The following is a 57,038-nucleotide window of genomic DNA, read 5'->3' as shown; positions in this document are numbered from 1 at the left end:
ATCGCCCGCATTCGACGCCGACAACACCACGACTGGCGGCGTACGCGCGCCGATGCTGCGCCGTGGCAAGGCAGCGGGCCCGAAGCGCGTGCTGTCGCCCGATGACGACGCGCCGAAGCTGCATAAGGTGCTAGCCGAGGCGGGCATGGGCTCGCGCCGCGACATGGAAGAGCTGATCATCGCAGGCCGGGTGTCGGTGAACGGCGAGCCGGCGCACATCGGCCAGCGCATCATGCCGACCGACCAGGTTCGCATCAACGGCAAGCCGGTCAAGCGCAAGCTCGCCAGCAAGCCGCCGCGCGTGCTGCTGTACCACAAACCGACCGGCGAAATCGTCAGCCACGCGGACCCGGAAGGCCGCCCGTCGGTGTTCGACAAGCTGCCGCCGATGAAAACCGCCAAGTGGGTCGCGGTCGGCCGTCTCGACTTCAACACCGAAGGTCTGCTGATGCTGACCACCTCGGGCGATCTCGCGAACCGCTTCATGCATCCGCGTTACAGCGTCGAGCGCGAATATGCGGTGCGTGTCGTCGGCGAACTGGCAGAGGGTATGCGCCAGAAACTGCTGCACGGCGTAGAACTCGAGGACGGCCCGGCGAACTTCCTGCGCATCCGCGATGGCGGCGGCGAAGGCACTAATCACTGGTACCACGTCGCGCTCGCCGAAGGGCGGAATCGCGAAGTGCGCCGCATGTTCGAAGCGGCCGGCCTGATGGTCAGCCGGCTGATCCGCACTCGCCATGGCCCGATCTCGCTGCCGCGTGGTCTGAAGCGCGGCCGCTGGGAGGAGCTCGAGGATAATCAGGTGCGCGCGCTGATGGCCTCGGTCGGCCTGAAGGCGCCGGCCGAGGAACGCGGTAGCCGCAATGCGGCGCCGGAGCGTCGTCAGCCGGATCCGATGCAGACGTCGATGGGCTTCATCAACCGCGAGCCGGTGCTGATGTCGCATAGCCGCTTCGAGCAGCAGCCGCGCGGCCAGGGCCGCCGCGGCGCGGCGGGCGGCGGCTTCGGCGCAGGCACGGGGAGCGGCGCTGGCTTTGGTGCCGGCGTAGGCAATCGTGGCCCCGGCGGGCAGCGCGGCCGCGATGTCGACGGCAATCGCGCGCCGTCGCCGAACGGCAATCGTGCACGCACGGGCGGCAAGCGTGCCGGCCCGGCCGGCAACAGCGCCGGCAATCGCGGGCCGGGTGGCAATCGTGGCGGCAACACCAACCGCGCCGGTGGTAACGCGGGTCCGGGCGGCGCAAATCGTGGTGGTGGCACGTCGCGCGGTCGCTCGCGGGGTCGTTAGGCGGGGCGCTGTACCGTTGAGCGGCCTTAGCCTTCGGTGCGGTTCGTACGACCTGCAGGGCTAGGACCGCTTCAGACGGCTCGCTCAGCAAACGCGACGCACGTCTGCTGAACGCTTACCGGACGCGCCGTTTTTTGTTTTTGCCGATTCTATGCCGCCTCTCGTCTGCCTCGTTCGAGCGGCTTCCCGATGCGTCAAACCCCGCGCGAGACGGCATCGAATACCCAAAGGACGATTCACCGCAACGTGTTGGCGTGGCCCGTCCTGGCTCCCTTTCCGCACGGCTCGCGCGACCTTGCAAAAGCCCGGATTTGCCGCCACATGGTCGAAAGATTCCTATCAAATCAAGCGGAAATGCGGATCGCCCGTCGTTCTGCGGATTGCCTTTGGGCCGAAAAATGGCTACAATCGCGAAGTCGCTGGGCGTACGGTTTCATGTGCGGCTCAGGTGCGACCACCGGCAATAAGATGATGGGCGTTCAGCCCATTTTTTTTTGCCGCTCAGTTCATCGTGGTTCGGCATCTCGGGTTCGCACCAACGTGCGCCGGCTTGGCGCGCGGCCCGCATTGGTTGTTTGCAGAAGAGGCGAGGCTCGCTGCGCGAACATCTAAGAGGGCACTGTGCAACTGACGGAACTGATTGAAACCACGGTCGTGGGACTCGGCTACGAGCTCGTCGATCTCGAGCGCACCGGGCGCGGCATGTTGTGTATCTATATCGACCAGCCGGCCGGCATCGCAATCGAAGACTGCGAGAAAGTCACGCGTCAGCTCCAGCACGTTCTGACGGTCGAAAATATCGATTACGAGCGGCTCGAAGTTTCGTCGCCCGGTCTCGACCGCCCGCTGAAAAAACTGGCGGATTTTGAACGTTTCGCGGGCAGCGAAGCGGTTATCACACTGAAAAAGCCATTAGACGGTCGGAAATCGTACCGGGGTATTTTGCATGCCCCGCAGGGCGAGACGATCGGTCTGGAATTTGAAGGAAAAGAAGGCGCCGCGATGCTCGATTTCACGCTCGCGGACATGGACAAGGCGCGCCTTGTTCCGAAAGTTGACTTTAGGAGCCGCAAACAATGAGTCGCGAAGTGTTGATGCTGGTGGATGCGCTGGCACGCGAGAAGAATGTCGATAAGGACGTGGTATTTGCCGCGCTCGAAGCGGCTCTCGCTTCGGCCTCCAAGAAACTCTTCGAAGAAGATGCGGATATCCGCGTCCACATCGACCGTGAAAGCGGCGAGCACGAAACGTTTCGCCGCTGGAAAGTGGTGCCGGACGAAGCCGGTCTGCAGGAGCCGGATCAGGAAATCCTGCTGTTCGAGGCGCGCGAGCAGCAGCCCAACATCCAGCTCGACGAGTTCATCGAGGAGCCGGTGCCGTCGATCGAATTCGGCCGTATCGGCGCGCAGGCGGCCAAGCAGGTGATCCTGCAGAAGGTGCGCGATGCCGAGCGCGAGCAGATCCTGAACGACTTCCTCGAGCGCGGCGAACACATCATGACCGGCTCGGTGAAGCGCCTCGACAAGGGCAACTTCATCGTAGAGTCGGGCCGCGTCGAAGCGCTGCTGCGGCGTGACCAGCTGATCCCGAAGGAAAACCTTCGCGTGGGCGACCGCGTGCGCGCGTATATCGCAAAGGTCGACCGCACCGCGCGTGGTCCGCAGATCGAGCTGTCGCGTACGGCGCCGGAATTCCTGATGAAGCTGTTCGAGATGGAAGTGCCGGAAATCGAGCAGGGCTTGCTCGAGATCAAGGCGGCCGCACGCGATCCGGGCGTGCGCGCGAAGATCGGTGTAGTCGCTTATGACAAGCGCATCGATCCGATCGGCACCTGTGTCGGTATTCGCGGCTCGCGCGTGCAGGCCGTACGCAACGAGCTCGGTGGCGAAAACGTCGACATCGTGCTATGGTCGGAAGACCCCGCCCAGTTCGTGATCGGCGCGCTCGCGCCGGCAGCCGTGCAGTCGATCGTCGTCGATGAAGAAAAGCATTCGATGGACGTCGTCGTCGACGAGAACGAACTCGCGGTCGCGATCGGCCGCAGCGGCCAGAACGTGCGACTTGCCAGCGAGCTCACCGGCTGGCAGATCAACATCATGACGCCGGACGAATCTGCGCAGAAGCAGAATCAGGAGCGCGGCGTCCTGCGTGACCTGTTCATGGCGCGTCTCGATGTCGACGAGGAAGTCGCCGACATCCTGATCGACGAAGGCTTCACGAGCCTCGAAGAGATCGCCTACGTGCCGCTCAACGAAATGCTCGAAATCGAGGCATTCGACGAAGACACCGTTCACGAACTGCGCAACCGCTCGCGCGACGCGCTGTTGACGATGGCGATCGCGAACGAAGAAAAGGTCGAGAATGTAGCGCTCGACCTGAAGAGCCTGGACGGCATGGACGCCGACCTGCTCGCGAAACTGGCCGAACATCAGATCCAGACTCGCGACGAACTCGCCGAGCTGGCCGTGGATGAACTGGTCGAGATGACTGGGATGGGAGAGGATGCCGCTAAGGCGTTGATCATGAAAGCACGTGAACACTGGTTCCAGTGAGAAATGACCATGGCGCACTGAATTGAACGCGGCCGCGAGGCCGCATGACCCGATGCTAACCGCAAGGAATCGGTCCTTGCATTAAGAGGAATGAATGGCGAGTAACAACGTAGCCCAATTTGCCGCGGAACTGAAAATGCCTGCTGGCGTGCTGCTCGAGCAGCTGCAGGCAGCGGGCGTCCAGAAAGCGAGCGAAGACGACAACCTGTCCGAGGCGGACAAGGCGCGTCTGCTCGATCACTTGCGCAAGTCGCATGGCTCGAACGATGCCGACAAGCGCAAGATCACGCTGACGCGCCGGCATACGTCGGAGATCAAGCAGTCCGATGCGACGGGCAAAGCTCGCACCATTCAGGTCGAGGTGCGCAAGAAGCGCACGTTCGTCCGCCGCGACGAGACCGTCGCGGAAGGCGGGGATGCATCGAATCATGTGGCCGAAAACGCGGACGTCGAGGATCTCGAACTGCAGCGTCGTGAGGAAGAAGCACGTCACGAAGCGGAGCTGCTCGAAAAGCAGGCACAGGAGCTGAAGGCGCGTCAGGAACAGCTCGAGCGCGAAGAGGCCGAGCGTCAGGCGCGCGAGCAGGCTGCCGAAGCCGAACGTCAGCGCGCGGAAGAAGAAGCGAAGAAGCGCGCAGCGGCTGCGGCCGATGCGGCGGCTCGCGAGAAGGCTCAGCAGGCGGCAGCGCAAGCCGCTGCGCCGGTTGCCGCGAAGGCAAGCGAGCAGGACGACGAACGCGCGGCAGCGGAACGCGCCGCGCAACGTGAAGCTGCGAAGAAAGCGGAAGACGCTGCGCGCGTGGCTGCCGAAAAGGCGCGTGCCGAACAGGAAGAAATCGCCAAGCGCCGTGCGGCGGCCGAAGCCGAAGCGCGCGCGATTCGCGAAATGATGAACACACCGCGCAAGGCGCAGGTGAAGGCGCCGGAACCGGCACCGAAGCCCGTCGAGCCGGCCAAGGCGGCCGAAGCCAAGGGTACGCTGCACAAGCCGGCGCGTCCGGCTGGCGAAGCACCGGCTCGCCCCGCAGCCAGGAAGCCGGCGGCCGCGGCTCCGGCACCCGCAAGCGCACCGTCCGCTGGCGACAAGAAGAAGCCCGGCGCCGGCGGCAAGGGCGGCGGCAACTGGCAGGACGACGCAGCGAAGCGCCGCGGCATCAAGACGCGCGGCGATTCAAGCGGCGGCGTCGATCGCGGCTGGCGCGGCGGTCCGAAGGGTCGTGGCAAGCATCAGGAGCAGACCACCACGTTCCAGGCGCCGACCGAACCGATTGTGCGTGAAGTGCACGTGCCGGAGACCATCACGGTGGCGGATCTCGCACACAAGATGGCGGTGAAGGCTTCGGAAGTCATCAAGGTGATGATGAAGCTCGGCCAGATGGTCACGATTAACCAGATGCTGGACCAGGAAACGGCGATGATCATCGTCGAGGAACTGGGCCATCGTGCGCTCGCGGCGAAGCTGGACGATCCGGAAGCCATGCTGGTCGAAGGCGAAGCGAGCGATGCTGAAGCGCTGCCGCGTCCGCCGGTCGTTACCGTCATGGGTCACGTCGACCACGGCAAGACCTCGCTGCTCGACTACATCCGCCGCGCGAAGGTTGCGGCAGGCGAAGCGGGCGGCATCACGCAGCACATCGGCGCTTACCACGTCGAAACGCCGCGCGGCGTGATCACGTTCCTCGACACGCCGGGTCACGAAGCCTTTACGGCAATGCGTGCCCGCGGTGCGAAAGCAACGGACATCGTGATCCTGGTGGTGGCGGCCGACGACGGCGTGATGCCGCAGACGAAAGAAGCGATCTCCCACGCGAAGGCTGGCGGCGTGCCGCTCGTCGTCGCGATCAACAAGATCGACAAGCCGGAAGCGAATCCGGAGCGCGTGAAGCAGGAACTCGTCACGGAAGGCGTCGTGCCGGAAGAGTACGGCGGCGACTCGCCGTTCGTGCCGGTGTCGGCGAAGACTGGCGCGGGCATCGACGATCTGCTCGAAAACGTGCTGCTGCAGGCCGAAGTGCTGGAGTTGAAGGCACCGGTCGAATCGCCGGCCAAGGGGCTCGTGATCGAAGCGAAGCTCGATAAGGGTAAGGGTCCGGTCGCAACGATCCTCGTCCAGTCGGGTACGCTGAACCGCGGCGACGTCGTGCTGGCAGGCAGCGCCTACGGTCGCGTGCGCGCCATGCTCGACGAAACCGGCAAACCGACCAAGTCGGCTGGTCCGTCGATCCCGGTCGAAATTCAGGGTCTGTCGGAAGTGCCGCAGGCTGGCGAAGAAGTGATCGTGATGCCGGACGAGCGCAAGGCGCGTGAAGTTGCGCTGTTTCGTCAGGGCAAGTTCCGCGACGTCAAGCTCGCGAAGCAGCAGGCCGCGAAGCTCGAGACCATGCTCGAGCAGATGGGCGAAGGCGAAGTGCAGTACATGCCGCTCATCGTCAAGGCCGATGTGCAGGGTTCGCAGGAAGCACTGGTGCAGTCGCTGCAGAAGCTCTCCACCGACGAAGTGCGCGTGCAGATCGTGCATGGCGCGGTCGGCGGCATCAGCGAGTCGGACGTCAACCTCGCGACGGCGTCGAAGGCGGTCATCATCGGCTTCAACACCCGCGCGGATGCGCAGGCTCGCAAGCTCGCGGAAGCCAATGGCGTCGATATCCGCTACTACAACATCATCTACGACGCCGTGGATGACGTGAAGGCGGCGATGTCGGGCATGCTGGCGCCGGAGAAGCGCGAAGTCGTGACGGGCACGGTCGAAGTGCGCCAGGTCTTCAAGGTACCGAAGGTCGGCACGGTGGCGGGCTGTATGGTCACGGACGGTTTCGTCAAGCGCTCGTCGTCGGTGCGCGTGCTGCGCAACAACGTCGTCATCTTCACGGGCGAGCTCGATTCGCTCAAGCGCTTCAAGGACGATGTGAAGGAAGTCCGTCAGGGCTTCGAGTGCGGTATGTCGATCAGGAACTTCAACGATATCGTCGAAGGCGATCAGTTCGAAGTCTTCGAGGTCACCGAGGTCGCGCGTACGCTGTAATCCACGCGGCACGGCACAGCGGGCGGAACGGGCTTGACGCCCGCTCCGCCCGTTGTTTTTGAGCCCGCTGCGTCGGGTTTGTCGCTGGCTTCGTTGCCGCGTTCGTCGCAAACGGACTTTCACCGGTCGCGGCGATCGCGACGCCGTCGTATCGAATGGATAACGAACACGGCTCGCGCGAACCAATTTTTGCATCCGTTATAGCGGAGCACACAACACCATGCCTAAGAAACGTACTACTCCCAATCGCAACGTGCAGATCGCCGATCAGATCCAGCGCGACCTGGCCGAGCTGCTGCGCGAGGTCAAGGATCCGCGCATCGGTATCGTCACGTTTCAGAGCGTCGAGCTCACACCCGACTACGCGCACGCGAAGGTGTACTTCACGACGCTGACGGGCGACCCGCAGCAGACGCTCGAAGCGCTGACGCACGCGGCCGGCCATCTGCGCAACCTGCTGTTCAAGCGCCTGCATATCCATACGGTGCCGACTCTGCATTTTCACTACGACAAGACGATTGAGCGGGCCGTGGAGATGTCGCGGTTGATCGACGAGGCAAATTCCACGCGCGCGAAAGACGACTGAGCGTCTGCGATGCGTCGCGTTCCAGTAGCGCGCGGCGCCGTTTTTCGTGTTTCCCGAACGTTCTGCCTTCCTCGACATGACCGCACCTCAACGCCCCCGCGTGCCGCGTCGCGCGCTCGACGGCGTGCTGCTGCTCGACAAGCCGCTCGGCCTGTCGAGCAACGACGCGCTGATTCGTGCGAAACGTCTCTATCTGGCGAAAAAGGCGGGCCACACCGGCACGCTCGATCCGCTCGCCACCGGCTTGCTGCCGCTTTGTTTCGGCGAGGCCACCAAGTTTTCGCAAGACCTGCTCGAAGCCGACAAGACCTACGAGGCCACGATGCGCCTCGGCATCCGGACGACCACCGGCGACGCCGAGGGCGAGGCGCTCGACATCCGCGCCGTCGACTGCGACGAAGCGGCGGTGCGGGCGGCTTTGCGGGGATTCATCGGCGAGATCGTTCAGGTTCCGCCGATGTACTCGGCGCTCAAGCGCGACGGCAAGCCGCTGTATGAGTACGCGCGCGCCGGGCAAACGGTCGAGCGGGAAGGGCGGCCGGTGACGATTCACGCGCTAGAGCTGATTGCGTGCGCGCTACCGGATGTCACGTTTCGCGTGACGTGCAGCAAGGGCACGTACGTGCGCACGCTTGCCGAGGATATCGGCGAGGCGCTCGGCTGCGGCGCGCATCTGGTTGCGCTGCGCCGCACCGGCGTCGGCGCGCTGACGCTGGATCATTCGGTCACGCTCGACGCGTTGTCCGCCGCGACCGAGCTCGAACGCGACGCATGGCTGCAGCCGGTCGACGCATTGCTGTCGACGTTCCCGCAGGTCACGCTGAACGACGACGACACGCGTCGCTTCTTGCACGGCCAGCGCCTGAAGCTGTCGTCGTTGACGATCGCCGCTGATGCCGCGAATGCCCCGCGCGTGAGGGTGTACTCGGCGCAGGGGCGGCTTCTGGGGGTCGCGAAACCGGGCGAAGGGGTGCTCGCGCCCGAACGTCTGGTCGTGACGACGGAGAGCTAGAGGCCGCCGTTTTGCCAGCACCGCGCGGACAATAAAAAAGCGGGATCGCCATCGTGCGATCCCGCTTTTTTCACGCCCTACAGTGGAGCGGTGTCGAACTCAGGCAACGCCCCGAATACGACTCAATGCGCCGCAGCCGCCGCCGCTCCCGAGTCGCCGCCCGCCCGTTCCGGCCGCGTGATCCAGATCAGCGCAATCAGCGCGACAAAAATACCGGCCGAAATGAAGAACAGATCGTTCACGCCGAGCTGCGCGGCCTGCTGCGTGACCATGGTGTTGAAGAGACCATAGGTCTGCTGCTGGTCCAGGCCCGCCGCGCCCATCTGATGAATCGACTGACCAAACACCGGGTTGTAGGCGTTCGCCTGCTCCGTCAGTTGCGCGTGGTGCATGATCGTGCGGTGATCCCACGCGGTCTGGAAAATCGACGTGCCGATACCGCCGCACATGATCCGCACGAAGTTCGACAGCCCCGAGGCCGCCGGAATCCGATGGCCCGGCAAGCCCGACAGCGTGATCGACACGAGCGGAATGAAGAAGCCAGCCATGCCGATTCCCTGAATCAGCGTGGGCAGCATCAGCGAGTACGTATCGACGCCCGTCGTATAGCGCGAGCGCATCCAGAAACACAGCGCGAAAATCAGGAACGACAGCGTCGCGATATAGCGCGGATCGGTGCGCGGCAGCACCTTGCCGGTGATCGGCGACAACAGGATCGCGAACACGCCGACGGGCGCCATCACGAGTCCCGCTTCGGTCGCGGTGTAGCCGATATCGGTCTGCAGCCACAGCGGCAACAGCACGAGATTGCCGAAGTAAAGCCCATAGCCGATCGACAACGCGATCGTGCCGCCAGTGAAATTACGTCGGCTGAACAGCGACAGGTCGACCACCGGATGCTCGGCCGTCAGCTCCCACACGATGAAAAACGCGAGCGCGATCACCGCGACGAGCGCGAGCACGACGATCGTCGTCGACGAGAACCAGTCGAGGTCCTTGCCCTTGTCGAGCATGACCTGCAGCGAGCCGACCCAGACGATCAGAAGACCGAGACCGACGCCGTCGATTGGCGCCTTCTTGATCACCGAGTCGCGGTTGCGGAAGATCATCCACGTGGCGGCGGCCGCGACCGCGCCGACCGGAATGTTGACGTAGAAGATCCACGGCCACGAGATGTTGTCGGAAATCCAGCCGCCGAGAATCGGACCGGCAACCGGCGCGATCAGCGTGGTCATCGCCCACATCGATAGCGCCATTGGCGCCTTCGCGCGCGGATAGCTCGCGAGCAGCAGCGTCTGCGACAGCGGGATCATCGGGCCGGCCACCGCGCCTTGCAGCACGCGCGACGCGAGCAGGAACGGCAGGTTCGGCGACAGCCCGCACATCCATGACGACAGCACGAATAACACGATCGACGCCATGAACAGCCGCACCTGGCCGATGCGGTCGGTGAGCCAGCCGGTCAGCGGCACCGAGATCGCGTTGGCCACCGCGAACGATGTGATCACCCAGGTGCCCTGGTCGGACGACACGCCGAGGTCGCCGGAAATCGACGGGATGGACACGTTCGCGATCGACGTGTCCAGGACGTTCATGAACACGGCGAGCGACACCGCGATGGTGCCGATCACCAGTTGCGCGCCCTCGAGCGGCGGGTGAGGGACTTGCGCCTGAGCCTGAGCCATTAACGGAGCCTTCTAGGAATCGTCGGGCGGAGCCTTAGCTCTTGTGGGCAGCCGGTTTCGTGGCGGCCGCGGCGCTCGCCGCGGTCGACTTCTGCGCTCCGCCGTTCGCGTTCTGGCCCGCGTTTTCCGCGATGATGCGCGCGATTTCCGCGTCGGCTTCGGCGCCGTACTTGTCGAAGACGTTGGTCTGGTAGGCCGTGGACGGCGCCTGACCGAGCTGGCCGCCGGTGTCGTCCTTGATGTTCACGTCAGCCTGCATCGACAGACCGATACGCAGCGGATGCTTCTCGAGTTCCTGCGGATCGAGCGAAATACGCACCGGCAGACGCTGCACGACCTTGATCCAGTTGCCGGTCGCGTTCTGCGCGGGTAGCAGCGAAAACGCCGAGCCCGTGCCGGCGGAGAAGCCGATCACCTTGCCGTGATACGGCACCGAAGAGCCGTAGACGTCGGCCGTCAGTTCGACCGGCTGGCCGATGCGCATGTGCTTCAGTTGCACTTCCTTGAAGTTCGCGTCGACCCACACGTCATGCAGCGGCACGATCGCCATCAGCGGCGTGCCCGGCGACACGCGTTGGCCGACCTGCACCGAACGTTTCGCGACATAGCCGGTGACCGGCGCGGGCAGCGTATTGCGAGCGTGGTTCAGGTACGCGTCGCGCAGCTTCGCGGCGGCGGCCTGCACGTTCGGGTGATTCGCGATCGTGGTGTTCGCGGTCAGCGCGCGGTTTGCCGCGAGTTGCTGTTTGGCGGCGTCGAGCGCGGCTTGCGCGCTCTTCACGGCGTCGCGTGCGTGCGAGATTTCTTCCTGCGATACCGCGCCGGTCTGCGCGACCGTCATACGGCGCTTCAGGTCGTCCTGGGCTCGCGACAGGTCCGCCTGGCTCGCCGCGACCCGCGCTTCGTACTGGCTGTCGTCGGCGAACAGACCCCGCACCTGACGCACCACCTGCGCAAGATTGGCCTCGGCCTGTTCGAGCGCGACGCGCGCGTCGGCGGGGTCGAGCACGACGAGCGGGTCGCCGGCCTTGACGACCTGGGTGTCGTCCGCATTGACTGCGATCACGGTGCCCGTGACCTGCGGCGTGATCTGCACGACGTTGCCGCTCACGTAGGCGTCGTCGGTGTCTTCATGGAAGCGTGCGTCGAGGAAGTAGTACAGGCCGTACGCGACCGCGGCAATCAGGATCACGATGACGAGCAGCGTCATCATGCGCTTGCGTTTGCCGTTGTTCGCCGCTTGCGGTGGAGTGGCGGGCTGCTGGGGGGTGCTCATTGATGTGCTCCGGGTTCTTTTGAACGTCGTCGTTTGTTCGGTGTTCGTGTGTATGCGTGTGTATTGGCGCGGGCGGTCTCGCTCAGTTCGCGGCGGTGCTCGTGGCGTGGTTCGCGGAGTTGGCCGATGCGGGAGCATCGGTCGGCACGATGAGACCGGTCTGGGTCGCGTCGAAGCCGCCACCCAGTGCCTTGATCAGGCCGATCTGCAGACTGCGGCGGCGCATCTGCAGACCCGTGACCGTCTGCTCGGCGGCAAGGCGGTTGTCGTCGGCGGTTAGCACCTGCAACTGCGGCGACAGGCCGGCCTTGTAGCGGATCACGGCCAGCTGGTATGCCTTGCTCGACGCCTCGAGCGCGCGCTGGGCGTCGCCTTCCTGGCGGTCGATCGAGCGGATCGACGACACCTGCGTGGATACGTCCTGCAGAGCGTTGATCAACGTCTGGTTGTAGTTCGCGACGTCGCCCTCGAAGTCGGCGTAGCGGCCCTTCAGCTGGGCGCGCAACGCGCCGGCGTCGAAGAGCGGCAGATGGATCGCCGGGCCGAACTGGATCTGACGGCTCGACGAGGTCAGGAAACGGCCCCAGCCGAACGCATCGAAGCCGAAGCCGGCCGCGAGATTCACGTCCGGGTAGAACTCGGCTTTCGCTTCCTTCACGTCGTGCATCGCGGCTTCGACCTGCCAGCGCGCGGCGACGATGTCCGCGCGACGCGCCACGAGGTCGGCCGGGATGTTGTCCGGCAGCGCGACCACGTTGCCGCCGGTGAGCACCGGCTTGTCGATCAGCAGGCCGCGGTCCGGGCCTTTGCCGAGCAGCGCGCCCAACTGGTAGCGCACGACGGTGATCTGGCCGTCGAGATCGGTGAGGTTCGACTGGCTCGTCGCGATGTTGCCGGCGGCGGTCTGCTTCTCGACGTTGGTGTCGAGACCGGCCTTCACGCGGTTGTCCGTGATACGGCCGACGTCCTGGCGGTTCGCGATTTCACGCGCGGCGATGTCGCGGAACGCGTACAGCTGCGCGAGCTGGTTGTAGGTGCTCGCAACCGACGCGGCGAGCGTCACGCGCGCCTGCTGCATGTCGGCTTCGGCGGCTTTCTGCTGCGATACGGCCTGGCCGAGGCGCTGACGATTCTTGCCCCACAGGTCGAGATCCCACGATGCGCTCGCGAGCACGTTGTTCTCGCTAAACCAGGTGCCGCCGAACGGAGGCGGGAAGAGGGCGTTCGCCGAGTACAGTTCGCGGGTCCACGAATAGTTCAGTTCGGCCTTCGGGAATAGCGCCGAGCGCGAGCTTTCGATATACGACGAAGCCTTCGCGAGCCGCGCCTGCGCCTGGGCGATCGACGGGCTGCCCTCGAGCGCTTCCGCGATCAGCTTCGGCAGTTGCGGGTCTCCGAACTGGTTGGCCCAGTCGAGCGATGGCCACTGGCCGCCCTCGTTGGGCAGACTCTGCGTCGACTCGTACTGCGTCGGCGAGGCGATCTGCTTGTCGCTCTTGACGCCGAAGTAGTTCGCGCACCCCGTGAGGGCGAGCGCCGTCACCGCGGCGGCGACAGCGGCCCGGCTCGACAGCGCGGGCGCGGACAGGGAAAGGGATTTCATCGCTCGACTCTTCTTTGAGTGGAATGTAGTGATGGACGCAGCAAGCAAGCTATTACGATTTGCTATCGGGATGGCTCGAGGCATCGCGGGAAAGTCCCGTGTATTCGCCGGAATTGGCGAGCACGCGGCGCAGCATGCTCTTCAGGAAGCCCACTTCCTCCGGGGTGAACCCGTTCAGCAGGGTGTCGAGCACGCCGTTGAAAATTGCCGGCATGCGGGCCGCGATCGCATTGCCTTCCGGCGTCAACGCGAGGCGCACGACGCGCCGGTCTTCGTTACTGCGCACCCGCGTGAGCAGGCCGCGCTTTTCGAGTCGGTCGATCAGGCGCGTGACGGCGCTTGCGTCGATACCATATTCACGGGCCAACTCGGCCGCGAGCAGGCATTTGCCGCTCGCCACCATGAACAGGATGCTGCCTTGCTGGCTAGTGATGCCGAGCTCGGCCATGCTGCGCTGCGTAACCAGATTGTGCAGAGTCGATTTCACCCGCGAGATGAGATAACCGACGCTTTCGCCGAGTTGATACTCGCTGAGGTCCGGCGTGGGGTCGTGGGACGGCTCCGTCATGATTCTCGTGCGATTGCAATGGTTGACTAGGCATTAGTATAGCTGGCTGTTGATTGACACGACAAGCGTAAATACAGCTTAGGCAAGGATTATTTCCTGCTCTAGCGAGATGCCGTACGGATTGGCGTAGGGCGCGGATGACGCGGTATTCGCAAAGCTCAACGGGGACCCGCAGAGCTACGGTCTATCGGGGAATACCAGAAAGGATCATCAGCGCGTGCTATACTTTTGGGTTCCCAAAAGTGCGCTTTGGGCTTGTTGTCGTGGTTTGGCTCCTCAACCAGCAGCATAAGCAAGCGGCGCACTCAACCGTCTTCAGGTTTCCTATGACCCGCGCCCTACGCAACATTGCCATCATTGCTCACGTCGACCACGGCAAGACTACGCTCGTCGACCAGCTCCTCCGTCAGACCGCCACGTTCCGCGAGAACCAGCAGATCGCCGAGCGCGTGATGGACTCGAACGACATCGAAAAAGAGCGCGGCATCACGATCCTGTCGAAGAATTGCGCGGTGGAGTACGAAGGCACGCACATCAATATCGTCGACACGCCGGGGCACGCCGACTTCGGCGGCGAAGTTGAGCGCGTGCTGTCGATGGTCGACTCGGTGCTGCTGCTCGTCGACGCGGTGGAAGGCCCGATGCCGCAAACCCGCTTCGTCACGAAGAAGGCGCTCGCGCTCGGCCTGAAGCCGATCGTCGTGATCAACAAGGTCGACCGTCCGGGCGCGCGGGTCGACTGGGTGATCAACCAGACCTTCGACCTGTTCGACAAGCTCGGCGCGAGCGAAGAGCAGCTCGACTTCCCGATCGTCTACGCATCGGGGCTGAACGGCTACGCGGGTCTCACGCCTGACGTGCGCGACGGCGATATGCGTCCGCTGTTCGAGGCAATCCTTCAGCACGTGCCGGTGCGCCCGGCCGATCCGGAAGGTCCGCTGCAACTGCAGATCACGTCGCTCGACTACTCGTCGTACGTCGGCCGTATCGGCATTGGCCGTATCACCCGCGGGCGTATCAAGCCGGGCATGGCCGTCGCGGTGCGCTCGGGCCCGGAAGGCGAAATCCTCAATCGCAAGATCAACCAGGTGCTGTCGTTCAAGGGCCTCGATCGCGTGCAGGTCGACTCTGCTGAGGCGGGCGACATCGTGCTGATCAACGGCATCGAGGAAGTCGGCATCGGCGTGACGATCTGCTCGCCGGAACAGCCGGAAGCGCTGCCGATGATCACCGTCGACGAACCCACGCTGACGATGAACTTCCTCGTCAACTCGTCGCCGCTCGCGGGCCGCGAAGGCAAGTTCGTCACGAGCCGTCAGATCCGCGACCGCCTGATGAAGGAACTGAATCACAACGTCGCGCTGCGCGTGCGCGATACCGGGGACGAAACCACGTTCGAAGTGGCGGGCCGCGGTGAGCTGCACCTGACCATTCTGGTCGAAAACATGCGCCGCGAAGGCTACGAGCTGGCCGTGTCGCGTCCGCGTGTCGTGATGCAGGAAATCAACGGCGAGAAGCACGAGCCGTACGAAAACCTGACCGTCGACATGGAAGACACCCACCAGGGCGGCGTAATGGAAGAACTCGGCCGCCGCAAGGGCGAAATGCTCGACATGGCGTCGGACGGCCGTGGCCGCACGCGTCTCGAGTACCGTATTTCGGCACGTGGTCTGATCGGCTTCCAGTCGGAATTCCTCACGCTGACGCGCGGCACGGGTCTGATGAGCCACACCTTCGATTCGTACCAGCCGGTCAAGGAAGGCGCGGTCGGCGAGCGTCGCAACGGCGTGCTGATCTCGCAGGACGACGGCGCGGCAGTCGCGTACGCATTGTGGAAGCTGCAGGACCGCGGCCGCATGTTCGTGTCGCCGGGTGAAGCGCTGTATGAAGGCATGATCATTGGCATTCACAGCCGCGACAACGATCTCGTCGTGAACCCGATCAAGGGCAAGCAGCTCACCAACGTGCGCGCGTCGGGCACCGATGAAGCGGTGCGTCTCGTGCCGCCGGTTCAGCTGTCGCTCGAATACGCTGTCGAGTTCATCGACGACGACGAGCTGGTCGAAGTCACGCCGAAGTCGATCCGTCTGCGCAAGCGCTACCTGAAGGAACACGAGCGCCGCAGCGCCAGCCGCAACAAGGTTGCCGGCGAATAAGCGGGACTCGAATCCGTCTGGACAGCAGGCAACGGAAGCCACCTTCGGGTGGCTTTTTTGTTTTCGGCGCGTCGGCACTTGTGGCGTTGCATCATGCCTAGGCACTTTCCGGACGACACAGGTGTAGACACCTATTGCGCAATTCGCCTTCTCATTTTCTACAGAAGACTATTGCGCGCTTTGAAGAAGCACCCCGTCACCCGCGAAACGCCCGCCATCACAGGCTTTCCCGCGTGTGCTGTCCGCTATCTGGGCTATTCGTTCTGTGCTATGCTCCCGGGTGCAAAGTTTTAGGTCCTTCCAAGCAAGACTTGATTCGCGCAATCCGCTAAACGGTCAGGCCGTGTCGCGGAAGGTTCTGTAACCCGCTATTTCTCGAGAAGCTCGAAGAAAGGTGAGCGTAAAAATGATGAAGCAATTCCAGTCGAACTCTTATCTGTTCGGCGGCAATGCTCCGTACGTTGAAGAAATGTACGAAGCGTATCTCGATAATCCGGCGTCAGTGCCCGAGACCTGGCGCAGCTATTTCGATGCGTTGCAGAACGTGCCCGCATCGGACGGCAGCAACGCCAACGACGTGGCCCACGGCCCGATCGTCGAATCGTTTGCACAGCGCGCCAAGGCCAATGCCTTCCTGCCGCGCGCAACGACCGGCGGCGAAGATCTCGCAACTGCCCGCAAACAGGTTTACGTCCAGTCCCTCATCGGCGCATATCGCTTCCTCGGCTCGCAATGGGCCAATCTCGATCCTCTGAAGCGCCGCGAACGTCCCGCGATCCCCGAACTTGAACCCGCGTTCTACGACTTCACCGAAGCCGACATGGACCAGGAGTTCAGCGCAACGAATCTGTACTTCGGGTTCGAGCGCGCGACGCTGCGCGAGATCGTCAAAGCCCTGCGCGACACGTACTGCGGCACGATCGGCGCCGAGTACATGTACATCAGCGATCCAGAACAGAAGCGCTGGTGGAAGGAACGCCTCGAATCGATCCGTTCGACGCCGAACTTCAGCAACGACAAGAAGAAGCACATCCTGAACCGCCTGACGGCCGCCGAAGGCCTCGAGCGTTTCCTGCACACCAAGTACGTCGGTCAGAAGCGCTTCTCGCTCGAAGGCGGCGAGAGCTTCATCGCGGCGATGGACGAAGTCGTGCGTCACGGCGGTCTGCGCGGCGTTCAGGAAATCGTCATCGCGATGGCTCACCGTGGCCGTCTGAATGTGCTGGTCAACACGCTCGGCAAGATGCCGGCCGACCTGTTCGCTGAATTCGAAGGCAAGCACGTCGATGATCTGCCGGCTGGCGATGTGAAGTACCACAAGGGCTTCTCGTCGGACGTCGCGACCGAAGGCGGTCCGGTTCACCTGTCGCTCGCGTTCAACCCGTCGCACCTCGAAATCGTCAACCCGGTGGTCGAGGGCTCGGCGAAGGCGCGTATGGACCGCCGCGGCGACGAAAACGGCATCCAGGTGCTGCCGGTGCAGATCCACGGCGACGCGGCCTTCGCAGGCCAGGGCGTCGTGATGGAAACGCTGAACCTCGCGCAAACGCGCGGTTACGGCACGCACGGCACGCTGCACATCGTCATCAACAACCAGATCGGCTTCACGACGTCGGACCCGCGCGATTCGCGCTCCACGTTGTACTGCTCGGATGTCGTCAAGATGATCGAAGCGCCGGTGCTGCACGTGAACGGCGACGATCCCGAAGCTGTCGTGCTGGCCATCCAGATGGCGATCGACTTCCGCATGCAGTTCCACAAGGATGTCGTCGTCGACATCGTCTGCTTCCGCAAGCTGGGTCACAACGAGCAGGACACGCCGGCGGTCACGCAGCCGCTGATGTACAAGACGATCTCGAAGCACCCGGGCACGCGCGCACTGTACGCTGAAAAGCTCGTGCAGCAGGGCGTCATCAAGGCCGACGAAGGCGAAGAATTCGTCAAGGCCTACCGCAAGGCGATGGACGAAGGCCACCACACGGTCGACCCGGTGCTCTCGAACTACAAGAGCAAGTACGCGGTGGACTGGGTGCCGTTCCTGAACCGCAAGTGGACCGACGCGGCCGACACGGCCGTGCCGCTCGCGGAACTGAAGCGCCTCGCCGAGCGCATCACCACCATTCCGGAAAACTTCAAGGTTCACCCGCTCGTCGAGCGCGTGATCAACGACCGTCGCGCGATGGGCCGCGGCGAAGCGAAGCTCGACTGGGGCATGGGCGAGCACCTCGCGTTCGCATCGCTGGTCGCGTCGGGCTACGCCGTTCGTCTGACCGGCCAGGATTCGGGCCGCGGCACGTTCACGCACCGTCATGCGGTGCTGCACGACCAGAACCGCGAGCGCTGGAACGACGGCACCTACGTGCCGCTGCAGAACATCGCCGAAGGTCAGGCGAAGTTCACGGTGATCGACTCGGTGCTGTCCGAAGAAGCGGTGCTCGGCTTCGAATACGGCTACTCGACCGCTGAACCGAACACGTTCGTCGCGTGGGAAGCGCAGTTCGGCGACTTCGTGAACGGCGCACAGGTCGTGATCGACCAGTTCATCTCGTCGGGCGAAGTGAAGTGGGGCCGCGTGTCGGGCCTGACGATGCTGTTGCCGCACGGCTACGAGGGCCAGGGTCCGGAGCACTCGTCGGCGCGTATCGAGCGTTTCCTGCAACTGTGCGCAGACCACAACATGCAGGTCGTTCAGCCGACCACGCCGGCGCAGATCTTCCACCTGCTGCGTCGCCAGATGATCCGTCTGTTCCGCAAGCCGCTGATCGTCGCAACGCCGAAGTCGTTGCTGCGCCACAAGGAAGCCGTGTCGGATCTGTCGGAACTCGCGAAGGGTTCGTTCCAGCCGGTGATCGGCGAAGTGGACGAAACCATCGACGCGAAGAAGGTCAAGCGCGTGCTGGTCTGCTCGGGCCGCGTGTACTACGACCTGGTCGCGCATCGCCGCGAAGCGAAGGTGAACGACGTCGCGATCGTCCGTATCGAACAGCTGTATCCGTTCGCTCACAAGCAGTTCGAAGCGGAATTGAAGAAGTACGACAACGCAACCGAAGTGGTGTGGGTGCAGGACGAGCCGCAGAATCAGGGCCCGTGGTTCTACATCGAGCACCATCTGAAGGAAGGCATGAAGGAAGGACAGAAGTTGGCGTACAGCGGCCGTCCGGCTTCGGCTTCGCCTGCAGTCGGCTACTACGCGAAGCACTACGAGCAGCAGAAGGCGCTGGTCGAAGGCGCTTTCGGCCGCCTCAAGAGCGCGTCGATCGCCAAGTAAAGAAACAGACGAGCCGGGAGAGCGCAGTGCGCTTTCCCGCGCCGCGCCGAACGTTCCCATGTGGTTCAGGCGCAGTGCGCGCGGTTCGCAGGCGGTCGTGAAAATGCGCCGTCACCCGATACGTATTCAGGATACTCATAATGGCTATTGTTGAAGTCAAGGTTCCCCAGCTCTCCGAGTCGGTCTCGGAAGCGACCATGCTGCAGTGGAAGAAGAAGCCCGGCGAGGCTGTCGCTCAGGACGAAATCCTCATCGAAATCGAGACCGACAAGGTCGTGCTCGAAGTGCCGGCTCCGGCAGCAGGCGTGCTCGCGCAAGTCATCTCGAACGACGGTGACACGGTCACGGCGGACCAGGTGATCGCGAAGATCGACACGGAAGGCACCGCAGGCGCCGCCGCTGTCGAAGCGGAAGTGAAGCCGGCTCCGGTCGCCGCAGCGGCTCCCGCGCCCGCGGCTCAGGCTGCTGCCGCAACGGGCTCGAACACCGCTGCTTCGCCGGCTGCCGGCAAGCTGATGGCCGAGAAGGGTCTGGCTGCTGGCGACGTCGCCGGCACGGGCCGCGACGGCCGCATCACCAAGGGCGACGTGCTGACCGCAGGCGCTCCGGCTGCCAAGGCTGCACCGGCGCCGGCTGCCGCACCGAAGGCTGCCAAGCCGTCGCTGCCGGACGTCAAGGCTCCGGCATCGGCCGACCAGTGGCTGAAGGACCGTCCGGAACAGCGCGTGCCGATGTCGCGTCTGCGTGCGCGTATCGCCGAGCGTCTGCTCGAGTCGCAGCAAACCAACGCCATCCTCACGACGTTCAACGAAGTGAACATGGCGCCGGTCATGGATCTGCGCAACAAGTACAAGGACAAGTTCGAGAAGGAACACGGCGTGAAGCTCGGCTTCATGTCGTTCTTCGTGAAGGCGGCTGTTCATGCGCTGAAGAAGTTCCCGCTCGTGAACGCGTCGATCGACGGTAACGACATCGTCTATCACGGCTACTTCGACATCGGTATCGCGGTCGGTTCGCCGCGCGGTCTGGTGGTGCCGATCCTGCGCAACGCAGATCAGCTGAGCCTCGCCGACATCGAGAAGAAGATCGCCGAATTCGGCCAGAAGGCGAAGGACGGCAAGCTGTCGATCGAAGAAATGACCGGCGGTACGTTCTCGATCTCGAACGGCGGCGTGTTCGGCTCGATGCTGTCGACCCCGATCATCAACCCGCCGCAGTCCGCGATTCTCGGCGTGCACGCCACCAAGGAACGCGCTGTGGTCGAAAACGGCCAGATCGTGATCCGCCCGATGAACTACCTCGCGCTGTCGTACGATCACCGCATCATCGACGGCCGCGAAGCCGTGCTGTCGCTGGTCGCGATGAAGGACGCGCTGGAAGATCCGGCACGCCTGCTGCTCGACCTGTAAGCGCCCGCCCGGAGCGCGCCGGCTTGTGAAACCGCAAGCCGGCGTCATCTAGTCAGTACGTATCTAGCATTTCGCAGTACGGGAACGGCGCGCGCCACCTTGGGTGGTCCGGCGCCGTTCCGCTATCAAAGGGATTGTCATGTCCAAAGAATTTGACGTCGTCGTGATCGGCGCAGGCCCTGGCGGTTATATCGCCGCCATCCGCGCAGCGCAGCTCGGCAAGACCGTCGCATGTATCGAAAAATGGAAGAACCCGGCCGGCGCGCTGAAGCTCGGCGGCACCTGCCTGAACGTCGGCTGCATTCCGTCGAAGGCGCTGCTCGCGTCGTCGGAAGAGTTTGAAAACGCGTCGCATCACCTCGCCGACCACGGCATCTCGGTGGGCGACGTGTCGGTCGATATCTCGAAGATGATGGCCCGCAAGGACGGCATCGTCGAGAAGATGACCAAGGGCATCGAATTCCTGTTCCGCAAGAACAAGATCACGTGGCTCAAGGGCCACGGCAAGTTCACCGGCAAGACCAACGCCGGCGTGCAGATCGAAGTGAGCGGCGAAGGCGAAACCGAAGTCGTCACGGCGAAGAACGTGATCATCGCGACGGGTTCGAAGGCGCGTCATCTGCCGGGCATCCCGGTCGACAACAAGCTGATCGCCGACAACGAAGGCGCATTGAGCTTCGACACGGGACCGAAGAAGCTCGCCGTGATCGGCGCGGGCGTGATCGGTCTGGAGCTTGGCTCGGTGTGGCGCCGCCTCGGCGCGGACGTGACGGTGCTCGAAGCGCTGCCGGAGTTCCTCGGCGCGGCTGACCAGGCGCTGTCGAAGGAAGCGGCCAAGCAGTTCAAGAAGCAGGGTCTCGACATCCACGTCGGCGTGAAGGTCGGCGAAGTGAAGACGGGCGCGAACGGCGTGACGATCGCCTACACGGACAAGGACGGCAACGCGCAGACGCTCGAAGCCGACCGCCTGATCGTGTCGGTCGGCCGCGTGCCGAACACCGACAACCTCGGCCTTGAATCGATCGGCCTGAAGGCCAACGAGCGCGGCTTCATCGACGTGGATGACCACTGCGCGACGGCTGTGCCGAACGTGTACGCGATCGGCGACGTGGTGCGTGGCCCGATGCTCGCGCACAAGGCCGAAGACGAAGGCGTGATGGTCGCGGAAGTGATCGACGGCCAGAAGCCGCACATCGACTACAACTGCGTTCCGTGGGTGATCTACACCGAGCCGGAAATCGCATGGGTCGGCAAGACCGAGCAGCAGCTGAAGGCCGAAGGCCGCGAGATCAAGACGGGCCAGTTCCCGTTCATGGCGAACGGCCGCGCGCTCGGCATCAACAAGGCGGACGGTTTCGTCAAGATGATCGCCGACGCGAAGACCGACGAACTGCTCGGCGTGCACATCATCTCGGCGAACGCATCGGACCTGATCGCGGAAGCCGTGGTGGCGATGGAGTTCAAGGCGGCGTCGGAAGACATCGGCCGGATTTGCCATCCGCACCCGTCGCTGTCGGAAGTCATGCGGGAAGCGGCACTCGCCGTCGACAAGCGCGCGCTGAACATGTAAGCGCGCACGCCTGACCGAAACGCAACCTTGGCATCACCAAAGGCGGGCGGGGTTCACTCCCTCCCGCCTTTCTTTTTGCAGCAACACGATGAACGTCACCGAATACTACGAAAAAGAACTGCAGACGCGGGGTTATCAATCCGATCCGGCGCAGCGCGCGGCGGTCGACCGCCTGCAGCGGTGCTATGAAGAGTGGACCGAATACAAGTCGCGCCGCTCGAACGCGTTCAAGAAGCTGATCATTCACCCGGATTTACCGCGCGGGGTGTACATGTGGGGCGGCGTGGGCCGCGGCAAGAGCTTCCTGATGGACAGCTTCTACATGATCGTGCCGTTGCATCGCAAAACCCGCCTGCACTTCCATGAGTTCATGCGCGAGGTGCATCGCGAGCTCGAAGAACTCAAGGGCCGGGCAGATCCGCTCGACGAACTCGCGCGCCGCATCGCGAAGCGCTATCGGCTGATCTGCTTCGACGAATTCCACGTGTCGGATATCGCCGACGCGATGATTCTGTATCGTCTGCTCGACAAGCTGTTCGAGAACGGCGTGCAGTTCGTGATGACGTCCAACTACGCGCCCGACACGCTGTACCCGGACGGCCTGCATCGCGACCGCATGCTGCCCGCGATCGAGCTGATCAAGCAGAAGCTCGACGTGATCAACGTCGACGCGGGGATCGACTACCGGCAGCGCACGCTCGCCCAGGTGGAGGTCTATCACACGCCGCTGGACGCCGCTGCCGGCAAGGCGCTGCGCGACGCCTTCGCGCGCCTCGCCGCAGTGCCTGACGAAAGTCCGCTGCTCCATATCGAGAAGCGCGAGCTGAAGGCGCTGCGCCGCGCGGATGGCGTCGTCTGGTTCGACTTCGCGACGCTGTGCGGCGGCCCGCGCTCGCAGAACGACTACCTTGAACTCGCGACCCGCTTTCACGCGGTGATCCTGTCGGACGTGCCGCAGATGTCGGCGCGCATGGCGTCGGAAGCGCGCCGCTTCACCTGGCTCATCGACGTGTTCTATGACCACAAGGTCAAGCTCCTGATGTCGGCCGCGGTGCCGCCGGAGGAGTTGTACGTCGACGGTCCGATGGCCAACGAATTCACGCGGACGGTATCGCGCATCGTCGAGATGCAGTCGAAGGAGTATCTCGATACACCTCGCCGAATCGTCGATACGTCTCTAACCTGAGCCTCGGCGTAGGACAGTCCTTAGGAATCGGAGTGGTCTTATATTCCGCGCGCGGGTGACTAGCTATCTTTTGTCGTTGTTCTGACAAAGGAGGAAGCATGAACTCGTACCGCGAAATCACCGATGAAGAATGGCAGCGCGTTGCGCCACTGCTGCCTGAACTCCGGCCGCGTGCCGAAATGCGTGGCCGTCCCCTGGCCAATACCCGCTCAGTGCTCAACGGCGTGCTTTGGGTCATGTATAGCGGCGCCACCTGGTCGACCATGCCGCGCCGCTACCCGTCGTATCAAACCTGTCATCGCCGCTTCAAGTCCTGGTACCAATCGGGCGTGCTCAAACACGTCACGGAGCAACTGCTCGGCACCGCAAGCGAAGATCTCTGCAGATTGATGGAAGCGCGTATGCGCATGCACGCGAGCGCGCCGCACAAGCGCGCCGGGGCCCGCCGCACAGCCGCGGCGTTCCGTGTTCCGCCCGCCGTGTACGACCAGGTATCCGCCACGGCAGTGTCGGCGACGCCGTCCGGTTACGCTGCACCGTTCAAGCAGGCAGCATGACCCACGCAAACAACTTGCCCCAATGAGAACGGCCGCGCGATTCTGGATCGCCGGCCGTTTTTTTATGCTGTACGTGCTGGTGCTGAGCGCGCCATCGTTGCAGCATGATGCGCTCATTCAGGCAACGTGCGAGGCCACACAAAGGCTCCACGTCGAACCTCACTGCTGCCGGATCCACGTCTGCGAGCGGCCGAGCAGCGCAACGCCAATATAGCCTCGCACCACGAGCTTGTTGCCGCCGTCTTCGAGATGCATCTTGCACTTGTAGACCTTGCCGTTTTCAGGATCGAGAATCTGGCCATGATCCCACGCGTCGCCATCCTTCTTCATGCTGTTGATGATGGTCATGCCGAGGATCGGTTGGTCCTTGCGCGCGTCGGTGCATGCGCTGCAGCGGCGATCCGGCTGGTCGTTCGCCCCGAGACCCTTGACGACTTTGCCGTTCAATTCGCCATTGCCGTCTTGCGTGATCTGCACGAGCGCTTTCGGTTGGCCCGTATGATCGTCGATGGTTTGCCACATGCCGATCGGTGTCTCGGTCTGCGCCATCGCGGTCACGGCGCTGGCGAGCAGGGCGCCGGCGAGCGCGGCATGACGGGCGGTGCGCAGCGCGAGCGCGCGCGCACGATGAGTGAATTGAGTCATTGCCTTCCTCCTTGATATGAGACGGCGCGATCGTGGTCGCGCGGCTTTATGGGCATAGTGGTGGGATGCGCGGCACCGGTCTTCGCGATGCGGGCCCATGCTAGCGGCGTGCCGTTTGCATCGCCAGCGCAGAATACGCGAAAGCGCATGCGCCGTTTGATAGAGAAGCTTCTAATCAGCACGCGTCGTTCGGAGGCGTGTCAATTCAGCTATGGGAAGAGCCTCGCGTTGAAGCGCTGTCCACCAGCGCATCAACGACCGCTTTCCAGACGAAAAGATCGAGGCTGTAATAGCGCGCCGCCAACGGAGCAAACGCGCAGGTGCCAAATTTTCGACGAAGAGCCCGGAACTCGCAAAATTGAGTAATAATTCCCCGTTTTCTACTAAAACAAGATCTGTTCAACAGGTGTCACATGGACCGAAAGTCAAAGCTACGAAAGATTGCTCTGGCCGCATGCATCGTATTGGGGGCCCTTCAGGGCGCGAATGCACAGGCTCTGCAGAACAGTGATGCGAGCGGTACGATCGTGTCCCAGCCGGTTCCCACGAGCGCGCCGACCGACACGTCGCAGGGCGGCCAGGCAGAGACCACCGCACTGACGCCGGATGAAAGCCGGCAATCCGCCACCGGGAATGTGGCTGAATTGCAGCAGATGATCCATGGCTCGGATCTGAGCGAACTGCGCACCACGTATAACGGCAGCTATGGCGCGAGCCTGCTGTTCTACGGGAAGGAGATGACCTACTACGTCGCGCTGTTCCAACAGAAAAACTTCTGGCGCGTGATCAAGACGCAGGACGCCGCGCGCGCCGAGCTGATCTACAAGGATTTCGCGCGGCAGACGATGCAGTTGTCGGACGTTGAGATCCGCCGTACGCAACTCGAAGCGCAGAAGGCGTTCACGCAGCGCCTGGTCGCGTTGTCGCAGGAACGCGCGAGCCGGCTGCAGGCCGACCTCGACGTCGCGCGTCAGCAGCAGAGCATCGTCGCGAGCCAGCAGGAGCAGAAGCGCGCCGAGGCGACCGAACTGGCGCAGCAGAAGGCCGCCGCGCAGGATCAGTTGCGCGTCGCGCAGCGTCAGGTCCGCAACCTGCAGCGTCAGCTCGAGAGCGGCTTGCCGCTGCGTTGAGCACGACGATGTGAGCCTCGGTGGACGGGCGGCACGGCGCGCAAATCGATACGCCGTGCCGCCCGTCCGCGGGCGTTACCGTCGTCAAGTTCGCTTGGTGCTTTCCGCACCCCGCCAACCCGCGCATCGCACTCTCGCCGCCGGGCTTTTCGGCATTTCCACTCGACATTGTTCGCGAGCCACGATGGCTCGCTGCCGCGCCATGGTGCGACCCAAGACGGCGCGATTTCAATGCCGCTTGCGCGTATCCGCCTGAGTCTTGCGCATCCGCTCGCGAAACGGCTCCGTCACATCGACGGCGATCGGATCGCTGGCGGGAAAGCTTTCCATCAGCGCTTCATCGAGCCGCGTGTCGGCGGACGTCGACGGCGTCCGGCGCGTGCGCGCAGGCCGGGAGGCATGCTGGCTTTTGCTGGTCATGGCGCGCTCCATCGGTAGAGGATCAATGATTCAGCATAGCGCATTGCGGCTATCGACGAACGTCGGCCGAATCGCGCAGGCGCGTCGTTTGAAACCGGCCCGCATCGATTCGTTCTCCGAGTGTCCCGGCCGCGCTTGAGCCGCACCTGAGCCGCGCTTTAGCCGCAAGCGACACCTCCATCGATCCATCACATAGCGAACCACATGAACGCGAAAAAGCCGGCGGGTACACGACGAGTGCTCGCAGCCCACGTCGTGGAAACTGAACTGGAACACCTGGATTGGGCGACGCGGCAACCGGCGCTGCACCTGTTCGACGCCGGCTACTGGCGCCGCCGCGTGCTGGCGGTCAAGGGGAGATTCGAGCTGACCGAGCGGCACCTGACCCAACTGGAGAAAATTCTGCAGCGCCTCGGTCCGTGCGCGGATTAGCGAGGCGCGGCCGTCACCGCTCCTTCGTATTTATTCCTGATTGCCGCTGGGGTTGCCGCTGCCGTGGTTGCCGCCATGATTGCCGCCTTCGCCGCCGGTGCCGAATAGACGCCGCCGCCGCGTGACGACCACCGGGCCTTCGGGGTTGCCGCTGCGCTCGCTCGGCGCGCGTTCCGCGGCCGGCGCGCCATACGATTCACGCCCCTCGCGCGGCTCGCGATGTTCGCGCGACCCATGCGGGCCGCGCGCGCCATGTTCGCCATGCGACGTTCGGCCCGTGCGCGGCGCCGGCCGCGTGCCGGTGTCGAGCTGGATCGTGGAGATCGCGCGCTTGTAGATGCCTTGCAGGCCAACCGGCGTGCGCAGCATCACCAGGTACTGATCGAACGACTCGATGCATCCGGTCAGGCGGATGCCGTTGACCAGATAGATCTCGACGCGCTTTCGTTCCTTGCGCGCGGCGTTCATGAAGTCGTTTTGCGGATGCGATTCTGCGGAAGCCATGGACAATTCAGGTTAGATAGACGGTGGTTCGCCGCGATTCTACCCTTTCTACTCCAGGCGGGGCAGTACGCGTCGACGGGGCGAACTTCGTCCACTATAACGGCTTGTGAGCCCATAAGCATCCGATACCGCGAGACTGTAACGTTGAGTTACGAATCTGCTGGTCAATGGCGTCTTCTTCCGGTCTCTCCAGGCATTGCCGGCAAGCGTGGCGGAAAAGGAAGAACATAGGGGTGTGCTGCGCGACCGCCCGCGGCGGCGTCGAAACGGCCCGAAAACGACCCAAAAAACTCCCGGAGAAAGCAGCGCAACAGCAGCGCAGCGACACGGCGCCACGGCCGCGATGGAATAAACCGCTCGGTCGCAGCGTTAAGCCCAGTATGGCAGCACCGCATTCGGCGGCCTGCCGCCCACCGCCCGCCACGCCTGTCGGTCGATCGCGCGCCGGGCATCCGTGAGGAGATTCAACATGATGAAAGCATCCCGTATTCTGTCAGCGCTCTTCGTCCTGCTCGCGCTCGCGTGCGGCTCCCTTGCTCACGCGGCCGACACCGACAACGCCGCGTCGAGTTCGAGCGGCAACAGCAACAGCAGCGGCGGCTACTAGAGCCGCGACCGCGCCTGGCACACCGGGTGAGCTTCGAATCGGAAGTGATCGCGTGGCTGCCGCAGTTGCGCCGCTATGCGCGCGCACTGACGGGCGACCGCGCCTGGGCCGACGATCTCGTCCAGGATACGGCGGAGCGCGCGCTTGCGCGCTGGTCGGCATTCCGGCCGAACAGCAACCTGCGCGCGTGGTTGCTGACGATCCTGCGGCATCTGTACATAGACCAACTGCGCGGGCGGTGCGAGATCGCCGTCGACGAGGAAAGCGCGCCCTGGCGCAATCTCGAGGCGCCGCACGGCGAGGTCGACGGTCTGGTTCTGCGCGACGTGCAGCGCGCGCTGTACTGCCTGCCACTCGAGCAGCGTGAGGTGCTGCTGCTGGTGTGCGTGGAGGAGCTGTCGTACCAGGAGGCATCGAGTGCATTGGGGGTGCCGATCGGTACAGTGATGTCGCGGCTGTCGCGGGCACGCGAGCATATGCGCGCGTTGCTGTGCGAGGAGCCGCCGGGGCCAATGCACGGACCGCAGCCCCGTGCGCCGCGGGCGGCGCACAAAGTAGCGCCGCTGAAAGTGGTGAGAAACCGATAATGAACAACGATAACCCCGAATCCGGATTGCCCGACGAGCCCGATCTGCGCTCGCTGTCGGCCTATGTCGATGGCGAATTGACGGATGAGCAGCGCGCCGCGGTCGAAACGCAGCTTCGCCAGCATCCGCAGGCCGCCGCGCGCGTCGCGGCGTGGCGCGCGCAGAAGGCGGCGCTGCGGGCGCTGTGCGGCGTGCCGGGCAGCGATGCTTGGCACGCGCAAGCGGGGCAGGAAGCCGACTACGAGCAGCAAGCCGCTGAACCGGGCGAGCGACATTACGCCGGCAGCCAGCCCGCGGAGCAGGAGCCGGCTTTCATCGTCGTGCGGCGTGCGCGGCCGTGGTGGCAGCGCGCCGGTCTCGCCGCCTGCTGGCTCGCGGCCGGCGCCGGGCTCGCGCTGGTGCTCGGTCCGCTCGCGCCGCGGCTGAGCGGCGGCGCGTGGAGCGGCTTCGGCGGCCAGCCGGCCGGTTTTGCGCAGCGCGCGGATGTCGCGTACGCGGTGTACTCGCCGGAGCGGCGTCATCCGGTCGAAGTCGCGGCGAGCGAAGAGGAGCATCTGATCGCGTGGCTGTCGAAGCGGCTGAATCGGCCGCTGTCGGTGCCGTCGCTGCAGGAGTATGGTTATTCGCTGGTGGGCGGCCGGCTGCTGCCCGGCGAGTCCGGGCCGGCCGCGCAGTTCATGTACGAGAACCAGGCCGGCGCGCGCCTGACGCTGTATGTGACCGGTGTCACGCGCGACGAAACCGTGTTCCGCCTGTTTCGCGACGGCAACCGCCGCACCTTCTACTGGGTCAGCGACCGCATGGGCTACGCGCTGTCCGGCGCGATCACGGAAGGCAAGCTGCGCGAAATCGCGATCGACGTGTGCAGCGAGCTCGGTGGTAAGCCTGAGGCGTGGCAGCAGTAGGGGGCGGTAGCGTGTCGTAAAGGCCGTCGGCGGCCAGGCACGCATTGCTGCTGCCACGCGGGACCGCACCCTCGGCTTACCCGACCGACAAGGAGACGCCTTGCCCCCGACGCTGCCGCCCAACCTGTCCGCCGCGCAGTTCGACCGTGCGCTTGCCGGCTGGCGCGCGATCGTCGGTGACGCGCACGTGCTGAGTTCCGACGCCGGCCTCGCCGTCTATATCGATCCGTTCGCGCCCGGCGAGCCGGGTGCGTTCGCCGCGAGCGCCGCGGTGCTGCCCGCGTCGGTCGATGAAATCCGCGCGGTGCTGCGCATCGCCAATCAGTACCGGATTCCGCTGTGGACCGTGTCGACCGGGCGCAACTTCGCGTACGGCGGCGCCGCGCCGCGTCTGACCGGCTCGGTCGTGCTCGACTTGCAGCGCATGAACCGCATCCTCGAAGTCAATGAAACGCTCGCCTATGCGCTCGTCGAGCCCGGCGTCAGCTATTTCGATCTGTACGCGCATCTGCGCGACAAGGGCTACAAGCTGTGGGTCGATCCACCGGCCGCCGGCTGGGGCAGCGTGGTCGGCAATACGCTCGAGCGCGGCTTCGGCTATACCGACTATGGCGACCACGCGGCCGCGCAATGCGGAATGGAGGTGATGCTCGCCAACGGCGACCTGCTGCGCACCGGCATGGGCGGCGTCGAAATCGGCACGGCGTGGCAGCTGTATCAGCCGGGCTACGGGCCGTCGTTCGATGCGCTGTTCATGCAGTCGAACTACGGCATCGTGACCAAGCTCGGCGTGTGGCTGATGCCCGCACCGCCCGCGTATCTGCTCGGCGAAATCCAGTTTCGCCGCGAGGCCGATCTGGAGGCGATCGTCGAGATTCTGCGGCCGTTGCGGCTCGACGGCACGATCCGCAATCACGCGGTGATCGAGGGCGGCTTGCGGCGCGCGGCGGGCCTGTCGCCACGCCGGCAGTGGTACCACGGCGCGGGCGCGATGCCCGAGAGCGCGGTGCAGGCGATGCTCGACAAACTCGGCGTCGGCCGCTGGAACCTGCATTTCGCGCTATACGGCACGCCCGAGGTGATCGACGCGCGCTACGCGCTGATCGAGCGCGCGTTCGCGCGGGTGCCCGATGCGCGGCTCGCGGCGGCGCGTTATGCGGGCGATGCGCAGCCGAGCGGCGGCGGCGACCGCAACATGGCCGGCATCCCCGCGATGACCGCGTTTCGCATGCTCGACTGGCGCGGCGGCGCGGGCGCGCACGTCGACTTCGCGCCGATCTGTCCGGCGACCGGGCGCGACGCGATGCGCCAGTACACGATGGTGAAAGCGCGCGCCGCCGAATACGGCTTCGATTACTACGGCGGCTTCACGGCGGGCGCGCGGCATCTGCATCACATTTTCGCGGCGATCTTCGATCGAGACGACGCGAACCAGGTGGAGCAGGCCGGCGCGCTGCTGCGCTCGCTGATGAGCGACGCGCGCGCGGCCGGCTACGGCGAATATCGCGCGCATCTCGCGTATATGGATTTCGCGGCCGCGCAATACAGCTTCAACGACGGTGCGTCGCTGCGCTTCGCGGAAACGCTGAAGGATGCGCTCGACCCGAACGGCATTCTCGCGCCGGGCAAGCAGGGCATCTGGCCCGCGGCGTGGCGCGACCGGCGAGGCTATACATGAAAAAGCGCGCGAAAAAGCGCGTGAACAAGCGCGTGAGCAAGCGCGGGATCAACGAGTGAATGGAACGTACACGCCAATGGATCGACGCACTTTCATGCTGACCGGTGCATGGCTCGCGACGGCCGCGGGCGGCGCATGGCCGTGGCTCGCGCAAGCCGCCGCGTGTGCCGACGATGCGCGCGCGTTCGCGATCGTCGACTCGACGCTCGAATGCGGCGCGTCGTTCGCGCGCTATGCCGCGCATCTGCGATTGCCGACCTTCGAAACCGGCGACGATGCCGGCGCGCTGTGGTTCACCACCCTCGCGCCGCTGCTAGACGACGGCCGGACCCCGCACCCGATGCCCGCGCTGATCGGCTTCACGCGCGCGTCCGATTACTTCGTGCTGCAACACCTCGCGCTGCGCACCGGACGCTTCGTCGAGCATCGTCACGAAGCGCGCGAGGGGCTGCATGCGCAACCCGTCCACGTGGCTTTCGCGCTGACGCCGCGCAGCGGGCGCGGCTAAAAAACTGGCAAAACCCGGCTAGAACTTATAGTCCTTGTTGGTCGGATCGAAGGTCGAATCGTCGAACGTCTTCGGCGTGATGCTCTCGAACACGATCTGCTCGAAGATCTTGCCGTCGTTGTCGTAAGACTCGATGGTGCGAAAGAACGGATGCCGCAAATCGAGCCCGAGCGTTTCCTTTTTCGCGTAGAACTGCGGCTGGCCGACCGGTGTTTCGAACGTGAACGCGACGACGCGCACATCGTCGATCGTCTTCACTTCGATCTGCACCGAACGCGGCAAGCCGGTCTGGCTGTATTTTTTCCCTTCACTCAGGTATTGATCGGCAACGTACTCGGTGCCGAGATCGCGCACGCTGTGATTCGATTGCGAGCGTGCGAGCGCGCCGGTCAGCGACGTCCACAACGGCATCACGTTCATGATGCCGCCGAGGTGGCCGAGCGTTTCGTCGCTGCGCTTCGATTCGTCATAGATGATTTCCTGGCCCGCGTGCGCGCCGTCGGGCAGCCACTTCGCGTAGATGCGCAGCGGATCGTGCGCGACGCGCACGAGCATGTGATCGGGCTTGTCGGGCCAGATGCCGCGAATGCGTTCGGAGCGCGACATCGTGAACTCGTACGACGGGTAGCCGTTCGGCCCTTCCTTGATATAGCGCGGCAGCGTCAGCGGATCGAGCGACTTGAACAGCGCGACCAGTTGCGCGTCGTCGAGTTTTTCGAGCGTGCCGCTTTGCTGCGCGGCGCGCAGCCATTTGACCTGCTGGTCGAGCGTCAGCTTGCCGACCTGCGCGGGCGGCGTGGTGGGCGGCTTGACGGCGTTCGCGGTGTCGAGCGGGGGCGGCCGGTCGTCGTTCTGCGCGACCGCCGCCGGCCCCGATAGCAGGGCGAGCGTGACGAGCAGCGCACCCGGCAGTGAGCGGAATCGCAAGCGGGGTTGCAAGCGGGGTCGCAAGCGATGAGAGCGGGCGGACATGCGGTGCTTCATGAATTTCTCCAGAAAGTGGCGCGGCCGCTCATGCAACATGCAAGGCAATAACCCAAGGCAACAAAGCTATAACGCATTGAAGCAATGCTTATTCCCGTCAGGCAGACTTCTGTTTCGCGAGTTCCTCGTCGCGCAATGCACGGCGCAGAATTTTGCCGACATTGGTTTGCGGCAACTCGTCGCGGAACTCGACGAGCTTCGGCACCTTGTAGCCGGTCAGATTCTTGCGGCAGTACGCGATCACCTGCTCGGCGGTCAGTGTCGGCGTGCGCCGCACGATGAACACCTTCACGCGCTCGCCCTGCGCGGGATCGGGCACGCCGATCGCGGCCACTTCGCGCACGTCCGGATGCGCGGCGATCACATCCTCGATTTCGTTCGGATACACGTTGAAGCCCGACACGAGGATCATGTCCTTCTTGCGATCGATCAGACGGATAAAGCCGCGCGAGTCCATCACGCCGATGTCGCCGGTCGCGAGCCAGCCGTCGTCGTCGATCACCTTCGCGGTTTCGTCGGGGCGGTTCCAGTAGCCCTTCATTACCTGCGGGCCCTTCACGCACAGCTCGCCCGCCTCGCCGATATTGGCCCAGCTGCCGTCGTCTTTCCTGAAGCGCACCTGCGTGGACGGCGCGGGCAGTCCGACCGAGCCCTCGAAGTCGCGCAGATTGGTCAGATCGACCGGATTCATCGACACGATCGGCGAGCACTCGGTCAGCCCGTAGCCCTCGACGATCGGCTTGCCCGTCACCGCCTTGAAGCGCTCCGCGACGCTCTTCTGCGTCGCCATGCCGCCCGCCATCGCGAGCTTCAGGTCCGAGAAATCGCGCCGGCAGAATTCCTCGTTGTCGAGGAACGCGTTATAGAGCGTGTTGACCGCGGTCATGCCGGTGAATTTTTCGTGACGCAGGATCATCATCACCCGCTTCATGTCGCGCGGATTCGCGATCAGGATGTTGCGCCCGCCGAGCCCCATGAAAATCAGCGCGTTCACGGTCAGCGAGTAGATGTGATACAGCGGCAGCGGTGTGAGCACCGTTTCGCCTTCACCGGACAGTTGCCCCGCGGCCCATGCCTTCGCCTGCAACAGATTGGCGATGATGTTCCGGTGCGTGAGCATCGCGCCTTTCGCGACGCCTGTCGTGCCGCCCGTGTACTGCAGGAACGCGATGTCTTCGTGGCTCGCGCGCACCGGCGTGTGCGGCCGCGCGTAACCGATCGAAAGCGCTTTCAGCAGCGGCACCGCCTGCGGCAGCTGGTAGGCGGGCACCATCTTTTTCACGTGACGCAGCATGAAATTGAGCAGGTGGCCCTTCAGGTTCACGCCGTCGGCGAGCAGATCGCCGAGGCCGGTCACGATCACGTTGCGCACCCTGGTGCCGGGCAACGCGTCTTCGAGCGTCTTCGCGAAGTTTTCGAACACGACGATCGTCTGCGCGCCGCTGTCCTTTAGCTGGTGCGCGAGTTCGCGCACCGTATAGAGCGGATTCACGTTGACGACCACGGCGCCCGCCTTGATCGTGCCGAACAGTGCGACCGGATACTGGAACGTGTTCGGCAGCATGATCGCGACGCGCTCGCCGGGCTCAACGCCGATGCTTTGCAGGTAGGCCGCGAACGCGCTCGCCTTGCGGGCCAGCTCGCCGTACGTCAGACTCGCGCCGACGCTGACGTACGCGACGCGCTCGCGGAACTGCGCGGTGCATTCGTCGAAGAACTGGTCGATCGATTCGTATTGCGTGACGTCGATGTCGCGCGGCACGTCGTCCGGATAGGACGCGTACCAGATGCCGTCGGTGTTCGGTGCGGGGTTTGGCGCCGCGTTTGGCGCCGGGTTTGACACCTGAGTGCTGCCTGCATCCGGCACGTGCTGCGGCGCTTGGGTGGGCTCGATCATCGGTTGCTCCTGAGATGTTGGTATCCACTGCCGCGCTAGCGCTCCAGAATCGCGACGACCCCCTGGCCGCCCGCCGCGCAGATCGAGATCAGCCCGCGTGCGCCACCAGCCGGTTTGTCGAGTTGCGCGAGCATCTTCGCGAGCGCGGCGACGATGCGTCCGCCCGTCGCCGCAAACGGATGGCCGGTCGCGAGCGAACCGCCGTTCACGTTGAGCTTCGTGCGATCGATCGACCCCGGCGCGCCGGCGAGGCCAAGCTGCGTACGGCAATATTCGTCATCCTGCCATGCCGCGAGCGTGCACAACACCTGGGCCGCGAACGCTTCGTGAATCTCATAGAAATCGAAGTCCTGCAACGCGAGGCCTGCGCGCGTGAGCATGCGCGGCACGGCGTAGGCGGGCGCCATCAGCAGGCCTTCCTGCCTGTCGAAAAAGTCGACGGCCGCGGTTTCCGACCAGCTCAGATACGCGAGCACCGGCAAGCCGCGCTCGGCCGCCCATGCTTCGCTTGCGAGCAGTACCGCGGATGCGCCGTCGGTCAGCGGCGTCGAGTTGCCCGCGGTCAGCGTGCCGGCGTCGCGGTCGAACACCGGCCTCAGATTCGACAGCTTTTCGAGCGACAGGTCGGCGCGCAGGTTGTTGTCGCGCGCGAGGCCTTTGTACGGCGTCATCAGATCGTTGACGAAGCCGCGCGCGTACGCATCGGCGAGCTTGCGATGGCTTTCGTGCGCGAGCACGTCCTGCGCCTCGCGTGAGATGTTCCAGCGCTTGGCCATCAGTTCGCAATGCTCGCCCATCGACAGCCCGGTGCGCGGCTCGACGTTGCGCGGCAACAGCGGCTTGAAGAACATGCCGGGCCGCAGCCTGCTGAGCGCGGCAACCCGTTGCCCGGTGCTCTTGCCGCGATTCGCTTCGAGCAGAATCTTGCGCATCCGCTCGTTGACGCCGATCGGCGCGTCGGATGTGGTGTCGACGCCGCCCGCGATGCCCGCGTCGATCTGCCCGAGCGCGATCTTATTGGCGACGAGGATCGCCGCTTCGAGGCCGGTGCCGCAGGCCTGCTGCACGTCGTAGGCGGGGGTTTCCTTCGCGAGCGTGGTGGACAGCACCGACTCGCGGGTCAGGTTGAAGTCGCGCGAATGCTTGATCACCGCGCCTGCCGCGACTTCGCCGAGACGCACGCCGTGCAGGTCGTAGCGATCGACGAGCCCTTGCAGCGTGAAGGTCAGCATGTCCTGATTCGATGCGCTCGCGTACGCGGTGTTCGAGCGCGCAAACGGAATCCGGTTGCCGCCGATGACGGCGACGCGGCGCACGGCGGGTTGCGGGTGGGACATGCTCGGCTCCTTTGGGTCGTGCCCGGATCATTGGTCGAAGCAATCGATGCAAACGATGCAAACGCTACGAACGGCGCGCTCGCGGCTCACAGCAGCCGCCACTGCATGCGCGCGCGCAAATGCGGCTTGACCCCGGCGATATCGCGCACCTCGAGATCGCGCTCGATCAGCGAAGGCGAGGCGCTCCACAGCGACGCTTCACCGGGCAGCAGCATCGGCAGCTTGAACTCGGCGGCGAGCGTCGCTTCGGCGAGCGGCTTCGGCGGCTGCAGCGACGAAGCAGCGCGCGCGAGCGTCCACATGCCATGCGCGATCGCGCGCGGAAAGCCGAACGCCTTCGCCGACAGCGCGCTCAGGTGGATCGGGTTGTAGTCGCCGGACACGCTCGCATAGTCGCGGCCCAGTTGCGGCGCGAGCTGCCAGCGCGCGATCCGTTGCAGCGCGTCGGGGCCGAGCGCGAGCGCTTCGAGCGGATGACCGAGCGCCGGCACCGCGCGCTTCAGATAGATGCTGTCGCCGTCCCACACCGCCTCGCCGCGTCGATAGATGCGCGTATGCACGACGAATGCCTGGCCCTTGTCGTGGCGCAGCATCGCGCCAAATTCGACCTCGATGCGCAACAGATCCTTGTAGGCGAGCGGCCGGCGCAGCCGCACGTGATTGGCCAGATGCACGAGACCGAGCGCGGGCCACGGAAACGCGGGGTCGGTCAGCATCAGCAGATGCAGCGGAAACGCGAGCAGGTGCGGGTAAGTGAGCGGCACGCCGTGCTCGGGAATGAAGCCGCACACGCGCGCATAGCGCCACGCGGGGCCGGGCTCGAGCACGACGGCGGGGCGCACGAGCCGCAACGGCGGCAGCCGCGATTCGCGGCCTCGCTTGACGATGCCCGTCAGCGCGCGCCCGTAAAGTTTCGCCGGCGCGGGCAGCGTTTCGATGACGACGGTTTTCGGCCGCGCGCCGTCGCCGCCCGGCGCGGGCGCGAGGTGACGGCTGCCGAACGGATCGCGTGGTTCGTCCATAGCCATGCTCCGGTTCAGGCGCCGATCAGGCTTTGACCGCACACGCGCACGACCTGGCCCGTCACGCCGGCCGAGCCCGGATGCGCGAGCCACGCGATGGTCTGCGCGACGTCGACGGGCTGGCCGCCCTGGCTCATCGAGTTCATGCGGCGGCCGGCCTCGCGGAGCGCGAGCGGCATTTTCGCGGTCATCTGCGTTTCGATGAAGCCGGGCGCGACCGCGTTGATCGTGATGCCGCGCGCGCGCAGTTGCGGTGCCATGCTTTGCACCCGGCCGATCACGCCGGCCTTCGACGTCGCATAGTTGGTCTGGCCGGCATTGCCCGCGATGCCGCTGATCGACGACACCGCGACGATGCGCCCGCCATCGCGCAGGATGCCGCCCGCGAGCAGCGCGTCGTCGATGCGCTCCTGCGCGCCCAGGTTGATGTCGATCACGCTTTGCCACGCGGCGTCGGTCATCCTCGCGATGGTCTTGTCCTTCGTGATGCCGGCGTTGTGCACGACGATGTCGACGCCGAGCTCATCGAGCGCCGCTGCGATCTGCGCGGGCGCTTCGGGCGCGGCGATGTCGAACGCGAGCGCGCTGCCGTTCAGCTGACGCGTCGTCGCATCGAGCGCGTCGCGCGCGGACGGAATGTCGACGCCGATCACATGCGCGCCCTCGGCCGCAAGCACGCTCGCAATCGCGGCGCCGATGCCGCGCGCGGCGCCCGTGACGAGCGCACGCCGCCCGGCGAGCGGCTGGCGCCAGTCGAACGCGGGCGCGCCGGGCGGTAGCGCTTCGTTGCGGCTGGCCGCGATCCGCACCACCTGACCCGACACATAGGCCGAACGCGGCGACAGGAAGAAACGCAGCGTCGCGTCGATGGCGCTTTCAGAGCCGTCCGCGACGTACACGAGATTCGCGGTGATGCCGCGCCGCGCTTCCTTGCCGAGCGAACGCACGAGCCCTTCGAGCGCGCGCTGCGCGGTCCACTGACGCGGGCTCGCGCAGGCCTCGGGCGGCCCCCCAGCACGACGATGCGCCCACACTTGCCGAGCGAGCGCAGCGTGTCGTGGAAAAAGCCGTGCAATGGTTCGAGATGGCTGCTGTCGTCGATACCACTGGCGTCGAACAGCAGCGCGGCGAGCTTGCCGGGCGCACCGGCTTCGGCCGGCTCGAAGCGGCCGGTCATCAGGCCGTGTCGATTGGCGAGCGGCACCCACAGCCCGGCGCTTTCGTGCGCGACGCTCGTCATGCCGATGCTGGCGATCAGACTCGCGAGCGCGTCGAACAGGCGCGGCTCGCGGCCCGCGCCGATCGCGATCAGACCGTCGAATTCGGGCCGGTCCGCCCGGTAGCGCCGCAGCACCTCGGGCTTCGGCAGGCCGAGGGAGCGCGCGAGGCGGCCGCCGAACGGCGAGTTGACGAACTTCAGGTAGGAGTCGTTCATGTTATCGGTTGCTCCGCTGGACGCGCCGCGGGTAGCCCCAGCGATTTTTCAGGGCTGCCGGACGTGTGTCAGTGTGCCTTGAGTTGCGTGACTCGGGTACGGGTTGCCGCGCCGCATCGGTAGTTTTTTCTGCGTGAGCGCGCGTCAGGCCGCCAGATCCAGCGCCTTTTCGAGCGCCTGCTTGCGCTGTTGCAAGCTTGCGAGCAGGTCGAAGTCGGCCGGGAAATCGTCGACCTTGACGACCTGCGCGCCGTAGCGCGCGTAGTCGTCGAGCACCCGCCGCTCGTCGGCGTCGATGAGGCCCTGACGTTGCGCCGCATCGGTCCATGCGGCGAGCTGCGGCAGGCTTTGCGGCAGCGGTTCGAGCAGGCCCTGTTCGACCGCGTCGCGCAGCTTGTGCTCGATTTGCGTGAACCGTGGATTCAGCGCGAACGCGAGCTCGCCATAGCCGAGCGCGTCGACGTCGGGACGCGGCACGTACGAGTCGGCGACGAGCCGCTCGCGCGCGGCGCCGGGCGTCTGCATCAGTTCGGCGATCTCGCTGCCGAGCCGGTCCGACGGCTCGCGATGCGGCAGGCCGAACGGGAACGCGAGCAGCTGCACGAGCGTCGCGGCGAGCCGGTTCGGATAGTTCGCGAGCACGCCGTCGAGCGCGTGCTGCGCCTTGTACAGTGCATCCTCGACGCCCCAGCGCACGAGCGGCAGGTCGTCCTGCTGACGGCCTTCGTCCTCGAAGCGCTTCAGCGTCGCCGAGATCAGGAACAGTTGCGACAGCACGTCGCCGAGGCGTGCCGAGATGCGTTCACGGCGCTTCAGGTCGCCGCCGAGCACCAGCATCGACACGTCGGCGAGCAGCGCGAACACGGTCGACAGACGCGTCGCCGCGCGGTAGTACGGATGGAGCGGCGCGTACGCGCGGCGCGGCTTCGCGATCAGCGCGCCGCCGGTCAGCCCATACACGGTGCTGCGTAGCACGGTCGACAGCGTGAAATTCGCGTGACCGAAGAAGGCCGCGTCGAATTCGCGCAAGGCCTTCGCGCGATCTGGCTCGCGCGTCGCGGTCATTTCCTTCAGCACGTACGGGTGGCAGCGGATCGCGCCCTGGCCGAAGATGATCAGGCAGCGCGTCAGAATGTTCGCGCCTTCGACGGTGATCGAGATCGGCATCTGCTGATACGCGCGCGCCAGAAAATTCGACGGCCCCATGCAAATACCCTTGCCGGCGACGACGTCCATGCCGTCGTTGATGACGCTGCGCGCGCGCTCGGTGATGTGATATTTGGCGATCGCCGAAATGACCGACGGCTTTTCGCCGAGATCGACCGCCTGCGCGGACAGGCGGCGCGCGGCGTCCATCACGTACAGGTTGCCGCCCATGCGGCCGAGCGCTTCCTGCACGCCCTCGAACTTGCCGACGGCGGTGCGGAACTGGCGGCGAATCGCGGCATACGCGCCGGTGCCGCGCACCGCGACCTTGGCCATCCCGACGTTCGACGACGGCAGCGAGATCGCGCGGCCCGCCGCCAGAGACTCCATCAGCATGCGCCAGCCGTTGCCGACCTGCGCGCGTCCGCCGATCACCCAGTCGAGCGGAATGAACACGTCCTTGCCCGAGTTCGGGCCGTTCTGGAACACCGCGTTCAACGGCCAGTGACGGCGGCCGATGTTCACGCCAGGGTGGTTGGTCGGAATCAGCGCGCAGGTAATGCCGGGTTCGTCGTTCGCGCCGAGCAGATGGTCGGGATCGAGCGCGCGGAACGCGAGGCCGAGCACGGTCGCGATCGGCCCGAGCGTGATGTAGCGCTTGTCCCACGTGAGGCGAAAGCCGAGCGTCTCGCGGCCTTCGTGCATGCCCTGGCAGACGATGCCGACATCGGGAATCGCGGCGGCGTCGGAACCGGCGTACGGGCTCGTCAGCGCGAAGCAGGGGATTTCCTCGCCGCGCGCGAGACGCGGCAGATAGTAGTTCTTCTGCGCGTCGGTGCCATAGTGCATCAGCAGCTCGGCGGGGCCGAGCGAGTTCGGCACCATCACCGAGACGGCCGCGGCCGTGCAGCGCGTCGCGAGCTTCATGATCACCTGCGAATGCGCGTACGCGGAGAACTGTTTGCCGCCGTACTGCTTCGGAATGATCATGCCGAGAAAGCCGTGCTGCTTGATGAACTGCCACGTTTGCGGCGACAGGTCCTGCCAGACCATCGTGGTGTCCCAGTCGTTCGCGAGGTCGCACAACTGCTCGCATTCGACGTCGAGGAATGCCTGCTCTTCGGCGCTGAGCGCGGCCGGGCCGTAGCCGAGCAGCGTGTCCCAGTGCGGGCGGCCCGAGAACAGCTCGGCGTCCCACCACACCGTGCCGGCTTCGATCGCGTCGCGCTCGGTCGGCGACATCTCCGGCAGGATCTTGCGGAACGTGTCGAGCAGCGGTTTCGCGAGCCATGCGCGGCGCAGCGGCTTGATCGTCAGCACGAGGGCGGGGAGCACGAACACGATCGCGAGCAAGGCCGTCAGCAGCGGGCCAGCCGCGCCGCTCAGGTGCGCGGCCGCGACCCAGACGATCAGCGCCGCGAGCCACCACGAGGCGCGCGCCTGCACGTAGACGAGAGCGAAGGCGGCGATGACGAGCGCCAGGATGAACCACGGCATGATGTTTCCTCCTCTGTCGTTGCTGCGTGCGAATGCGGCCCACGGGCGCGCACCGCTCGCGCTCTGCTGATTTTTTGAGTTGCCTTTTCTCTGGTCATGCAATCGCCGGGCCACCTGTGCGCCGCGCTACGCGTCACATGGCGCGGCGCACGCAGCCGCTTCGCCGCTGGTGTCTCGATGCGCATTAGCGAACGTGCCGACCGCGCCATCGTCGTCGGTCGCATCGCCGAGTACCGCCGCGAATGCGGCCAGTTGCGTGCCGTCCGGCAGCGGCGCCTTCAGCGCGGCGACGATCAGCGACGCGAGGCGCGCGATCAGTTGCAGATCGTTCATCGGCTTGCCTTGCGAGAACTCGCCAATCAGGCTGTCGGTATCGGTGCCGGCGAGCACCCCCGACAGCGCGCCGATCGCGAAGTGCAGCCGCCAGCCGAGCTCCTCGCGCGGCAGATGCGGCAGCGCGCGCTGGAACGCGTCGAAGAAGCGCATCGCCACCGACTCGTAATGCGCGTTCAGAAAGTCGCGGATAAACGACGACGGATCGGTATACGCACGCCCGAGCAGGCGCAGAAACGCTTTGCCGCCGACACGCGGATCGCGCGACAGACGCAGAGCCGGAATGAACATCGCGCCGAGCACGTGCTCGCAGCTCAGGCGCGCGCCGAGCATCGCGTCGAAGCGGTCGATGAGCTTCACGCGCTCCTCGTTCAGCGGATCGAGCCGGCGCGACAGCATCGAATGAATCAGCGATTCCTTGTGGCCGAAGTGATAGTTGACCGCCGCGAGATTGACATCGGCGCGTGAAGTGATCTGGCGCAGCGACAGCGCTTCATAACCGCATTCGATGAACAGCGTCTCCGCGGCGTCGAGAATGCGTGACTTCGTATCGCCGACATGCCGGCCCGTGGTGCGAACTGCCATGCTGCGTCTCCCAGTTGCCGGTGCTGCCGGCTCGCAAACACGCGATTCAAATCGGTATTTGAAACAATCGTTTTTTGCAGGATAAAAAAGGAGGGACGGTGCGAGCAAGGAGCGGGCTCGACTAACTCCTCTAGAAGAGCTGACGAAAGTCGTGCTTGCGAAGCGCGACTCGTGATACCGGCCGCGCCGGAAATGAAAAGGCCGTTCCGGGCGAACCGGAACGGCCTCGTATTGCGTTGCGACTTGATGCGCGCCAGGCGTTGATGCGAACGCCCGAAGCGGTTAAACGCGCTGTCCTCCTACCGCGCCGCCCGCCGATCCCGCGCCGACGATCTCACGCGCGGACTGCGTCATGTCGATGCCGCGGCGCTCGCGGCTGAACGGAATCAGCGCGCAGATCACGATCGCGACGATGCCGATTACGACCGCCATCACGAGCGCGTAGTTGTTGTCGTGCATCTCGGCGATCTTCGATTGCATCGGACCGTTGACGGAGGCGATCAGATTGCCCAGCTGGTACACGAGCCCGGGGAAGGTCGCGCGGATTTCATCGGGCGAGATTTCGTTCAGGTGCACCGGAATCACGCCCCACGCGCCTTGTACCGAGATCTGCATCAGGAACGCGCCGAGCGCGAGCAGAAACGGCGTGGTGGAGAACGCCCACACCGGCAGCACCGGCAGCGCGATCAACGCGGCGATGAAGATCGCGCGCTTGCGGCCGATCTTCTCCGATGCCCAGCCGAAGAACAGGCCCCCGCAGATCGCGCCGATGTTCAGGACGATCGTGATCCACGACACCGTGTGCGGATCGAACTTGAGCTGGACGCGCAGGAAAGTCGGATACAGATCCTGCGAGCCGTGCGAGAAGAAGTTGAACGCGGTCATCAGGATGATCGCGTAGATCGACAGGCCGATGTTCTGCTTGAGCGTCGCGACGAGGCCCGGACGCACCTTCTTTTCGAGCGTCTGGAACGCGGGCGACTCCGGCACGTGCGCGCGAATGTACAGCACGAGCAGCGCCGGCAGCACGCCGACGAAGAACATGCCGCGCCAGCCGATGTATTGAAAGAACACGCCGAACACGATCGACGCGAGCAGATAGCCGCTCGGATAACCGGCCTGCAGCAGACCCGAGACGATGCCGCGCGATTTCGGCGGCACGGTTTCCATGGTCAGCGCGCCGCCGACACCCCATTCGCCGCCCATCGCGATACCGAACAGCGCGCGCAGCACGAGCAGCGTCATCAGGTTGGGCGACAGACCGGACAGCAGTTCGAGCAACGAGAAGCACCCGATGTTGATCATCAGCGTCGGACGGCGGCCGTATTTGTCGGCGAGCCAGCCGAAAATCAATGCGCCGAGCGGGCGCATCATCAGGGTCAGCATGATCGCGACCGCGACCGACGGAATGTCCGTATTGAATTCCTGCGCGATATCTTTCAATACGAACACCATCAGAAAGAAATCGAATGCGTCGAGCGTCCAGCCTAGATAGGCGGCGATCGTGACGTTTCTCTGTTCCCGAGTCCAGCTCATTGATTGTCCTCCTGAGTATTCGCAAATCCGCGTTTGATCGCGGCCGGAAACGCAGCCCTTGCGCCTCATGGCAAGCGCTTGCCGGCGAGTGTACGCCGGGCATTAAGCGTTTGCGTGGTTGAAGCCGTTTTTCTCCGTGTTAATGCGAACAGCAATTTTCGTGCTGAATTCGTCATGCATGTTTAATGTCGGGTAAATGTAATTGTCGGTTTATCCGGGCGCGTTTTTGTAATATCTATCGGGATTTTCCGGGCGCCGTTTTTTTATCGAGTTTATGGCAATGGCGTTTTGTGCGCGGAACGGTCTCCTGCTTGCCGAAGCCCGGGATGAGCGCGAGAGGCTGCAACCCGGCACAACGACGCGGCGACTTCCGCGCCGAACAGAAACACCGCCGCGCAGAAGTACAACCACATCATCAGCACCGCGAGCGAGCCGGCCGCGCCGAACACGCCTGCCGTGCCCGCATGCACGAGGTAGAAGCTGAACAGATGCCGGCCGGCCGTGAACAGCAGGCTCGCGACGGTGCCGCCCACGAGCGCGGGCCGCAACGGCACCGCCGCGTCGGGCAGCCACTTGATCAGCGCGCCGAGCCCGACGGCCAGAATGACGAAACCGAGTAACGATTGCAGCACATCGGCAACGATGCCCAGCGCCGAATTGCCGAACAGCGCACCGCCGAGGGTCTGAATCGCCGCGTCGACGACGAGCGACACGACCAGCAGAAAGCTGAGCCCGATCAGCAGACCGATCGACACGAGCCGCGCGCGCACCAGCAGCGCCAGCCCGGCGATACCCTTGCGCGGGTGGGCGGCAAAGACGATGTCGAGCGCGGTATTCAACGATGAGAACGTGGCCGACGCGCCGACCAGCAGCAGCGCGATCGAGAATGCCGCGGCGACGCCGCTGCCGCCCGCGTAATGCGCATGGGCGACGATATCCTGCATCGCGTGCGCCGCGTCGTTGCCCACCAACTGCCGCGCCTGCTCGAAAAGCCGTCCCTGCGCGGCATCGCGGCCGAAGGTCCAGCCGATTACCGCGAGCACGAGCAGCAGCGTGGGCGCCAGCGAGAACGCCGAATAGAACGCGATGCTGGCCCCGAGCATCGCGCATCGGTCCGACAGGAAGCGGCCGGCGGCGTCGCTCGCGACGTTGAACGTGTGGCGCCAGCGAGCGGGTCGCGCTGCGGTTTTCGGTTGCGGTGCTGACATGCTGTCCTCAGCTTGCGGCAGCGCGCGAACGCTCGCCTCGCGCTGCCGCGACGATAAAGTGGCTGCGTCGAGCGCTGATGCAGCACGACGCGCGCCAGCCGCGAGCGGCCCGCGCCGGTCCGCGCGCCGCGCCGAACCTTCAGGTAAAGTTATTTCGCCAACTTATCGACATATCGCTATGTCCGTGACGCCATCGCCTTCGTTGCTCGACGAGATGCTCGACGCCGTCGTGCGCCGCTATCGCCTGCCGGCGCTCGCGGCCGTCTGCGCGCCGACGCCGCAAGCGAGTCCCGCCACCGTGCTCGCGCTCGCGATCGAGCAGGCTCGCGAGGCGAGCGCGCGCGGCGAAGCGCCGGATGCGGCGAACCAGCGCTTCTTCGTCGAGGCGCTGGCGCGCATGATCCGCGAGGCGCTGCGCGAGGACGCCGGCGACCCGGTGTTTCAGGCGATGCTGCTACGGCATCGCAGCGCGGTGGTGCGCGAGTACGCGTCGCTGGCCGCGCACGCGAGCGTCGATCGCCGGCTGATCTACGCGGCCGTCAATGCGATCGCACATCCGGCCAAACAGCAGCGGCTGCTCCCCGGTCCGCAACGCGACGCGCTGGCGCGTCTGCACGCGCTCGCGGCCGCCGAAGCGTGGCCCGAACTGGCCGACGCCGTGCAAACTTGCATCGATACGCCGCAAATCGCGCACGACGCGGCGCTGCAACGCGGCCTCGCGCAATTGCTGCAGAGTGCCGCGTTGCAGCGCTTACGGCGCCTTGACGCGCTGACGTCCGATGAGCGCGTGCGCCACTATCAGACGCTGTGGGATCGCCAGGGGCCGCGCCCGGGAAGCTCGACCGCGGTCGCGCGAGGCTTGAGTTCGAAGCAGCGCGGCGCCGCGGTCGAAGCGTTGGCCGCCGATGCACTCGACGCCCTCGCGCAGCGCCTCAATGACGCCCAGGGAGCGGTCGCCACCTACCGTGTCGTGAACTCGATGCGCGTGCCGGCCGCGATACCCGCGAGCCACGAGCGCGCCAAAACCGAATGGGATGTGGTGCTGCTGCGCCAGGCCCAGCCCCCGGCCGACGCCGCGGCGTGGGACGTATGCCTGCTCGTCGAAGCGAAGGCATCGGTCGACGCGGCCACCACCGATCTGCCGCGGCTCGTGCGCGGACTGACGCTGCTGGCGCACGCGGAACCGCACACCGTCTACTCGTTTCGCACGCAGCAGGGGACGGTGCATTTGAGCGGCGCGTCGCTTGCCGCGCTGACGGGCGACGCAACCGGTCTTCGCAGCACCGTGCTCTATTGCTGTGACGCTCCCGTCGAAGCGGCGCCGCGCGTGCTGAGTCCCGCGAGCCGGATGCAACTGCTGTCGGCCCAGGCCAGCCTCGATTTCGCGGGCGCGCTGGCGGACGGACGCGACGCCGACTGCGCGGATCTCGAACCGGTGTGGCATCAGTTGCTCGAATCGCCGCGATGGCGGACGGTGCTCGACCAGTACGCGACGCTGCGCGAGGTTCGGGAATTAATGGTTCATCCGGACGACTTGCGGGCCGCGGTCGGCATCGCGGACGCAAGACGGTTGAGCGCGGCGCGCTAGGCCTCTGATGAAGCGGTGGCGCGCGCGTTGCTCGTGGGATAGATCTTCGAGCAAAAAGGAGTGGTGATGGAAACACTGTCGAAGCGACTGTCGGACACGCAGGTGCAGGTTGCCAGCAAGATCTACGAATTTCGCTCGCCGCAGGAGGCGGACCGTTTCGTGGAATGTCTGCGAGGCGGCAATGCGAGCCGCTGCGTCGCGGACGTTCCGCCCGAGACCGCAACCGATGCCTATCCGCCGGGGACCCGCAAGGGGTCGGGCGCGGGCATCACGATCGGGCCGCCGCCAGGCGGGCTCGATAGCGACGAGTAACGCGGTTGCGACGTACGCGGTTGCGACGTGCGCTTTGCGGCTCACGCGTCAGCGCACCGGCTCCAGCATCACCGTGAGCGTTCCTCGCTCGCTTTGCACCCCCGCCGCGAGATCGATCTGATGCGGTGTCAGCGTGGCGATCGCGCGCTGCAGCCTTGGCGCGAATGTCGTGGCGAAGCGGGCGAGCGCCGCTTCGCGTGCGGCGCCTTCATCGTTGGCGACGTCGCGCAGCTCGTCGAGCGGCAAGCCGACGAACAGATCGAGCGGGTAGGGCGGCACTTGAGGTTCCATCGCGATGTCCGGACCGGCCGGCACGCGAATGCGCAATCCGGGCTGCAGATGCTCGCGCAGTTCGGCGAGAACCTCGTAATCGGCGTCGGCGGGAAGAGCGCTTCTGGCTTCCTCCCGCAGAAACGGCTCGACGCCTTCCAGCCGCGCCAGTTCTTCATCGCTCAGTAGCATGTGAGTTTCCTCCGAATCGGGCCGTGCTTATCGCTCGTCGTCGAGGCGCCGCTTCGACGCCGACAGGGGGGCGGCGTGCTCGCCCAGGGTCCGGTCGATCAGATAGCGACCCTGTTCGATGCCGGCGCGCAACGCTTCCTCCTCGGTGAGCCATTCCGGCGTGACGGGTTCCACGTTGGCCAGATTGGCCGGTATTTCCATCGGCCGGCCGTCGCGGGAAATCGACACGTCGGCGATCCAGGCGCCTCGCGAGTTCCGATGCGCGGTCACCGTGATCAACGCGCCGCGGTGCGCGCCATGCATCGCGTGCTGGGAGCCGCGCTCGTCGCGCGCGGCCGGCATCGCGCGTCCGTCCTCGGTAGTCATATCGGAGCCGGTCTCGCCGATGCTGGCGCCGGCGGTCTTGTCAGTGGGATCGGTTGGGGGGAGCGGGGTCATGCTGTCCTCGACGAGCGAATGATCTGCTGATTCGAGCAAGCTCTGTGCCGCCAGCGCGAACGCGTGCAGGCGTCCATCCGGCTACGGGCACGCGGCGTGCGATCGGTCAGCGCGGGCCCGGCTCTTGCGCTGCGTTCAACGCTGGTGTCGCTTCGCTCTGTCGGCCGAGGAGCGAAGTCTTTGCTTACCGCGGCCGGCGCAAATGAATCGTGAGGAGGACGGAATGTCAATCCATGCGAAGGTCACGAGGTGGCGCAACGTCGGGCGATTCTGCGTCGAACGCGTCACCGACTATAGCGAACTGTTCGCGCTGGAAGTCGAAGAGACGCGAAAACGCCTTGTGCGCGAGTTGAGCGCACTCGTGGCGTTGGCGGTCGCGGGGCTGTTCACGCTGTCCTTCATTTGCATCGCGATCATCGCCACCGCGTGGCAGACGGCTTACTTTCTTGCGGTGGCCTGGGGCGTGGCCGCCGCATGGCTGATCGTGTGCATCGCGTCTTTTCTCGTCTGGCGGGCGCAGAAACCGGCGCAATCGATTCACGTGCTCAAGGCCGAAATTCACTCCGATCTCGACGCTCTCAGGGAGTCGCTCAAATGAGTCAGCTACGTCACGCAAACGAGCTTGCCCGGCTCACCATTCTGGAACGCATGGAGGCATCGCGAACCGCCCTGGTGGTGGCGAACCAGACTGCCGCGTTGCCGGCGCCGCGGGCGGCGTCGCGCTCCCAGCTGAGCACTGTGCTCGCGTCGCTCGCGGAGGCGCCGCATGTCGCGTTGCTGCTTGCTTTGGTGGTCGGCGGCATCGTGCTGGGGCCGCGCCGCACGCTGTCGATCGCGGGCCGCTCCGGTGCTGCGGCGTGGATTGCCCGCAATGTGCGGCGCTCCATCGCGCAGTGATCGTTCACGCGCCGACAGGCTTCGCCTGTTTCGCCGCGAAGTCCCAGTACAGCGCCTGCTTCGTCTCGACCGGCGCGGGCAGCAGTCCCGCGCGATAGAACGCGTCGGCGATCGTCTGCTGCTCGCTGAAATTCGGCGGCGCGAGCGCTCGCACCAGATAGCTGCGCCGGGTGTTGGCGCGTTCGATCGTCGGCGCGTCGAGTCCCCACACCGGCGCGAGCGTGTTGGCCGCGTCGAGCGGATTCGCGCGCAACCAGTCGCCGGCCGTCTGCAACTGCTCGAACACGGTCTCGATGATTTGCGGATGCGCGTCGGCGTACGTGCGCGACGCGAGGTAGTAGCGCTGATAGGACGCGAGGCCCGCGCCGTCGCTCAGTATGCGCACGTCGCCGTCGCGCTCGACCGACGCTACATACGGATCCCAGGTGATCCAGACGTCGACGCTGCCGCGCTCGAACGCGGCGCGGCCATCGGCCGGGCTCAGGTAGTTGACGCCGACGTCGGCGGGCTTGAGCCCCGCGCGCGCGAGCGCCGCAAGCAGCAGATAGTGGCTGCCCGCCGCCTTCGTCACCGCGATGCGGCGGCCCTTCAGATCGGCCAGCGTGTGAAGCGGGCCGTCCTTCTTCACGATGATCGCCTGCGCGCCCGGCGATGGCGCTTCCTGCGCGACGTAGACGAAGCGCGCATGCGCGGCCTGGGCGAAGATCGGCACGGTATCGGCGACATCGGCGCTGAAGTCGACGGCATCGACGTTGAGCGCTTCCGTCAGCGGCAGTCCGCTCGCAAACTCGTTCCAGGAGATGCGCACGTTGAGCGGCGCGAGCGCTTTTTCCAGCGATCCGCGCGCCTTCAGCAACGTAATGAGGGTAGAAGACTTCTGATAGCCGATGCGCAGCGCGACAGGCGCGCTCTGCGAGAAGCCGCGCGGAGCGCTGGCGGCCAGTAGTGATGCCACTGCGAAGCGGGTGAATGCGCGCCGTGTTATTTGCGTCATGACGTGGGCGTCCTGTCGAGCGGTGAAAACGGGAGAATCGAGCCATCGTAACAACCCGATGTCATCGCGCTAACCGACGGATTTAGCTATCGATCGCAGTGATCGTCATATGCGGCAAGCCACAACGCTTTTCGCGACTTCGCGATCCGTACCTGCCGTCCAGTTGACTGCGAGCGTGCTCGCGTCAACGCTGACACAGCTGTCCGATGCCCATGAATTACGGACAGCGGCGGCATCGCGCCGGGTTCCTATACTGCGTCGTCCGCTGTTCATGGGGCGCCATGTCGACGGTGAGCGGAGCAGAACGTTGCGGACAAATAGAAGTAAAAAGCGCTGTGCAAATGAGAGAAGCCGAGACCGCGCGACCCAGCTGACCTACACTCGTCGGCAGCGGTATCGGCGCCGTATCGGCCCTTACGCCCGCCTTGCGCGCGGGTGCCAGTCAACGTCGGTGGAACATCATGGCTGCCAGTGCTGACGAATTAGCGAGCCGTCCAGCCAAAAAGGCTGATTACGCCCGAGAGAACCAGTCGCTGCTGCGGCTCGCGCGCGCGCAAACCGGCTCGCGTGAACACCTGTTGAACGCGATTGCCAGCGAGGCCATGGCGTTGTGCTGCGCGGGCAGCGCGGGCATCAGTCTGGTCGAGGGGCCACCGGACAGCCGGCGCTTTCGCTGGCTCGCGGTGGCGGGCCTGTGCGCCGGTCTGCAGGGACGCACGACGGCGTGGGACGAATGTCCTTGCGGCGTCACGCTCGAAGGGGGCGCGGCGCGCCTGTTCGTCGATCCGCAACAGCAGTTTCCCAGTCTGAACTTTCCGGGCGTCGAGGTGCCCGAGGGGATCGTCGTACCCATTCCGTGCGATAACGGCCACCTCGGCGCGATATGGGTGATGTCGCACCACACCGGGTGCCGCTTCGACAGCGAAGACGCACGGGTGCTGTCGGATCTCGCGATGGTCGCGGGCGCGGCCGTGACGATGGTCAACGTTCGCGACGACGGCGCGGACAACGACCGCCGCCACAACGAGTTCATCGCGATGCTCGCGCACGAGCTGCGCAACCCGATGGCGCCTATCGATGGCGCGATCGCCGCGGCCAAGCGTCTGGTGGTCGACAACGACAAGGCGGACGCGGTGCTGACCATCGCGCAACGGCAGATGAAGCATCTGCGCACCCTTGTCGACGATCTGCTCGACGCCGCGCGTCTGAAACACGGAAAGCTGACGATCCGGCGCAGCGATACGCTGCTGGCCGAGATCGTCTCCGACGCGGTCGCCGCGATCGACCACGACGTGCGCTCGCGCGGCCATACGCTGAAACTGACCGGTCTGGACAGCGCGATTCCGGTGCGCGCCGACCATGTGCGGCTCAGTCAGGTGCTCGGCAATCTGCTGTCGAACGCGGCGAAGTACACGCCGGCGGGCGGACTGATCGAGCTGACGGTTCGCGCTGGAGATCCGTCCGACGCGCGGATGCTCGTGATCGAAGTCAGCGATAACGGCATCGGCATCGATTCGTCGATCGCGCCGCATGTGTTCGACCTGTTTGCGCAGTGCTCGAGCGGCAGCGCGCGCTCGGAAGGCGGGCTCGGCATCGGTCTGGCCGTCGCCAAACGGCTGGTCGAGCTGCACGACGGCGAAATCGACATCCATAGCGATGGACCGGGCTGCGGCACCCGCGTCACACTGCGTTTGCCGATCCTGCGAACGCAGCCGCTAGCGCCGCCTGCCGACGCCTCGGACAAGGGCAGGGACTTCCGGGCGCTGCGCATCGTTCTGGTGGACGACAACGTCGACGCGTTGCATGTTTTGTGCGTGCTGCTCGACCTGGAGGGTTATCGCGTGTCCGCGGTCGACAACGGTCGCGCGGCCATCGACCTGATCACGCGAACCAGGCCGGAACTTGCCATCGTCGACGTCGCGATGCCCGTCATGGACGGCTTCGAGGTCGCACGCAGAATTCGCGCGAACCCCGGGCTGAACGGCACGATCCTCGTCGCGCTGACCGGCTATTCGTCGGACACGGACCGCAGCCAGACGCTTGCCGCGGGCTTCGATCATCATCTGAGCAAGCCGTTGTCGCTGGAAAAACTGCGGGACGTGCTGGCGAATTCGGAGTGGCTGGTTGGCGGCGGTCGGTGACCGGCGGAGCCTGCGCAACTCTTCCAGCCTGCTAGACTGGAAATTGCCCTGCAAGCCACGGAGGGAGATATGACGACCGTCTACGTCGTAAAGACCGGCGAGAAGTTCCTCTGCACCGCGGAGGACGGCGACATCGGCATGGCGCCGGAGATCAAGGAGGCCACGTCGTTTCGCTCGTACGAGGAAGCGAATAAAGTCGCGGCCGAGAACGCCGACCCCGGATACGAAATCCTGACCGTCGACGTGAACAAACGCTGATGATGTGTTAGCTGTTCGCGCTCAGGCGCTCAGCGAAAGAATCAGTAGTTCAGCAGGCGCCATGCAATATGGCGCGCGTGCGGGTGCGCGCGAAATTCGGCAACTACTCCAAAGGCTCGAGCGAGTTCGTGTTTTCGCATAGCACGACCCTCCATGCCGTCCCTGGCAGGGACGGCATGTTCTCCATCGTCGAGCCGGTCAGACGAGCACGCTTAAGATCCGCCAAAGAACACCGGCTTCATCCCAGTCGCGCCGGCCGGATGGCCCATCTGCTGCGTACCGCTGGTCGCAGGACCATAGCCGCTGCTCTGACCTGCGGCAGGGGCGGTGGTGGTCGGCATATAGGTAGGAAAGTCGACGGTATTCGCGTTGGCCGGATTGAAGCCGGCTTGCTCGAGTTGCGCGATCTCTGCCTGGACTTGCGCGTGCGTCAGCGTGCTTTCGGTCTGTGCCACCGATGCAATCGGCAAAGCCATGACAGCGACCGCGCAAACTGTGTGGACTAACGTCTTCATGATGGCCCACCTCCTTGTTAATTACTCCGGCTGACTCGCGCTTCGCTTTTCGCGGTCAGCTGATCAAAGATTAGGTGAGGAACCATACAGTGTTCGCTTATTTTTTATGGTATCGGATCGTCGATCAACCGACGCTGATCGACGTTCGCGCCCGAATGCGCAGATGCCGGCCGCGCATCCGACGCCAGCCTTCCAGGCTTGCGGACGCGAGCCGACATCAACGGATGCCGCCGTCGAACAGCTCAGGTGCGCGTAATCGAAGCCCCGCCGTCGACCAGCGAAGCCGTACCCGTCACGAAGGACGAATCGTCGGAAGCGAGGTAGAGCGCCGAGCGGGCAATCTCTTCCGGCTTCGCGACCCGCTTGAGCGCGTGCAGCCCGGTCACGAAGGTCTGCGATTCAGCGGTATCGTTCATGCCGCGATACATCTCCGTGTCCACCGCGCCCGGCAGGATCGCGTTGACGCGCACGCCTTGCGGGCCGTATTCGGCCGCGAGCGCTTGCGTGAGTCCGATCAGCCCGGCTTTGCTCGCGGCGTAGGCGGCCGTTCCCGGGAACGCGAACGAGTAGCCGACGAAGGTCGACGTGAAGATGATCGATCCGCCGCCGTGCTTGATCATTTCAGGAATCTGGTGCTTGGCGCCGATAAACGCGCTGGTCAGGTTGGTCGCCAGCGTCGCCGACCAGCCTGCTTCCGACACGCCGGTCGACGGTCCCATCTCACCGAGTGTCCCCGCATTGTTGTACGCGATGTCGAGACGGCCGAAACGGCTGACGGCGAGTGCGACCAGCGCTTTCGCGAATTCTTCGGATTGCACGTCCCCCGCCAGCGAGACAGCCGTACCGCCGTCGCGAGCAATCTCGCTGACCAGCGTCTCGAGTTCGGCTTCGCGGCGTGCGGCCACCACAACCTTCGCGCCTTCCGCGGCGAACAACTTTGCGGCGGCGCGACCAATGCCCGCGCTGGCGCCGGTGACGATAGCGACTTTTCCTGTCAAGCGTTGCATGTTGAATCTCCGGTTTGATCATCGGCCGACGCCCACTGCGTCGGCTCGTTGAGAAGCACTATAAGATTCCGTTCTTGAGACAGAAAGACCGAAAACATGGCGGTATCATTCAGCTTTTATGAATGATCGGAGCGCCACTATGGACCGGCTGCGCGCGTTTGAGGTTTTCGTAACGGTCGTCACCCGGGGCAGCTTTGCGCGCGCGGCCGATGCGCTCGAAACCTCGCCCGCGAACGTGACCCGCTATGTGAATGACCTTGAGGCGCACCTCGGCGCGCGGCTGCTGAATCGCACCTCACGCAGATTGTCTCTTACCGAGGCCGGCGAAACGCTTTATTCGCGCAGCCAGGCCATTCTCGAAGACGTTGCCGAAACGGAAGGACTCGTGTCGACGACGTCGATCGAACCGCGCGGACGGCTGCGTATCAATGCGCCGGTCAGCTTCGGCATCCAGCATCTCGCGCCGCTGTGGCCACGGTTCATGCAGCAATATCCCGACGTCGAGCTCGACATCACGCTGATAGACCGTGTCGTCGATATCGTCGAGGAGGGCTACGATCTCGCCATCCGCATCTCGCGCGCCGGCACGGTCGATCACGCGGCCCGCAAACTGGCGACGTCGACCAACATCCTGTGTGCATCGCCCGCTTATCTGAAGCGTTCGGGACATCCGCAAACGCCGCTGGAGCTGCTCGGACATCGATGTATCGGCTATACGTATGCGGCCACAGCGGACGTGTGGCAACTGATCGACAAAGACGGCAAAACGCATGCTGTCGAGGTGAACTGCCAGATGCACACCAATAACGGCGACACCGCGCGCGCGGCGGCGCTCGCGGGGCACGGCGTGATCTGGCAGCCGACGTTTCTGATCGGCGAGGACCTCCGCGCGGGCCGGCTGCTGCGGGTATTGCCTGAATACCGCTTGCCGGATATCGATGTGCTCGCGCTGTATCCGAGCCGTCGCCACGTGAGCGCAAAAGTTCGTGCGGCGATCGATTTTCTGGTCGATGCGTTCTCGGGCGTGCCGCCGTGGGACAAGACGTGAAGGAATGTGTGCCGGCAACTCCCGAAACGGGATGCCTGCAATAGCGGCAGCGGCCGCCGGCCATGGCGCGTTCGATAGCATGATTCAACTGGAATTCGGCCAGGCACCGTTCTTTAATGTGCGATATGGCGCGTAATGCAGGAGAGCTGCACCCCGGATGAAAGCTGCACATTGAATCGCCGGCACGGTCGCCCTCCAACAAGCTCACGCACTGCAGGTCGGATCAGCGATGTCCCGGAACAAGAACCGACGGGAGACATTCGTGAGAACACTGGGCGCCATCGGCGCTGGTCTGATTTGCTGTTCATGCGCGGCCGCGGCCTACGCCGCCGACATCAAAGGAGCCGGCAGCACGTTCGCCGCTCCTCTCTACACCCGCTGGGCCGCCGACTACCAGAAGTCGGGTGGAAGCAGGGTGATCTATCAGGGCACGGGTTCGTCCGATGGGCTCAAGCAGGTGATCGCGCGGGAGGTCGACTTTGCGGGCTCGGACGCGCCGCTGACCGACGATCAACTGGCCCGCAACGGCTTGCGGCAATTTCCAACCGTGATCGGCGGCGTGGTGCCCGTCGTGAACCTTCCGGGGCTCAAAGCCGGCGAGGTGATGCTGACGGGGCCGGTCATCGCCGATATCTTTCTCGGCAAGATCCAGTTCTGGGACGACCCGGTAATCGTGCGGTTGAACCCGAAGCTCAAGATGCCGAATTACCCGATCGCCGTGGTGCGTCGCCAGGATGGTTCGGGCACGACGCTGATCTGGACTCACTACCTCGCGCAGGTCAGTCCCGAATGGAAGCGCAGGGTCGGCGAAGGCACTAGCGTGCGATGGCCGCTCGGCATCGGCGGCAAAGGCAACGAGGGCATTGCCACGTACGTCGGCTATCTGCCCGGCGCGATAGGCTATGTCGCCTGGGATTTCACCAAACAGAACCGCTTGAAGTACGTGGCCATGACGAATGCGGCGGGCAAGGTCGTGCAGCCCAGCGCCGCGACCTTCAACGCAGCGGCGGCGAGCGCCGACTGGTCGGGTTCCCTGTCGCAGTTGCTGACCAACCAGCCGGGCAGGGATGCGTGGCCGGTCATGGGCGCGACCTATGTGTTGCTGCCCACGACGCCGAACCAGCCGGGCCACGACGAAGCCACGCTGAGGTTTTTCGAATGGGCGTTGAGCCACGGCGGACCGACGGTCAGCGCACTGGACTACGTCCCGTTGCCTGACCTGGTCGTGACGAAGATCCGCTCACAATGGCCCGCCGAGACGGGCGAAAAGCCGGTGCGCAAAGTGCTCGCGGTGCCGTGAGCCGAACTGCGCTTCGTGTTGCCGCGATGGCTAGCCTGAGCTGTCCCGCGCGGTCATGTCGCCGCAGGCGAGGCTTTTGCGAGTCGCTGCCGAAGCAGGCTTATGCGACGTGTATCCGGGGCGTGCATACAGGGACCGACGATGTACCCGAACTCGATGAAAGGGAGTCATCAGGACGAGTGGGGCGAGCTCGTCCTGATCGTGATGAAGACCAGTCTCGCGGTGGCGCACGAGCTGGAATTGACGCCTGACGCCGTGCTCGACTGTGCTGCGAGGCATCTGCGCTTCGATGATTTCCGGTGTTTCGCGGCGGCGATGCTGGGTGCGGCGCGGGCGCAAGCGTGGTGTCGCCGGCGCGACGCCGGTCCATCGGTGGAGGCGTCACACATCAAGACCCTTGCTGCGCGCGTCGATATCGACAGGAACGTGCTCGCGTTCATGCCGGCGCTGTGCGCAGCCGAACCTCCGGATCACACGAGCGCGCCTGCTCACGCCTATGAACAGGTCGTCGCGGCCCTTCAGCAGTTGAAAGAAGACGTGCAACGCGTCTTTTCGCGCGGCGGCAGCGCTTTCAGCCGTGCGGACATCGAAGGCGCATCCGGCTTCGCAAAGGCGCTCGAGGCGATCATGCCCGCCGACGACGATGCCAACGCCTTCGAGCGTGCGTTCGCCGCGCTTTTGCAGGTGCGGTTTTCATCGCAACTCCAGCTCGTGCCTGGCGATGCGGAGCCGGTGCTGCGGGTTCAGGGCGCCGATGTCGATGCTCGAGGCAGCCGGACGCCTCTACCTTGATGCCGAAGCGTTTTGTAAATTCGTGCAGTCGTGTGTTGCGCATGTCGATTTCTCCCGTGATGATTCGTCGTAGTCACTGGAGGCAGCCTTGCCTTCAGATATTTTCGTCTTCAAAGGAAAAACCCAAATGCGCGTCATGGTCATCATCAAGGCAACCCCCGAATCCGAAGCGGGGCAAATGCCGACTACGGAACTCCTCACGGCGATGGGGCAGTACAACGAGCAATTGGTCAAGGCCGGCATCATGCAAGGCGGCGACGGGCTGAAGCCCAGTTCTGCCGGCGCTCGCGTGCGGTTCTCAGGGAAGGACCGCACCGTCATCGACGGCCCGTTTGCGGAAACCAAGGAATTGATTGCCGGCTACTGGGTGTGGCAGGTTCAATCGATGGACGAAGCGATCGAATGGGTCAAGCGCTGCCCGAATCCGATGCTGAGTGATTCGGAAATCGAGATTCGCCCGTTCTTTGAACCCGCGGATTTTGGCGAAGCCTTTACGCCCGAGCTTCAGGAAGAGGAAAACCGTCTGCGCAAGCAAATCGACGGGCAGATGCGTTGACGATTCTCACGCAATTAGCGTGCGGGCTTCCAGTCCGTTGTCCGGAAGCCCGATTCCATGGTGACGATTGCCGTCAATGCGAAGGTATCTGCTCGATCTTGGCGGCGCTCAGGTCGCTCGGGAAGCAATGCGGATGTTCGAAGCCCGTCGGAGATCCGCTCGTCGAGTAGACGATGTTATCCGTGTTGTTCGGACCTTGACCGGCGGGCACACTGCCGAGCCCCGCGAGCTTGCGCATGCGATACGCGATCGCATGATCGGCGCAGGCGCTATCGCCGCTCACGCCTAATCCTCCGATGACTTTCCCTCCCGCATAAAGCGCGACGCCGCCGCCGAAGGTAATCACGCCGCCAAGCGTGTGTCCGATGCCGCTGCCCTGTTCGAGGAAGCGCGCGTCAAAAGGATTCGAATTATTCAGTCCATAAAGGGAGCCGCCGGGTTGCGTGGCCGCGTAGAGGTTCGCCGTGGATAGCGCGAGCGCATCGTTGCTAAAGCCGTTCGCGGTATAAGCCTTTGCGATCGCGATGGCCCGACTGCCAGGCCAGGCGTCCCCGGTCACGATCACCGAACAGAGATGTCCCTGCCGATCGACG

The 57,038-nt window shown here is 64.8% G+C and carries 50 protein-coding genes and 1 pseudogene (2 of these 51 running past the window's edge); 29 read left to right on the top strand and 22 right to left on the bottom strand.

Annotated features, from left to right (window positions below; genetic code table 11):
* From rluB to truB, 6 genes are all read left to right on the top strand, one after another.
* On the top strand, positions 1–1,291 hold the 3' portion of the coding sequence (rluB, locus tag ACLFKU_RS09940) for a 23S rRNA pseudouridine(2605) synthase RluB (protein WP_410848953.1). The gene continues 494 nt to the left of window position 1, outside the view; the window shows 1,291 of its 1,785 coding nt (coding positions 495–1,785); the start codon falls outside the window, past its left edge; the stop codon is at positions 1,289–1,291.
* Positions 1,292–1,912: 621 nt separating this feature from the next.
* A complete protein-coding gene (gene rimP / locus ACLFKU_RS09935) occupies positions 1,913–2,371 on the top strand; it encodes a ribosome maturation factor RimP (RefSeq protein ID WP_006052964.1) in 459 nt (152 codons plus the stop codon).
* Positions 2,368–3,843 (top strand): transcription termination factor NusA, encoded by a 1,476-nt coding sequence (gene nusA / locus ACLFKU_RS09930; RefSeq protein WP_018432253.1) that lies wholly within the window; start codon positions 2,368–2,370, stop codon positions 3,841–3,843. The genes rimP and nusA overlap by 4 nt, the downstream gene beginning before the upstream one ends.
* Positions 3,844–3,937: 94 nt before the next feature.
* Positions 3,938–6,865, top strand: a complete 2,928-nt coding sequence (infB, locus tag ACLFKU_RS09925) for a translation initiation factor IF-2 (protein ID WP_368582703.1) — start codon at positions 3,938–3,940, stop codon at positions 6,863–6,865.
* 220 nt (positions 6,866–7,085) lie between these two features.
* Positions 7,086–7,451, top strand: a complete 366-nt coding sequence (gene rbfA, locus ACLFKU_RS09920; protein ID WP_008922231.1) for a 30S ribosome-binding factor RbfA — start codon at positions 7,086–7,088, stop codon at positions 7,449–7,451.
* 76 nt (positions 7,452–7,527) lie between these two features.
* Entirely contained in the window at positions 7,528–8,463 is a 936-nt protein-coding gene (truB, locus tag ACLFKU_RS09915; protein WP_368582704.1) for a tRNA pseudouridine(55) synthase TruB, read from the top strand.
* A 122-nt stretch (positions 8,464–8,585) separates the two neighbouring features.
* On the opposite strand, the gene ACLFKU_RS09910 is transcribed toward truB, so the two are convergent.
* From ACLFKU_RS09910 to ACLFKU_RS09895, 4 genes are all read right to left on the bottom strand, one after another.
* Positions 8,586–10,148 (bottom strand): DHA2 family efflux MFS transporter permease subunit, encoded by a 1,563-nt coding sequence (locus ACLFKU_RS09910; RefSeq protein ID WP_368582705.1) that lies wholly within the window; start codon positions 10,146–10,148, stop codon positions 8,586–8,588.
* A 34-nt stretch (positions 10,149–10,182) separates the two neighbouring features.
* Entirely contained in the window at positions 10,183–11,424 is a 1,242-nt protein-coding gene (locus ACLFKU_RS09905) for an EmrA/EmrK family multidrug efflux transporter periplasmic adaptor subunit (protein WP_176108913.1), read from the bottom strand.
* Between the two features lie 82 nt (positions 11,425–11,506).
* Positions 11,507–13,027, bottom strand: a complete 1,521-nt coding sequence (locus tag ACLFKU_RS09900) for an efflux transporter outer membrane subunit (protein ID WP_410848952.1) — start codon at positions 13,025–13,027, stop codon at positions 11,507–11,509.
* A 52-nt stretch (positions 13,028–13,079) separates the two neighbouring features.
* Positions 13,080–13,595: a MarR family winged helix-turn-helix transcriptional regulator gene (locus tag ACLFKU_RS09895; RefSeq protein ID WP_410848951.1), complete on the bottom strand. Its 516-nt coding sequence runs from the start codon at positions 13,593–13,595 to the stop codon at positions 13,080–13,082.
* 326 nt (positions 13,596–13,921) lie between these two features.
* Between ACLFKU_RS09895 and typA the strand changes: the two genes are divergently transcribed.
* From typA to ACLFKU_RS09865, 6 genes are all read left to right on the top strand, one after another.
* Positions 13,922–15,751 carry a translational GTPase TypA gene (gene typA, locus ACLFKU_RS09890; protein ID WP_176108910.1) on the top strand — a complete coding sequence of 610 codons (1,830 nt, stop codon included), beginning with the start codon at positions 13,922–13,924 and terminating at the stop codon, positions 15,749–15,751.
* Positions 15,752–16,157: 406 nt separating this feature from the next.
* Entirely contained in the window at positions 16,158–19,019 is a 2,862-nt protein-coding gene (locus tag ACLFKU_RS09885) for a 2-oxoglutarate dehydrogenase E1 component (protein WP_368582708.1), read from the top strand.
* Positions 19,020–19,159: 140 nt separating this feature from the next.
* Positions 19,160–20,428, top strand: a complete 1,269-nt coding sequence (gene odhB / locus ACLFKU_RS09880) for a 2-oxoglutarate dehydrogenase complex dihydrolipoyllysine-residue succinyltransferase (RefSeq protein ID WP_176135844.1) — start codon at positions 19,160–19,162, stop codon at positions 20,426–20,428.
* Between the two features lie 139 nt (positions 20,429–20,567).
* Positions 20,568–21,998, top strand: coding sequence for a dihydrolipoyl dehydrogenase (gene lpdA / locus ACLFKU_RS09875; RefSeq protein WP_410848950.1), 1,431 nt, complete (start codon positions 20,568–20,570; stop codon positions 21,996–21,998).
* An 88-nt stretch (positions 21,999–22,086) separates the two neighbouring features.
* Positions 22,087–23,184, top strand: a complete 1,098-nt coding sequence (gene zapE, locus ACLFKU_RS09870; protein ID WP_410848949.1) for a cell division protein ZapE — start codon at positions 22,087–22,089, stop codon at positions 23,182–23,184.
* A gap of 98 nt (positions 23,185–23,282) precedes the next feature.
* A complete protein-coding gene (locus ACLFKU_RS09865; RefSeq protein ID WP_410848948.1) occupies positions 23,283–23,741 on the top strand; it encodes a transposase in 459 nt (152 codons plus the stop codon).
* Between the two features lie 159 nt (positions 23,742–23,900).
* Here ACLFKU_RS09865 and ACLFKU_RS09860 read toward each other — a convergent pair whose 3' ends face one another.
* Positions 23,901–24,386, bottom strand: coding sequence for a DUF2147 domain-containing protein (locus tag ACLFKU_RS09860; protein ID WP_410848947.1), 486 nt, complete (start codon positions 24,384–24,386; stop codon positions 23,901–23,903).
* A 413-nt stretch (positions 24,387–24,799) separates the two neighbouring features.
* Between ACLFKU_RS09860 and ACLFKU_RS09855 the strand changes: the two genes are divergently transcribed.
* A complete protein-coding gene (locus tag ACLFKU_RS09855) occupies positions 24,800–25,516 on the top strand; it encodes a DUF2968 domain-containing protein (RefSeq protein WP_410848946.1) in 717 nt (238 codons plus the stop codon).
* 228 nt (positions 25,517–25,744) lie between these two features.
* Here ACLFKU_RS09855 and ACLFKU_RS09850 read toward each other — a convergent pair whose 3' ends face one another.
* Entirely contained in the window at positions 25,745–25,936 is a 192-nt protein-coding gene (locus ACLFKU_RS09850; protein ID WP_368582715.1) for a hypothetical protein, read from the bottom strand.
* A gap of 204 nt (positions 25,937–26,140) precedes the next feature.
* Here ACLFKU_RS09850 and ACLFKU_RS09845 point away from each other — a divergent pair, with 204 nt between their 5' ends.
* A complete protein-coding gene (locus tag ACLFKU_RS09845) occupies positions 26,141–26,368 on the top strand; it encodes a hypothetical protein (protein ID WP_410848945.1) in 228 nt (75 codons plus the stop codon).
* Between the two features lie 30 nt (positions 26,369–26,398).
* On the opposite strand, the gene hfq is transcribed toward ACLFKU_RS09845, so the two are convergent.
* Positions 26,399–26,872 (bottom strand): RNA chaperone Hfq, encoded by a 474-nt coding sequence (hfq, locus tag ACLFKU_RS09840; protein ID WP_368582716.1) that lies wholly within the window; start codon positions 26,870–26,872, stop codon positions 26,399–26,401.
* Positions 26,873–27,341: 469 nt separating this feature from the next.
* Between hfq and ACLFKU_RS09835 the strand changes: the two genes are divergently transcribed.
* From ACLFKU_RS09835 to ACLFKU_RS09815, 5 genes are all read left to right on the top strand, one after another.
* Positions 27,342–27,479: a hypothetical protein gene (locus tag ACLFKU_RS09835; RefSeq protein ID WP_176108899.1), complete on the top strand. Its 138-nt coding sequence runs from the start codon at positions 27,342–27,344 to the stop codon at positions 27,477–27,479.
* Positions 27,480–27,505: 26 nt separating this feature from the next.
* Positions 27,506–28,066, top strand: coding sequence for a sigma-70 family RNA polymerase sigma factor (locus ACLFKU_RS09830; RefSeq protein ID WP_410848944.1), 561 nt, complete (start codon positions 27,506–27,508; stop codon positions 28,064–28,066).
* Complete coding sequence (locus tag ACLFKU_RS09825; RefSeq protein WP_368582718.1) at positions 28,066–28,971, top strand: zf-HC2 domain-containing protein; 906 nt, start codon at positions 28,066–28,068, stop codon at positions 28,969–28,971. The genes ACLFKU_RS09830 and ACLFKU_RS09825 overlap by 1 nt, the downstream gene beginning before the upstream one ends.
* Before the next feature lie 100 nt (positions 28,972–29,071).
* Complete coding sequence (locus ACLFKU_RS09820) at positions 29,072–30,649, top strand: FAD-binding protein (RefSeq protein WP_410848943.1); 1,578 nt, start codon at positions 29,072–29,074, stop codon at positions 30,647–30,649.
* Between the two features lie 76 nt (positions 30,650–30,725).
* The gene (locus ACLFKU_RS09815) at positions 30,726–31,157 is read left to right on the top strand and encodes a hypothetical protein (protein WP_368582720.1); all 432 of its coding nucleotides are present in this window, start codon (positions 30,726–30,728) and stop codon (positions 31,155–31,157) included.
* Positions 31,158–31,175: 18 nt separating this feature from the next.
* Here the strand turns inward: ACLFKU_RS09815 and ACLFKU_RS09810 are convergent, their stop codons facing one another.
* The 9 genes and pseudogenes from ACLFKU_RS09810 to ACLFKU_RS09770 all read right to left on the bottom strand — a co-directional run bounded on the left by ACLFKU_RS09810 (position 31,176) and on the right by ACLFKU_RS09770 (position 44,137).
* Positions 31,176–32,141 carry a DUF1571 domain-containing protein gene (locus ACLFKU_RS09810; RefSeq protein ID WP_410848942.1) on the bottom strand — a complete coding sequence of 322 codons (966 nt, stop codon included), beginning with the start codon at positions 32,139–32,141 and terminating at the stop codon, positions 31,176–31,178.
* Between the two features lie 97 nt (positions 32,142–32,238).
* Positions 32,239–34,038 carry an AMP-binding protein gene (locus ACLFKU_RS09805; protein ID WP_410848941.1) on the bottom strand — a complete coding sequence of 600 codons (1,800 nt, stop codon included), beginning with the start codon at positions 34,036–34,038 and terminating at the stop codon, positions 32,239–32,241.
* A 35-nt stretch (positions 34,039–34,073) separates the two neighbouring features.
* A complete protein-coding gene (locus tag ACLFKU_RS09800) occupies positions 34,074–35,375 on the bottom strand; it encodes an acetyl-CoA C-acetyltransferase (protein ID WP_410848940.1) in 1,302 nt (433 codons plus the stop codon).
* Between the two features lie 86 nt (positions 35,376–35,461).
* Positions 35,462–36,397, bottom strand: coding sequence for a MaoC family dehydratase (locus tag ACLFKU_RS09795; protein WP_368582724.1), 936 nt, complete (start codon positions 36,395–36,397; stop codon positions 35,462–35,464).
* A gap of 14 nt (positions 36,398–36,411) precedes the next feature.
* A pseudogene (locus ACLFKU_RS09790) lies at positions 36,412–37,832 on the bottom strand (3-oxoacyl-ACP reductase).
* 144 nt (positions 37,833–37,976) lie between these two features.
* A complete protein-coding gene (locus ACLFKU_RS09785) occupies positions 37,977–40,475 on the bottom strand; it encodes an acyl-CoA dehydrogenase (RefSeq protein ID WP_410848939.1) in 2,499 nt (832 codons plus the stop codon).
* 126 nt (positions 40,476–40,601) lie between these two features.
* Positions 40,602–41,393 carry a TetR/AcrR family transcriptional regulator gene (locus tag ACLFKU_RS09780; protein ID WP_410848938.1) on the bottom strand — a complete coding sequence of 264 codons (792 nt, stop codon included), beginning with the start codon at positions 41,391–41,393 and terminating at the stop codon, positions 40,602–40,604.
* Positions 41,394–41,675: 282 nt separating this feature from the next.
* A complete protein-coding gene (locus ACLFKU_RS09775; RefSeq protein WP_410848937.1) occupies positions 41,676–42,929 on the bottom strand; it encodes an MFS transporter in 1,254 nt (417 codons plus the stop codon).
* A 272-nt stretch (positions 42,930–43,201) separates the two neighbouring features.
* Positions 43,202–44,137: a YihY/virulence factor BrkB family protein gene (locus ACLFKU_RS09770; RefSeq protein WP_410848936.1), complete on the bottom strand. Its 936-nt coding sequence runs from the start codon at positions 44,135–44,137 to the stop codon at positions 43,202–43,204.
* Positions 44,138–44,315: 178 nt separating this feature from the next.
* Here ACLFKU_RS09770 and ACLFKU_RS09765 point away from each other — a divergent pair, with 178 nt between their 5' ends.
* Positions 44,316–45,725, top strand: coding sequence for a 3-deoxy-D-arabino-heptulosonate 7-phosphate synthase (locus ACLFKU_RS09765; RefSeq protein WP_410848935.1), 1,410 nt, complete (start codon positions 44,316–44,318; stop codon positions 45,723–45,725).
* A gap of 66 nt (positions 45,726–45,791) precedes the next feature.
* On the top strand, positions 45,792–46,037 hold the full coding sequence (locus ACLFKU_RS09760) for a hypothetical protein (RefSeq protein ID WP_368582731.1): 246 nt from the start codon (positions 45,792–45,794) through the stop codon (positions 46,035–46,037).
* 48 nt (positions 46,038–46,085) lie between these two features.
* On the opposite strand, the gene ACLFKU_RS09755 is transcribed toward ACLFKU_RS09760, so the two are convergent.
* Entirely contained in the window at positions 46,086–46,499 is a 414-nt protein-coding gene (locus ACLFKU_RS09755; protein ID WP_410848934.1) for a hypothetical protein, read from the bottom strand.
* Between the two features lie 27 nt (positions 46,500–46,526).
* Entirely contained in the window at positions 46,527–46,937 is a 411-nt protein-coding gene (locus tag ACLFKU_RS09750; RefSeq protein WP_410848933.1) for a DUF6566 family protein, read from the bottom strand.
* A gap of 223 nt (positions 46,938–47,160) precedes the next feature.
* On the opposite strand from ACLFKU_RS09750, the gene ACLFKU_RS09745 reads away from it, so the two are divergent.
* Entirely contained in the window at positions 47,161–47,535 is a 375-nt protein-coding gene (locus ACLFKU_RS09745) for a phage holin family protein (protein WP_368582734.1), read from the top strand.
* Entirely contained in the window at positions 47,532–47,834 is a 303-nt protein-coding gene (locus ACLFKU_RS09740) for a hypothetical protein (protein WP_410848932.1), read from the top strand. The genes ACLFKU_RS09745 and ACLFKU_RS09740 overlap by 4 nt, the downstream gene beginning before the upstream one ends.
* A gap of 4 nt (positions 47,835–47,838) precedes the next feature.
* Here the strand turns inward: ACLFKU_RS09740 and ACLFKU_RS09735 are convergent, their stop codons facing one another.
* The gene (locus tag ACLFKU_RS09735) at positions 47,839–48,828 is read right to left on the bottom strand and encodes an aliphatic sulfonate ABC transporter substrate-binding protein (RefSeq protein WP_410848931.1); all 990 of its coding nucleotides are present in this window, start codon (positions 48,826–48,828) and stop codon (positions 47,839–47,841) included.
* A 461-nt stretch (positions 48,829–49,289) separates the two neighbouring features.
* On the opposite strand from ACLFKU_RS09735, the gene ACLFKU_RS09730 reads away from it, so the two are divergent.
* Positions 49,290–50,969: an ATP-binding protein gene (locus ACLFKU_RS09730; protein ID WP_410848930.1), complete on the top strand. Its 1,680-nt coding sequence runs from the start codon at positions 49,290–49,292 to the stop codon at positions 50,967–50,969.
* A gap of 69 nt (positions 50,970–51,038) precedes the next feature.
* Positions 51,039–51,227, top strand: coding sequence for a hypothetical protein (locus tag ACLFKU_RS09725; RefSeq protein WP_368582738.1), 189 nt, complete (start codon positions 51,039–51,041; stop codon positions 51,225–51,227).
* A 212-nt stretch (positions 51,228–51,439) separates the two neighbouring features.
* On the opposite strand, the gene ACLFKU_RS09720 is transcribed toward ACLFKU_RS09725, so the two are convergent.
* On the bottom strand, positions 51,440–51,742 hold the full coding sequence (locus ACLFKU_RS09720; protein WP_152852133.1) for a DUF4148 domain-containing protein: 303 nt from the start codon (positions 51,740–51,742) through the stop codon (positions 51,440–51,442).
* Between the two features lie 242 nt (positions 51,743–51,984).
* Entirely contained in the window at positions 51,985–52,749 is a 765-nt protein-coding gene (locus tag ACLFKU_RS09715; RefSeq protein WP_410848929.1) for an SDR family oxidoreductase, read from the bottom strand.
* A gap of 139 nt (positions 52,750–52,888) precedes the next feature.
* Here ACLFKU_RS09715 and ACLFKU_RS09710 point away from each other — a divergent pair, with 139 nt between their 5' ends.
* From ACLFKU_RS09710 to ACLFKU_RS09695, 4 genes are all read left to right on the top strand, one after another.
* Positions 52,889–53,797, top strand: a complete 909-nt coding sequence (locus ACLFKU_RS09710; protein WP_410848928.1) for a LysR family transcriptional regulator — start codon at positions 52,889–52,891, stop codon at positions 53,795–53,797.
* 229 nt (positions 53,798–54,026) lie between these two features.
* Complete coding sequence (gene pstS / locus ACLFKU_RS09705; RefSeq protein WP_410848927.1) at positions 54,027–55,097, top strand: phosphate ABC transporter substrate-binding protein PstS; 1,071 nt, start codon at positions 54,027–54,029, stop codon at positions 55,095–55,097.
* Between the two features lie 141 nt (positions 55,098–55,238).
* Positions 55,239–55,889, top strand: a complete 651-nt coding sequence (locus ACLFKU_RS09700) for a hypothetical protein (RefSeq protein ID WP_410848926.1) — start codon at positions 55,239–55,241, stop codon at positions 55,887–55,889.
* Positions 55,890–56,016: 127 nt separating this feature from the next.
* Positions 56,017–56,445, top strand: coding sequence for a YciI family protein (locus tag ACLFKU_RS09695; protein WP_410849078.1), 429 nt, complete (start codon positions 56,017–56,019; stop codon positions 56,443–56,445).
* A gap of 73 nt (positions 56,446–56,518) precedes the next feature.
* On the opposite strand, the gene ACLFKU_RS09690 is transcribed toward ACLFKU_RS09695, so the two are convergent.
* A protein-coding gene (locus tag ACLFKU_RS09690; RefSeq protein WP_410848925.1) for a GlcG/HbpS family heme-binding protein crosses the window boundary here: on the bottom strand, positions 56,519–57,038 show its 3' portion. Its footprint extends 212 nt past the window's final position; the window shows 520 of its 732 coding nt (coding positions 213–732); its start codon lies beyond the right edge, outside the window — the gene reads right to left on this strand; its stop codon occupies positions 56,519–56,521.

Origin of the sequence: Paraburkholderia sp. EG304, assembly GCF_046543485.1 — a bacterium.
GTDB lineage: Bacteria > Pseudomonadota > Gammaproteobacteria > Burkholderiales > Burkholderiaceae > Paraburkholderia > Paraburkholderia youngii.
Note: the sequence above shows the minus strand (reverse complement) of the source record. Positions and strands in the feature narration are given on the sequence as shown.

Bases quoted from the DNA above. Each gene is read 5' to 3' on its own strand.
- ACLFKU_RS09785 (WP_410848939.1), bottom strand. From the start codon at position 40,475: ATGCCGTGGTTCATCCTGGCGCTCGTCATCGCCGCCTTCGCTCTCGTC.
- ACLFKU_RS09895 (WP_410848951.1), bottom strand. From the start codon at position 13,595: ATGACGGAGCCGTCCCACGACCCCACGCCGGACCTCAGCGAGTATCAA.
- truB (WP_368582704.1), top strand. From the start codon at position 7,528: ATGACCGCACCTCAACGCCCCCGCGTGCCGCGTCGCGCGCTCGACGGC.
- ACLFKU_RS09710 (WP_410848928.1), top strand. From the start codon at position 52,889: ATGGACCGGCTGCGCGCGTTTGAGGTTTTCGTAACGGTCGTCACCCGG.
- ACLFKU_RS09900 (WP_410848952.1), bottom strand. From the start codon at position 13,027: ATGAAATCCCTTTCCCTGTCCGCGCCCGCGCTGTCGAGCCGGGCCGCT.
- ACLFKU_RS09865 (WP_410848948.1), top strand. From the start codon at position 23,283: ATGAACTCGTACCGCGAAATCACCGATGAAGAATGGCAGCGCGTTGCG.
- ACLFKU_RS09805 (WP_410848941.1), bottom strand. From the start codon at position 34,038: ATGATCGAGCCCACCCAAGCGCCGCAGCACGTGCCGGATGCAGGCAGC.
- lpdA (WP_410848950.1), top strand. From the start codon at position 20,568: ATGTCCAAAGAATTTGACGTCGTCGTGATCGGCGCAGGCCCTGGCGGT.
- ACLFKU_RS09795 (WP_368582724.1), bottom strand. From the start codon at position 36,397: ATGGACGAACCACGCGATCCGTTCGGCAGCCGTCACCTCGCGCCCGCG.
- ACLFKU_RS09750 (WP_410848933.1), bottom strand. From the start codon at position 46,937: ATGACCCCGCTCCCCCCAACCGATCCCACTGACAAGACCGCCGGCGCC.
- pstS (WP_410848927.1), top strand. From the start codon at position 54,027: ATGTCCCGGAACAAGAACCGACGGGAGACATTCGTGAGAACACTGGGC.
- ACLFKU_RS09770 (WP_410848936.1), bottom strand. From the start codon at position 44,137: ATGTCAGCACCGCAACCGAAAACCGCAGCGCGACCCGCTCGCTGGCGC.
- ACLFKU_RS09715 (WP_410848929.1), bottom strand. From the start codon at position 52,749: ATGCAACGCTTGACAGGAAAAGTCGCTATCGTCACCGGCGCCAGCGCG.
- ACLFKU_RS09760 (WP_368582731.1), top strand. From the start codon at position 45,792: ATGGAAACACTGTCGAAGCGACTGTCGGACACGCAGGTGCAGGTTGCC.
- ACLFKU_RS09835 (WP_176108899.1), top strand. From the start codon at position 27,342: ATGATGAAAGCATCCCGTATTCTGTCAGCGCTCTTCGTCCTGCTCGCG.
- ACLFKU_RS09755 (WP_410848934.1), bottom strand. From the start codon at position 46,499: ATGCTACTGAGCGATGAAGAACTGGCGCGGCTGGAAGGCGTCGAGCCG.
- ACLFKU_RS09735 (WP_410848931.1), bottom strand. From the start codon at position 48,828: ATGACGCAAATAACACGGCGCGCATTCACCCGCTTCGCAGTGGCATCA.
- ACLFKU_RS09910 (WP_368582705.1), bottom strand. From the start codon at position 10,148: ATGGCTCAGGCTCAGGCGCAAGTCCCTCACCCGCCGCTCGAGGGCGCG.
- ACLFKU_RS09800 (WP_410848940.1), bottom strand. From the start codon at position 35,375: ATGTCCCACCCGCAACCCGCCGTGCGCCGCGTCGCCGTCATCGGCGGC.
- infB (WP_368582703.1), top strand. From the start codon at position 3,938: ATGGCGAGTAACAACGTAGCCCAATTTGCCGCGGAACTGAAAATGCCT.
- odhB (WP_176135844.1), top strand. From the start codon at position 19,160: ATGGCTATTGTTGAAGTCAAGGTTCCCCAGCTCTCCGAGTCGGTCTCG.
- ACLFKU_RS09695 (WP_410849078.1), top strand. From the start codon at position 56,017: ATGCGCGTCATGGTCATCATCAAGGCAACCCCCGAATCCGAAGCGGGG.
- ACLFKU_RS09855 (WP_410848946.1), top strand. From the start codon at position 24,800: ATGGACCGAAAGTCAAAGCTACGAAAGATTGCTCTGGCCGCATGCATC.
- ACLFKU_RS09905 (WP_176108913.1), bottom strand. From the start codon at position 11,424: ATGAGCACCCCCCAGCAGCCCGCCACTCCACCGCAAGCGGCGAACAAC.
- nusA (WP_018432253.1), top strand. From the start codon at position 2,368: ATGAGTCGCGAAGTGTTGATGCTGGTGGATGCGCTGGCACGCGAGAAG.
- rbfA (WP_008922231.1), top strand. From the start codon at position 7,086: ATGCCTAAGAAACGTACTACTCCCAATCGCAACGTGCAGATCGCCGAT.
- ACLFKU_RS09845 (WP_410848945.1), top strand. From the start codon at position 26,141: ATGAACGCGAAAAAGCCGGCGGGTACACGACGAGTGCTCGCAGCCCAC.
- ACLFKU_RS09725 (WP_368582738.1), top strand. From the start codon at position 51,039: ATGACGACCGTCTACGTCGTAAAGACCGGCGAGAAGTTCCTCTGCACC.
- ACLFKU_RS09775 (WP_410848937.1), bottom strand. From the start codon at position 42,929: ATGAGCTGGACTCGGGAACAGAGAAACGTCACGATCGCCGCCTATCTA.
- ACLFKU_RS09825 (WP_368582718.1), top strand. From the start codon at position 28,066: ATGAACAACGATAACCCCGAATCCGGATTGCCCGACGAGCCCGATCTG.
- ACLFKU_RS09730 (WP_410848930.1), top strand. From the start codon at position 49,290: ATGGCTGCCAGTGCTGACGAATTAGCGAGCCGTCCAGCCAAAAAGGCT.
- ACLFKU_RS09700 (WP_410848926.1), top strand. From the start codon at position 55,239: ATGTACCCGAACTCGATGAAAGGGAGTCATCAGGACGAGTGGGGCGAG.
- ACLFKU_RS09850 (WP_368582715.1), bottom strand. From the start codon at position 25,936: ATGACCAGCAAAAGCCAGCATGCCTCCCGGCCTGCGCGCACGCGCCGG.
- ACLFKU_RS09765 (WP_410848935.1), top strand. From the start codon at position 44,316: ATGTCCGTGACGCCATCGCCTTCGTTGCTCGACGAGATGCTCGACGCC.
- zapE (WP_410848949.1), top strand. From the start codon at position 22,087: ATGAACGTCACCGAATACTACGAAAAAGAACTGCAGACGCGGGGTTAT.
- ACLFKU_RS09740 (WP_410848932.1), top strand. From the start codon at position 47,532: ATGAGTCAGCTACGTCACGCAAACGAGCTTGCCCGGCTCACCATTCTG.
- ACLFKU_RS09745 (WP_368582734.1), top strand. From the start codon at position 47,161: ATGTCAATCCATGCGAAGGTCACGAGGTGGCGCAACGTCGGGCGATTC.
- ACLFKU_RS09720 (WP_152852133.1), bottom strand. From the start codon at position 51,742: ATGAAGACGTTAGTCCACACAGTTTGCGCGGTCGCTGTCATGGCTTTG.
- hfq (WP_368582716.1), bottom strand. From the start codon at position 26,872: ATGGCTTCCGCAGAATCGCATCCGCAAAACGACTTCATGAACGCCGCG.
- typA (WP_176108910.1), top strand. From the start codon at position 13,922: ATGACCCGCGCCCTACGCAACATTGCCATCATTGCTCACGTCGACCAC.
- ACLFKU_RS09780 (WP_410848938.1), bottom strand. From the start codon at position 41,393: ATGGCAGTTCGCACCACGGGCCGGCATGTCGGCGATACGAAGTCACGC.
- ACLFKU_RS09885 (WP_368582708.1), top strand. From the start codon at position 16,158: ATGATGAAGCAATTCCAGTCGAACTCTTATCTGTTCGGCGGCAATGCT.
- ACLFKU_RS09815 (WP_368582720.1), top strand. From the start codon at position 30,726: ATGGATCGACGCACTTTCATGCTGACCGGTGCATGGCTCGCGACGGCC.
- ACLFKU_RS09860 (WP_410848947.1), bottom strand. From the start codon at position 24,386: ATGACTCAATTCACTCATCGTGCGCGCGCGCTCGCGCTGCGCACCGCC.
- ACLFKU_RS09810 (WP_410848942.1), bottom strand. From the start codon at position 32,141: ATGAAGCACCGCATGTCCGCCCGCTCTCATCGCTTGCGACCCCGCTTG.